The 57671-nt window shown below is 72.5% G+C and carries 47 protein-coding genes and 1 riboswitch (2 of these 48 cut by a window edge); of the genes, 23 read left to right on the forward strand and 24 right to left on the reverse strand.

Annotated elements, in window-relative coordinates; all coding sequences use genetic code 11:
* Together ACIQ9P_RS22045 and ACIQ9P_RS22050 are read right to left on the reverse strand one after the other, a co-directional pair.
* A protein-coding gene (locus ACIQ9P_RS22045; RefSeq protein ID WP_402358548.1) for a carboxylesterase/lipase family protein crosses the window boundary here: on the reverse strand, window positions 1–532 show its 5' end (the start). The gene continues 950 nt to the left of window position 1, outside the view; only the first 532 of its 1482 coding nucleotides appear in the window; its start codon is at window positions 530–532; its stop codon lies beyond the left edge, outside the window.
* A 22-nt stretch (window positions 533–554) separates the two neighbouring features.
* On the reverse strand, window positions 555–1472 hold the full coding sequence (locus ACIQ9P_RS22050; protein WP_402358551.1) for an MBL fold metallo-hydrolase: 918 nt from the start codon (window positions 1470–1472) through the stop codon (window positions 555–557).
* Between the two features lie 139 nt (window positions 1473–1611).
* Between ACIQ9P_RS22050 and ACIQ9P_RS22055 the strand changes: the two genes are divergently transcribed.
* On the forward strand, window positions 1612–2565 hold the full coding sequence (locus tag ACIQ9P_RS22055) for a helix-turn-helix domain-containing protein (RefSeq protein WP_402358554.1): 954 nt from the start codon (window positions 1612–1614) through the stop codon (window positions 2563–2565).
* Window positions 2566–2600: 35 nt separating this feature from the next.
* On the opposite strand, the gene ACIQ9P_RS22060 is transcribed toward ACIQ9P_RS22055, so the two are convergent.
* Window positions 2601–3416 carry a hypothetical protein gene (locus ACIQ9P_RS22060; RefSeq protein WP_402358557.1) on the reverse strand — a complete coding sequence of 272 codons (816 nt, stop codon included), beginning with the start codon at window positions 3414–3416 and terminating at the stop codon, window positions 2601–2603.
* Between the two features lie 153 nt (window positions 3417–3569).
* Between ACIQ9P_RS22060 and ACIQ9P_RS22065 the strand changes: the two genes are divergently transcribed.
* Window positions 3570–4226 (forward strand): maleylpyruvate isomerase N-terminal domain-containing protein, encoded by a 657-nt coding sequence (locus tag ACIQ9P_RS22065; RefSeq protein ID WP_402358560.1) that lies wholly within the window; start codon window positions 3570–3572, stop codon window positions 4224–4226.
* Window positions 4227–4296: 70 nt separating this feature from the next.
* Here the strand turns inward: ACIQ9P_RS22065 and ACIQ9P_RS22070 are convergent, their stop codons facing one another.
* From ACIQ9P_RS22070 to ACIQ9P_RS22080, 3 genes are all read right to left on the reverse strand, one after another.
* Window positions 4297–6381, reverse strand: a complete 2085-nt coding sequence (locus ACIQ9P_RS22070; RefSeq protein WP_402358563.1) for a neutral/alkaline ceramidase — start codon at window positions 6379–6381, stop codon at window positions 4297–4299.
* Window positions 6382–6556: 175 nt separating this feature from the next.
* On the reverse strand, window positions 6557–7156 hold the full coding sequence (locus tag ACIQ9P_RS22075; protein WP_402358566.1) for a TetR/AcrR family transcriptional regulator: 600 nt from the start codon (window positions 7154–7156) through the stop codon (window positions 6557–6559).
* A 106-nt stretch (window positions 7157–7262) separates the two neighbouring features.
* A complete protein-coding gene (locus tag ACIQ9P_RS22080; RefSeq protein ID WP_402358569.1) occupies window positions 7263–8498 on the reverse strand; it encodes an alanine racemase in 1236 nt (411 codons plus the stop codon).
* A gap of 146 nt (window positions 8499–8644) precedes the next feature.
* Between ACIQ9P_RS22080 and ACIQ9P_RS22085 the strand changes: the two genes are divergently transcribed.
* Window positions 8645–9967, forward strand: coding sequence for a D-arabinono-1,4-lactone oxidase (locus tag ACIQ9P_RS22085; protein ID WP_402358572.1), 1323 nt, complete (start codon window positions 8645–8647; stop codon window positions 9965–9967).
* Between the two features lie 118 nt (window positions 9968–10085).
* On the opposite strand, the gene ACIQ9P_RS22090 is transcribed toward ACIQ9P_RS22085, so the two are convergent.
* The gene (locus ACIQ9P_RS22090) at window positions 10086–11123 is read right to left on the reverse strand and encodes an ABC transporter substrate-binding protein (protein WP_402358575.1); all 1038 of its coding nucleotides are present in this window, start codon (window positions 11121–11123) and stop codon (window positions 10086–10088) included.
* 55 nt (window positions 11124–11178) lie between these two features.
* A complete protein-coding gene (gene ribB, locus ACIQ9P_RS22095; protein ID WP_402358578.1) occupies window positions 11179–11829 on the reverse strand; it encodes a 3,4-dihydroxy-2-butanone-4-phosphate synthase in 651 nt (216 codons plus the stop codon).
* Between the two features lie 248 nt (window positions 11830–12077).
* Window positions 12078–12208: riboswitch (FMN riboswitch) on the reverse strand.
* Window positions 12209–12423: 215 nt separating this feature from the next.
* Here ribB and ACIQ9P_RS22100 point away from each other — a divergent pair.
* Window positions 12424–13152: an ABC transporter permease gene (locus ACIQ9P_RS22100; protein WP_402358581.1), complete on the forward strand. Its 729-nt coding sequence runs from the start codon at window positions 12424–12426 to the stop codon at window positions 13150–13152.
* A gap of 20 nt (window positions 13153–13172) precedes the next feature.
* Here ACIQ9P_RS22100 and ACIQ9P_RS22105 read toward each other — a convergent pair whose 3' ends face one another.
* Window positions 13173–14465, reverse strand: coding sequence for an MFS transporter (locus ACIQ9P_RS22105; RefSeq protein WP_402358584.1), 1293 nt, complete (start codon window positions 14463–14465; stop codon window positions 13173–13175).
* Complete coding sequence (locus ACIQ9P_RS22110; protein ID WP_402358587.1) at window positions 14458–17484, reverse strand: type I polyketide synthase; 3027 nt, start codon at window positions 17482–17484, stop codon at window positions 14458–14460. The genes ACIQ9P_RS22105 and ACIQ9P_RS22110 overlap by 8 nt, the downstream gene beginning before the upstream one ends.
* Window positions 17485–18051: 567 nt before the next feature.
* Between ACIQ9P_RS22110 and ACIQ9P_RS22115 the strand changes: the two genes are divergently transcribed.
* The 11 genes from ACIQ9P_RS22115 (at window position 18052) to ACIQ9P_RS22165 (ending at window position 30279) form a co-directional block, all read left to right on the forward strand.
* Window positions 18052–18906, forward strand: a complete 855-nt coding sequence (locus tag ACIQ9P_RS22115; protein WP_402358590.1) for an isocitrate lyase/phosphoenolpyruvate mutase family protein — start codon at window positions 18052–18054, stop codon at window positions 18904–18906.
* A 52-nt stretch (window positions 18907–18958) separates the two neighbouring features.
* Window positions 18959–19612 carry a hypothetical protein gene (locus ACIQ9P_RS22120; RefSeq protein WP_402358593.1) on the forward strand — a complete coding sequence of 218 codons (654 nt, stop codon included), beginning with the start codon at window positions 18959–18961 and terminating at the stop codon, window positions 19610–19612.
* Window positions 19612–20421, forward strand: coding sequence for a hypothetical protein (locus tag ACIQ9P_RS22125; protein WP_402358596.1), 810 nt, complete (start codon window positions 19612–19614; stop codon window positions 20419–20421). The genes ACIQ9P_RS22120 and ACIQ9P_RS22125 overlap by 1 nt, the downstream gene beginning before the upstream one ends.
* A complete protein-coding gene (locus ACIQ9P_RS22130) occupies window positions 20418–20768 on the forward strand; it encodes a hypothetical protein (RefSeq protein WP_402358599.1) in 351 nt (116 codons plus the stop codon). Before ACIQ9P_RS22125 ends, ACIQ9P_RS22130 begins: the two co-directional genes overlap by 4 nt.
* Window positions 20758–21534: a hypothetical protein gene (locus ACIQ9P_RS22135; protein ID WP_400755405.1), complete on the forward strand. Its 777-nt coding sequence runs from the start codon at window positions 20758–20760 to the stop codon at window positions 21532–21534. Before ACIQ9P_RS22130 ends, ACIQ9P_RS22135 begins: the two co-directional genes overlap by 11 nt.
* The gene (locus ACIQ9P_RS22140) at window positions 21531–22112 is read left to right on the forward strand and encodes a hypothetical protein (protein WP_402358602.1); all 582 of its coding nucleotides are present in this window, start codon (window positions 21531–21533) and stop codon (window positions 22110–22112) included. The genes ACIQ9P_RS22135 and ACIQ9P_RS22140 overlap by 4 nt, the downstream gene beginning before the upstream one ends.
* Window positions 22109–23044 carry an NAD(P)-dependent oxidoreductase gene (locus ACIQ9P_RS22145; RefSeq protein WP_402358605.1) on the forward strand — a complete coding sequence of 312 codons (936 nt, stop codon included), beginning with the start codon at window positions 22109–22111 and terminating at the stop codon, window positions 23042–23044. Before ACIQ9P_RS22140 ends, ACIQ9P_RS22145 begins: the two co-directional genes overlap by 4 nt.
* Before the next feature lie 3 nt (window positions 23045–23047).
* A complete protein-coding gene (locus ACIQ9P_RS22150) occupies window positions 23048–23857 on the forward strand; it encodes a thioesterase domain-containing protein (RefSeq protein WP_402358608.1) in 810 nt (269 codons plus the stop codon).
* Window positions 23854–27342, forward strand: a complete 3489-nt coding sequence (locus ACIQ9P_RS22155) for an amino acid adenylation domain-containing protein (protein WP_402358611.1) — start codon at window positions 23854–23856, stop codon at window positions 27340–27342. The genes ACIQ9P_RS22150 and ACIQ9P_RS22155 overlap by 4 nt, the downstream gene beginning before the upstream one ends.
* Entirely contained in the window at window positions 27339–29492 is a 2154-nt protein-coding gene (locus ACIQ9P_RS22160) for an amino acid adenylation domain-containing protein (protein ID WP_402358614.1), read from the forward strand. The genes ACIQ9P_RS22155 and ACIQ9P_RS22160 overlap by 4 nt, the downstream gene beginning before the upstream one ends.
* Window positions 29493–30069: 577 nt before the next feature.
* Window positions 30070–30279, forward strand: a complete 210-nt coding sequence (locus ACIQ9P_RS22165; RefSeq protein ID WP_402358617.1) for a hypothetical protein — start codon at window positions 30070–30072, stop codon at window positions 30277–30279.
* A 179-nt stretch (window positions 30280–30458) separates the two neighbouring features.
* On the opposite strand, the gene lanL is transcribed toward ACIQ9P_RS22165, so the two are convergent.
* From lanL to ACIQ9P_RS22185, 4 genes are all read right to left on the reverse strand, one after another.
* Window positions 30459–33143 carry a class IV lanthionine synthetase LanL gene (lanL, locus tag ACIQ9P_RS22170; RefSeq protein ID WP_402358620.1) on the reverse strand — a complete coding sequence of 895 codons (2685 nt, stop codon included), beginning with the start codon at window positions 33141–33143 and terminating at the stop codon, window positions 30459–30461.
* 3 nt (window positions 33144–33146) lie between these two features.
* Complete coding sequence (locus ACIQ9P_RS22175; RefSeq protein ID WP_402358623.1) at window positions 33147–33323, reverse strand: SflA family class IV lanthipeptide; 177 nt, start codon at window positions 33321–33323, stop codon at window positions 33147–33149.
* Window positions 33324–33811: 488 nt separating this feature from the next.
* The gene (locus ACIQ9P_RS22180) at window positions 33812–34252 is read right to left on the reverse strand and encodes a hypothetical protein (protein WP_402358626.1); all 441 of its coding nucleotides are present in this window, start codon (window positions 34250–34252) and stop codon (window positions 33812–33814) included.
* A gap of 232 nt (window positions 34253–34484) precedes the next feature.
* Window positions 34485–34910 (reverse strand): DUF2690 domain-containing protein, encoded by a 426-nt coding sequence (locus tag ACIQ9P_RS22185; RefSeq protein WP_402358629.1) that lies wholly within the window; start codon window positions 34908–34910, stop codon window positions 34485–34487.
* 497 nt (window positions 34911–35407) lie between these two features.
* Between ACIQ9P_RS22185 and ACIQ9P_RS22190 the strand changes: the two genes are divergently transcribed.
* On the forward strand, window positions 35408–36856 hold the full coding sequence (locus tag ACIQ9P_RS22190; RefSeq protein ID WP_402358632.1) for an RICIN domain-containing protein: 1449 nt from the start codon (window positions 35408–35410) through the stop codon (window positions 36854–36856).
* Between the two features lie 127 nt (window positions 36857–36983).
* Window positions 36984–39449, forward strand: a complete 2466-nt coding sequence (locus tag ACIQ9P_RS22195) for a ricin-type beta-trefoil lectin domain protein (protein ID WP_402358635.1) — start codon at window positions 36984–36986, stop codon at window positions 39447–39449.
* Window positions 39450–39654: 205 nt separating this feature from the next.
* On the opposite strand, the gene ACIQ9P_RS22200 is transcribed toward ACIQ9P_RS22195, so the two are convergent.
* Entirely contained in the window at window positions 39655–40704 is a 1050-nt protein-coding gene (locus tag ACIQ9P_RS22200; RefSeq protein WP_402358638.1) for a hypothetical protein, read from the reverse strand.
* Window positions 40704–41117, reverse strand: coding sequence for a hypothetical protein (locus ACIQ9P_RS22205; protein WP_402358641.1), 414 nt, complete (start codon window positions 41115–41117; stop codon window positions 40704–40706). Before ACIQ9P_RS22205 ends, ACIQ9P_RS22200 begins: the two co-directional genes overlap by 1 nt.
* Before the next feature lie 322 nt (window positions 41118–41439).
* Between ACIQ9P_RS22205 and ACIQ9P_RS22210 the strand changes: the two genes are divergently transcribed.
* Window positions 41440–41574 (forward strand): hypothetical protein, encoded by a 135-nt coding sequence (locus ACIQ9P_RS22210; RefSeq protein WP_402358644.1) that lies wholly within the window; start codon window positions 41440–41442, stop codon window positions 41572–41574.
* 439 nt (window positions 41575–42013) lie between these two features.
* A complete protein-coding gene (locus ACIQ9P_RS22215) occupies window positions 42014–42622 on the forward strand; it encodes a hypothetical protein (RefSeq protein ID WP_402358647.1) in 609 nt (202 codons plus the stop codon).
* Between the two features lie 403 nt (window positions 42623–43025).
* On the opposite strand, the gene ACIQ9P_RS22220 is transcribed toward ACIQ9P_RS22215, so the two are convergent.
* The 3 genes from ACIQ9P_RS22220 to ACIQ9P_RS22230 form a co-directional block, all read right to left on the reverse strand.
* Window positions 43026–44066: an ABC transporter permease gene (locus tag ACIQ9P_RS22220; protein WP_402358650.1), complete on the reverse strand. Its 1041-nt coding sequence runs from the start codon at window positions 44064–44066 to the stop codon at window positions 43026–43028.
* Entirely contained in the window at window positions 44066–45649 is a 1584-nt protein-coding gene (locus tag ACIQ9P_RS22225; protein ID WP_402358653.1) for a sugar ABC transporter ATP-binding protein, read from the reverse strand. Before ACIQ9P_RS22225 ends, ACIQ9P_RS22220 begins: the two co-directional genes overlap by 1 nt.
* Before the next feature lie 223 nt (window positions 45650–45872).
* A complete protein-coding gene (locus ACIQ9P_RS22230) occupies window positions 45873–46928 on the reverse strand; it encodes a substrate-binding domain-containing protein (RefSeq protein ID WP_402358656.1) in 1056 nt (351 codons plus the stop codon).
* Between the two features lie 438 nt (window positions 46929–47366).
* Here ACIQ9P_RS22230 and ACIQ9P_RS22235 point away from each other — a divergent pair, with 438 nt between their 5' ends.
* Complete coding sequence (locus ACIQ9P_RS22235; protein WP_402358658.1) at window positions 47367–49121, forward strand: beta-galactosidase family protein; 1755 nt, start codon at window positions 47367–47369, stop codon at window positions 49119–49121.
* Window positions 49122–49179: 58 nt separating this feature from the next.
* Here ACIQ9P_RS22235 and ACIQ9P_RS22240 read toward each other — a convergent pair whose 3' ends face one another.
* Window positions 49180–50199: a LacI family DNA-binding transcriptional regulator gene (locus tag ACIQ9P_RS22240; protein WP_402358882.1), complete on the reverse strand. Its 1020-nt coding sequence runs from the start codon at window positions 50197–50199 to the stop codon at window positions 49180–49182.
* A 339-nt stretch (window positions 50200–50538) separates the two neighbouring features.
* Between ACIQ9P_RS22240 and ACIQ9P_RS22245 the strand changes: the two genes are divergently transcribed.
* The 3 genes from ACIQ9P_RS22245 to ACIQ9P_RS22255 all read left to right on the forward strand — a co-directional run bounded on the left by ACIQ9P_RS22245 (window position 50539) and on the right by ACIQ9P_RS22255 (window position 53972).
* Complete coding sequence (locus tag ACIQ9P_RS22245; RefSeq protein WP_402358661.1) at window positions 50539–51468, forward strand: carbohydrate ABC transporter permease; 930 nt, start codon at window positions 50539–50541, stop codon at window positions 51466–51468.
* A 4-nt stretch (window positions 51469–51472) separates the two neighbouring features.
* Window positions 51473–52540 (forward strand): carbohydrate ABC transporter permease, encoded by a 1068-nt coding sequence (locus ACIQ9P_RS22250; RefSeq protein ID WP_402358664.1) that lies wholly within the window; start codon window positions 51473–51475, stop codon window positions 52538–52540.
* Window positions 52541–52631: 91 nt separating this feature from the next.
* Window positions 52632–53972: an ABC transporter substrate-binding protein gene (locus ACIQ9P_RS22255; protein ID WP_402358667.1), complete on the forward strand. Its 1341-nt coding sequence runs from the start codon at window positions 52632–52634 to the stop codon at window positions 53970–53972.
* A 92-nt stretch (window positions 53973–54064) separates the two neighbouring features.
* Here the strand turns inward: ACIQ9P_RS22255 and ACIQ9P_RS22260 are convergent, their stop codons facing one another.
* The 4 genes from ACIQ9P_RS22260 to hemB all read right to left on the reverse strand — a co-directional run.
* Window positions 54065–55561 (reverse strand): oxygenase MpaB family protein, encoded by a 1497-nt coding sequence (locus ACIQ9P_RS22260; RefSeq protein ID WP_402358670.1) that lies wholly within the window; start codon window positions 55559–55561, stop codon window positions 54065–54067.
* On the reverse strand, window positions 55558–56325 hold the full coding sequence (gene uppS / locus ACIQ9P_RS22265) for a polyprenyl diphosphate synthase (RefSeq protein WP_402358673.1): 768 nt from the start codon (window positions 56323–56325) through the stop codon (window positions 55558–55560). Before uppS ends, ACIQ9P_RS22260 begins: the two co-directional genes overlap by 4 nt.
* 245 nt (window positions 56326–56570) lie before the next feature.
* Window positions 56571–57269 carry a hypothetical protein gene (locus tag ACIQ9P_RS22270; RefSeq protein ID WP_402358676.1) on the reverse strand — a complete coding sequence of 233 codons (699 nt, stop codon included), beginning with the start codon at window positions 57267–57269 and terminating at the stop codon, window positions 56571–56573.
* Window positions 57270–57442: 173 nt separating this feature from the next.
* Window positions 57443–57671: the 3' end of a porphobilinogen synthase gene (gene hemB, locus ACIQ9P_RS22275; protein WP_402358679.1), read on the reverse strand. Its footprint extends 749 nt past the window's final position; only the last 229 of its 978 coding nucleotides appear in the window; its start codon lies beyond the right edge, outside the window; it ends in the stop codon at window positions 57443–57445.

Consider the following 57671-nt stretch of genomic DNA (forward strand, 5'->3'; position numbering starts at 1 on the left):
CCGCGATCGTGTCGCGCACCCAGCCGAGTGCGGCGAGCAGGTCGAGCAGCCCGCGGTTGGCGGGGGCGCCCGGCAGGTCGAGGAAGCCGGGGACGCCGAGGCGGTAGTTGACGGTGACGAGGACGACGCCGTCGCGGGCGAAGGCGCCGCCGTCGTAGAGCCTGGCGCGGTTCGAGCCGGTGACGAAGCCGCCACCGTGCACGAAAACCATGACGGGGCGTCGGGCCCCGTCGGCGGCGGGTGTGTGGACGTCCACGCTCAGATACTCCGCGCCGGGCACCCAGCCCGGTCCGAAGTAGGGGGTCATGTCGAGCCGGCCGAAGCCGCGGGTCGGCTGGGGAGCGGTGGGGGAGGGCCGGGTGGCGTCGCGGACACCGGACCAGCCCGGGTGCGGCGCGGGCGGGGCGAAGCGGCCGGCGCCGGTGGGCGGCGCGGCGTAGGGGATGGCGCGGTAGCGTTCGCCGGATCCGTCACGCAGGCCGCGCACGGCCCCCGCCGGGGTCTCGACGGTCGGATCTGCCTGTCGGGGCATGGGTCGGGTCCTTTCGGCGGGGTCAGGAGAGGCGGGAGAAACCGGCCCACTGCCTGACGGCGAAGGTCGACCCGCGGCGTTCGACCCGCGCGGCGCCCTGGCCGCCGAAGTGCGCGGGGAGGACGAGCGCGTCGGTGTCGGCGGCGCGGGTGAGCAGCCGGTGCCGGGAGGCGCGGGAGGCCGCCGGGTCCTCGCAGAAGCAGGAGTTCGTCCGCGGATGCGTGATCTGCAGGGCGGTGTGCAGCAGGTCCCCGACGAACAGGGCGTGTTCGCCGCCGGACTCCAGGGCGAGGACGGAGGAGCCGGGGGTGTGCCCGGGGGCGAGCTCCAGACGCAGGTTCCGGTCGATCCGGTGGCTGCCCTCCCACAGGTGTGCCAGTCCCGCCCGGTGGACGGGTGCGACGCTGTCCTCGAAGACGTTCTGGTTCCCGCGGCCGAGTACGCTCCGGTTCTCGTTGGCGGGGTCCCAGAAGTCGAAGTCCGGGCGCGGCATCAGGTAGGTGGCGTTCGGGAAGGTCGGCACCCAGGTCCGGTCCTGGAGCCGGGTGTTCCAGCCGACGTGGTCGATGTGCAGGTGAGTGTTGACCACGATGTCGACCTCTTCGGGGCGCACCCCGGCGGCGGCGAGGTTGTCGAGGTAGTCCGTCTCCAGGCGGTTCCACACCGGCGCGTAGGGCCGGTCCTTGTGGTTGCCCACGCCGGTGTCGACGAGGATCGTGCGCCCCTCGCTGCGCAGCAGCCAGGACTGGATCGCGGTCTGGCACTCGTTGGTCCGCGAGTTCCAGAAGTCGGGTGCCAGCCAGTGGCGTTGCTCCTTCCAGGCGCCGTCCGGACTGTCCGGGAAGAACCGCTCCGGGGACAGCTGGGCCGAGCCGTAGAACTCCTTGACACGGGTGATGGTGACATCGCCGAGGGCGATCCGCTCCGGGCGCTGGTCCATGGGTCCCTCCAGGGCCGGTGGGGTGGGGTGACGGAGTAGGACCGAGCCTGGACCCCTGCCGTGGAGTGGGCCACACCCCGGTTGTCCTACCCCTGGCAGGGTGTGGCTGGGACCGGGTCGCGCACCGAATACTGGGGTGATGAACGGACCCGGACCGCTCGGCACCTTCCTCCAGGCCCGACGAACGCGGCTGCGGCCCGAGGACGTCGGCCTGCGCGACCTCGGGCCCCGCAGACGGGTGGCCGGGCTGCGGCGCGAGGAGGTGGCCGGGCTGGCGGGCGTCAGCGTCTCCTACTACGCCCGCCTGGAACAGGGTCTGTCGCGCGGGGCGTCGGCCGAGGTGCTCGACGCGATCGCCCGCGCCCTGCACCTCGACGACCACGAGCGCGAGCACCTGGAGCGGCTCGCGGCCGCCGCCCGTCACGTGCCCCGGGCGCGCCGCCCGCGGCCCGAGAAGCTCGCCGACGGGACCCGTGACCTGCTGCGCGCCCTGGACGGCGTCCCGGCGCTCGTGCTGGGCCGGCGTACCGACGTGCTGGCGTGGAATCCCCTCGGGCACGCCCTGCTGGCCGGTCACCTGGACTTCCTCGCCCCGGACGACCCGGCGCGGCGCCCGAACATGAGCCGGATGCTGTTCCTGGACCCGCACGGTCAGGAGCTCTACGCGGACTGGAAACGCAAGGTGCGCACGGTGGTGGGCAACCTGCGGCTGGCCGTCGGCAGGCACCCGCAGGACCCCCTGCTGGCGCAGCTGATCGGCGAACTGACGATGAGCAGCCCGCAGTTCCTCGCCCTGTGGCGGGACCACCGCGTGGCGCCGTGCGGGGTCGCCTCCTACGAGCTGCGCCACCCCGTCGTCGGCACGCTGACGGTCACGCAGCAGACGCTGTCGATCGCCCCTTCGCCCGACCAGACGCTCATCGTGTGCACGACTCCCGCCGGCTCCGCCTCCGAGCGGGCCCTGGCACTCCTCGCGCAGGCGAGCGGCACCCGGCCGCCGCGTCCGGGCGGCCCCGGGGCTCCCCGTCCGGACGCTGCGGCACGGGAGACCACGGCACGGACGGCCGGCTCGGCACCGGGACGGGGCCGGTAGGAACGACCTCCGTCACCGACCCCCGGGACCGGCCTTCACGCGTCCTCCCATTCGGTGGCGATGAGGACGGCGCCACCGGCCCGGCGGGCGTAGCGGCAGGTGGAGAAGTCGAACACCACCCGCGCCGGGCCGGGTACGGCCCGCAGGTCCGCGAGTCGGGCGTCCGCGGGCAGGTCGGCGGCGGCCTCGCGCAGCAGGGGGTCGGTGCCGGTGGTGGCCTGGGCGGCGGTGACGGTCGCGACGTCCGTGGTGTTCTCGTCCAGGGCGGCCCAGGCGTCGGTGAAGCTCCGGCCGAAGGCGCGGACGGTGGCGGCCCCCTCGGTCCCGGCCGGGACGGCGGCTCCCGCGACCGTCTCCGCCAGCGCCGCGCGCAGGCAGTCGGCGAGCGCGTCGAGCCAGGCCGGCAGGGACGGGGCGAGCCGCACGGTGTCGGTGGCGTCCCAGAACCGGAACACCGGCCCCCAGGCCCCGGTGGACCGGTCGACGTCGACGTAGTCGTGGCCGTCGCCCGAGTCGGTGTGGACGAACCAGTGCGTCCCGGAGCCCCCCGCGTGCTCCAGGTACCAGCCGACGTCGTAGCCCGCGTACCGCCCGGAGTTGTACGGGTGGACGAGGTCGATGTGCTCGGTCGACTCGTGGCCGTTGACGGGGGAGCGGCTGACGGTGATCCGCACGCCGGCGACCGAGCGCAGCAGCACCCGGATCTCCTCCGGTACCGGGACGGGCCAGCCGTCCAGCACCGCGTCCGACAGGCCCGGGTCGAGCACGACCAGCCCCGAGGACGCCCGCGCGACCTCGTGCAGCAGCGCCGCCGTCCGCGCGGTGTCGTTCTCCGCCGCCACGTCTCCCATGAGCCCTCCCCGTGTTCCCGGCCCGTCGGACCCCGGACCGGGACCGGACCCGGGGCCGTCGGTCCACGACCCTACCGTCGGTCACCGACATCGCCGTGTCCGGCCGGGATCGGATGCGGGGGAGTCACCGGTGGGTGGTGGTAGCTTGCCGGGGTGGGACTCTTCGAACGGTCATGGGCCGCGCTGCGGTCGGCGGTGGACGGGCTCGCACCGGAGGACTTCCCGGCGCCGTCGGGGTGCGCGGGCTGGCTGGTGCGGGACTTGGTGTGCCATCTGGTGATCGACGCCCAGGACGTGCTGATCACGCTGGTCACCCCGGCCGAGGCGGAGCCGACCCGCGACGCGGCGTCGTACTGGGACGTCTCCTCCGAACCACCGGACGGGCAGGACCCGTTGGACGCGCTCACCGTCCGGCTCGCCGCCGCCTACGGCGACCCGGCCCTGCTGCGCTTCCATCTGGACGACGTCGGCTCCGCGGCGGGGCGCGCCGCCCGACTGGCCGACCCGCGCCTGCGGGTGGCCACCCAGGGACAGGTGCTGACGGTCGGTCACTTCCTGGACGCGTACGTCCTGGAGTGGACGCTGCACCACCTGGACCTCGTCACCCACCTCCCGCAGGTGCCCGGCCCGCCCGCCGAGGGCCTGGCCGCGTCCCGGCGGTTGCTGGAACGCATCGCCGGGGAGGACTTCCCGGCCGACCTCGGCGACACGGAAACCCTGTTGATCGGCACCGGGCGCCGCCCCGCGACCCCCGCCGAAACGACGGCCCTGGGCCCGCTGGGCGAGCGCCTGCCCCTTTTCCTCAGCTGACCACCGGCCCGGCGGAGTCCCCCAAGGGATGACTCCGCCGGAACCGCGCCGAAGCGGCAGGACGACTGGTTCAGGAGACCGTGAACGCGCGCGAGGCCCCGGTGAAGCCGGTGATCGCGCCGGTGAGGCCGTTCCTGGCGTTGCCGGAGTGGATGACGCGGTAGGTGCCGGCCGGGGTGCCGGGAGCGATGTCCCAGGTGACGGTCGCGGTGGATTCCCCGGTCAGGGCGTTGGTGCGCTGCCAGCGGTACTTGGTCGGCCAGTCGCCGTCGTCGAGGTACCGCACCCAGGTGCCGTTGAGCTGCCGCTGCACCTCCAGGAAGGTGCCGCCGCGGTGGAGGTCGTTCTTGGGGTGGCCGGTGACGAAGACGGTGGTCACGCGCTGGCCGGTCCGGTAGCCGGGCGCCGCGTCGGTGAGGACCTGGCCGAAGCGGCGCGCCCAGCCCGGACTGTCCAGGACGACGCCGGGCTGCAGGTTCAGGGTTCCGGTCGCGGCCTCGGGCGGGGGAGAGCCGAGCGGCAGGGTGGTGCCGTCGCGCAGGGCGGCGGCCAGCTTGGCGAACTCCTGCTGGTAGGCGGGGGTGGTGTACCGGCCGAAGAGTGTGGAGGCGCCCTCGTACTGCTGGCCGTCGTACTCCTCGGGCGTGGTGACGTACTGGCTGTACCCGTTGGTGTAGCCCTGCATCAGGACGTTCTCCAGCGGGACCCCGAGCTCGGCGGCGACGGCACGGCGGATCCGTAGGCCGGCGACGATGGTGAACTCGGCCGGGCCGCCCACCAGATGGAGCTGGCCGATCCTGAGCAGCTGCAACGGCAGGACGTTCGGGGTGGCCTGGAGCAGGCCGCTGGGGACGACCGAGGTCTTGGGCGACTGCTCGTCGGCGAGCCACTGCGGGACGACGGCGTTGATCAGGTCGACGAGCGGGGCGAGCGGGGAGGGCGTGCCCTCGATGATGCCGGGGATCCCCGGACCGTCCTCGGTGCTTCCCGCCAGCGTGGACACACCGATGACGCCCGGACTGGTGTGGTGGATCCGGCCGTCCGGGGTGTAGCGGCCGTCGACCCGGACCTGGGACATGTCGACGTAGCGCGTCCGCGCGTCGATGCCACCGGTCACGGGGGTGTCGGCGGAGGCGAAGATCCGCCGGGCGGCGGTGAACTGGCGCAGGCCGATGATCCTGGTGTTCTCGAACTCGTCGTCGGTGGGGCCGGATCCGGGCCTGAGGTCGAGGTTCGGGGACATGTCGCCCGCGTTGGTCTGCGGGAAAGCGGCCACGAAGCCGGGCGCGCCGTCGAGGTAGCGCACCCCGGCGGTGTCGTGCTCCCACGCGTAGGCGGCGTAGCCCTTGTTGTCGCCGCTGATCAGTGTGTTGCCGTTGGTCATCGAGGTGCCGTGGGTGGGGAACCAGCTGATCGCCCCGACGTCGGTGCCGCCCTGGCGGAAGCGCAGGACGGTCATCGCCGGGTCGATGCCGAGCGGGTAGGCGTCCTTGTCGGCACGGGGGTTGAGCTCGAACGCGGCGCGGGAGCGGTTGACGCTGGCGTCGGTGAGCTCGCCGCGCCCGAGGGTGAGGGTCCCGGGGCGGAGGTCGGCGTGGGCGGCCTCGATCGCCTCGACGACGCCGTCGACCACGGCGTCGAAGTTCTGCTGCTGGAAGCCGAGGATCGACAGGTTGTAGACGAGGTCGTGGCTGCAGCCGCCGGGGCCGGCATGGGTGTGGGTGGCGCTGAGCGAGACGTTCTGCTCGGTGTAGAGCACGCCGTGGGCGGCGGCGAGGCGGGTGAGCACGGCCCGGAAGACGGCGTGGGGGAGGATGCCCTGATCGGTGTTGCACCAGGCCACGCGGTTGCCGCCCGCGGGGTCGGCGACGACGAAGGCCCGTGCCCGCAGACGCTGGTGGATGCCGGTGGTCTGCTGGCCGGGCATCGAGTAGCCCATCATGCCGCTCTCGGCGGCGGCGCCGGTGATGTCGGCGATGCCCCGGCCGACGAGGTACGGGGAAGGTGACGCGGGCGCCGCCGGGGAGCGCGGCGAGGACGTCGACGGTAGGGCCGCTTCGGCGGCAGCGGCCGGGGTGGTACCGACGGCGAGGCCGCCGGCGGCCGCCGCGGCGAACTGAAGTCCTCGTCGACGCGTGAACTCTGACGTTTCCACGGTTCGTGCCTCCGCAGGGTGGGGGTGTACCCGGGCTTGTACCCGGGGACGCGGGGTGGCGATCGATCGGGAGGTGCGGGCGGGGGTGGGGCGGTGGGGCTGTTGCGGGACCGTCGCCGCCCGTGGGGCGGTCGGCGACGAGCCGGGTCGGGGGGGTGTTCGGGGAGAGGATCGGTCAGTAGCGGGCGACGGAGACCAGGTACGCCGCGTACTCGTCCAGCGCCGCGCCCGCCGCCTCGTCGTCCCGGTCGATCAGCCAGTTCAGCGTCAGCCCGTCCAGGACGGCGAGCCCGTAACGGGCCAGGGTGGGCAGGGGCACCGTCCATGCGAAGCCCGCGAGCCGGGCCATCGTGGCGAGGGACTCGGCGTTCACCGCGAGGTAGTGGCCGTACTGGCGGCGCGCCACCTCGGAGAGACCGGACTGGCGCAGCGCGTACTGGGTCAGCTCGTAGGTCAGCAGGTGTTCGTCCGGTGTCGCCCGGATGCGGTCCCAGTAGACGCGCAGGGTGTCGCGGACGATGTCCGCGACCGGCACGCCCTCGACCGAGGTCGCGGCCGCGACGGCGGGGGCGAGGGCGCCCTGGGTGATGCGTTCGATCACGCTGTGGAGCAGTTCCTCCTTGGACCGGAAGCAGTAGTGGAAGGCGCCCAGCGGCAGGCCCGCCTCGGCGACGATCGTGCGGGTCGTCGCCTTGGCGACGCCGTCGCGGATCATGACCTTGATCGCCGCCTCCAGCAGCTCCTCGCGGCGCTCGTCGGCTGAGCGGCGGACCATGGTGACTCCAGGGGCGGGGAGGCGGACGCGTCCGGGGCACGCTACCCCGGCGCGCGCCGCGGGGTCTCGTCGGCCGGCGGAGAACGAGGTTCCGGAGCCTCGGCGCTCAGAGGAAGGCATGGCCCTCGCCCCGGTACGTCGGGGCCTCGCCGACGATCCGGTCGCCCTCGACCAGGTGCAGCCGGTCCACGTGCTCGCACAGCTCGCCCGCCTTGGCGTGCCGGAACCAGACCCGGTCGCCGAGGCGGAGGTCGTCCGCCGCCGCGCCGACGAGCGGTGTCTGCACCTCGCCGGCACCCTCCGCGGCGATCAGGCGCAGCCCCTGCGGCCAGACCGGAGTCGGCAGCCGGTCGGCACCGGCCGGGCCGGAGGCGATCCAGCCACCGCCGAGGACGGTGACGTGCCGGGGTGCGGGGCGGCGGACCACGGTCAGCGCGAAGAGGGCGGCGGGCACCGGGGTGAAGGCCCGGTAGTGGTCGAACAGACGCGGCGCGTACAGGCCCGAGCCGGCGCCGAGTTCGGTGACCGCGGCTTCGGCGGAGGTGGATTCGAGGCTGCCGGTGCCGCCGCCGTTGACGAACTCCAGTGGGGTCACGTCCTGGACGGCGCGCACGGCCGCGGCGCGCCGGATCCGCAGTTCCTGCGTGGACAGGCGCTGCATCAGCCGTACGCCCGCGCGCATCAGCGGCGCGCCGGGCCGGTTGTCGGCGAGTCCGGCGATGTGGCCCTCGTAGGACATCACCCCGACCAGTCGCAGCGACGGCCTGGCCAGCACGGCCCGCGCCAGCGCCCCCGCGGCCCCGGGGTCGTGCATCGGCGAACGCCGCATGCCGATGTGCACGCGGCCGCCGAGCAGCCGCAGCGAGGCGTCGAGGTCCAGACAGACGCGCAGCCGGGGACGGCGGGCGCCGGTGTCCCGGACCGCCGCGTCGATCAGGTCGAGGTGTTCGACCGAGTCGGCCATGACCGTGATCCGCGCCGCCGCTTCCTCGTCGGCGGCGAGCTCGCGCAGTGAGGCGCGGTCGGCGCAGGGGTACGCGACGAGGATGTCGCCGAGCGAGGGGTCCGTGGTGCGGGCGAGCCAGCGGGCCTCGGGCAGGGTGAAGGCCATGATCCCGTGGTAGCCGGGCGTGCGCAGCACCTCTTCGATGAGGGTGCGGCTGCGCAGGGACTTGCTGGCCAGCCGGATCGGTTTGCCGTCGGCGCGGGCGGCCATCCGGGCCGCGTTGGCCCGCAGCGCGCCGAGGTCGACGACCGCGAACGGGGGGCGCAACTCGGCTGTGGCCCGCTGCAGTTGGTCGAAGGTCGCGGGCCCGGCCGTGGTCGTGGTCCAGGTCGTCATCGAGGGCCTCCCGGTGGAGCGGCTGGGGCCTGTCGCGGGTCCGGGGGTGCCCCCTTTCCCCTCGGCAGCGTGACTTGGTCAACTGTCCAAGTCAAGGCTCCCGGACCCTTGACTTGGACAGTTGACCAAGTCCATCCTTCCGTCCCATGGCGAACGCATGGCGCAACTGGGCGGGGAATGAACAGGCGCATCCGGTGCGGGTCGCGCGGCCCGCCGACGCGGACGAGACGGCCGCCGAGGTCGCCGCCGCGCTGCGGAACGGACAGCGGATCAAGGCGATCGGCTCCGGGCACTCCTTCAGCCCGGTCGCCGTCGCCCCCGGGGTGCAGCTCCAGCTGGACCGGATGAACCGGCTGATCTCCGTCGACGCCGCAACGGGCCTGGTCACGGTCGGCGCCGGCATGCCGCTCCGGGAGCTGAACCCGCTGCTCGCGCGGCACGGACTGGCCATGGAGATCCTCGGCGACATCGACCGCCAGACGATCTCCGGCGCCATCTCCACCGGCACCCACGGTTCCAGCACCCGCTTCGGCGGCATCGCCACCCAGGTGCGCGCGCTCGAACTCGTGCTGGCCGACGGCACGGTGACGCGGTGCTCGCCGACCGAGCGGCCCGACCTCTTCGCCGCCGCGAGGGTCGGCCTCGGCGCCCTCGGGATCATCACCGAGGTCACACTGCAGTGCGTCCCGCTGTACGCCCTGCACGCGGTGGACGCCCGGCAACCCGTCGCCGAGGTCCTCGGCCGGCTCGACGAACTCGCTGACGCCAACGATCACTTCGAGTTCTTCTGGTTCCCGCACAGCGAGGTGTCGCTGACCCGCCGCTTCACCCGCCGGCCCGCGGACGTCGAACTCACCCCGATCGGCGCCCTCAGTACGCGCCTGGACGAACTCCTCAACGGCCCCGGCTTCGAGGCGCTGTGCCGGGTCGGTACCCGTTTCCCGGCCACCGTGCGCCCGATCGCCCGCTTCGCGGCGCGGGCGATGTCCGCGCGCGAGTGGACGGACCTCTCCTACCGGATCTTCGCCTCCTCCCGTCCGGTCCGGTTCCTGGAGGGCGAGTTCGCGATCCCGCGCGAGCACGCGGTGGACGCGCTGCGGGAGATCAAGGACTGGGTCGACCGGCACGACGAGCGGATCTCCTTCCCGCTGGAGGTCCGGTTCGTCGCCCAGGACGACATCTGGCTGTCGACCGCCCAGGGCCGGGCGAACTGCTACATCGCCTTCCACCAGTACCACCGCATGCCGTACCAGCGGTACTTCCGGGCCTGCCAGGACATCCTGAGCGCCTACGGCGGCCGCCCGCACTGGGGCAAGATGCACGACCTCGACGCCACCGCGCTCCGCCCGCGCTACGAGCACTTCGACGACTTCGTCGCCCTGCGCGACAAGCTGGACCCGAGCGGCGTCTTCGCCAATCCCTACCTGGACCGTGTGCTGGGGACGGCCCCGGAGGCGCTTTCGAGCTAGCGAACGGGGTTGTTCACTCCGGGCCCGCCCGGCCGGACCCGCGCGACGCGGGGTGCCGACCCTCGACAGTCGGGGCCCCGGTCCCGGAGCCGGCACGGACGGACACCGACCACCGTGCTTACGGCAGAAGGGAGTTGTCGAACGCCTCCTTCACCGTGACCGGCTTGGTGAGCAGGCTGTGGGAGCGCATGAACTCCTCCATGCGGTCCCAGACGGCCGGGTCGTTGTAGCCGGGCTTCGCGCCGGAGGACTGGAGCAGGGGGACGGTCTCCTTGAGCACGGCCAGGGCGTCGGCCTGCTTCTTGGAGTCGTCCAGGCCGGGGACGAACTTCTTGCTGAGGTCGACCGCCTGGTCGGGGTGGTCCACGGTGTACTGGACGCCCTTGAAGGTGGCCGCGAGGAACGCCTTGAGATCGGCCGACCGGTTCTTCAGCGTCTCCTGGCCGGTGCCGAGGCCGGCGGCGACGAGCGGCAGGGCGTCCGCCGAACCGGAGGGCTGGATCGTCCGGACGGCGGTGCCCGACTGGGCGAACTGGACGGCGTCGTTGTTGAGGTAGCCGGTGACCGCGTCGACCTTGTTGCCGATGAGCGCCGCCTGCTGGGTGAAGCCGATGTTCTGCACCTGCACGTCGGAGGCGGACAGCCCGGCGCTCTGCAGCAGTGCCAGCAGCGCGAAGTACGTCTCCCCGTACGGGCCGGGGGTGCCGATGGTGCGACCCTTGAGGTCCTCGGCCTGCTTCACCGGCGAGTCGGCGCGCACCATGACGGCCACCGGGTAGCGGGTGTAGAGGGTGGCGATGTCGACCACCGGTACGGACTGGGACCGGGCCTGGAGCATCTCGTCGCCGCCCGCGAACACCACGTCCTCCTGGCCGGCCGCCAGCGCGCCGAACTGGGCGTCGGTGAAGCTGTGGTGGTGGAGGTCGACCTTCAGGCCCGCGTCCTTGTAGTAGCCGAGGGACTCGGCGACGTAGAAGGGCGCGAACTGGATGTTGGGCACATAGGTCAGGCCGACGGTCAGGGCGTGGCCTTCGGCACGGTCGGCGGAGCTCGCCGCGCCGCTGCCGCAGCCCGCGAGGGCCGACCCGGTGAGCAGCACGATTGCGGTGAGGCCGGTGAGCTTCCGGAACCGTCCGGACAGGTGGGAGCTGAGCACGGGGATCGTCGTTTCCTTGTTCGATGGTCGATCTGATCGGAGAGCGTCGGTCCGCTCAGACGGTCGATTGCCGGGCGGCCAGCCGGTAGGCCACCAGGTCGCCCACCGAGATGAGCGCCAATCCGTCGCGCGCGGCGAGTTCCCGCAGGTCGTCGAGGCGGGCCATGCTCCAGTCGGGACGGACGACCTCGCACATGGTGGTGACGCCGGACAGTCCGGCCAGGCGGGACAGGTCCACCCCGGCCTCGGTGTGGCCGTCGCGCTCCAGCACGCCGTCGCGCGCGGCACGCACCGGGAAGATGTGACCGGGTCGGGCGAAGTCGCCCGGCCGGGCGGTCGGGTCGGCCAGCGCCTGTACGGTGCGGGCCCGCTCGTCGACCGGGATGCCGGTGGTACCGCCGGCCAGCAGGTCCACCGACACGGTGAAGGCCGTGCCGTGCAGGCCGGAGTTGTCCGCCGTCATCTGCGGCAGATCGAGCTCCGCGCACCGCTCGTACGGCACCGCCGCGCAGACCACACCGGAGGAGTGGTCGAGCATGTACCGCATCGCGGCCTCGTCGGTGTACTCGGCGGCCACCATCAGGTCGCCCTCGTTCTCGCGGGACTCGTCGTCGAAGACGACCACGAAGGCGCCGCGGCGGAAGGACTCGATCGCCTGCTCCACCTGCCGCAGGCGGTCGGTGCGGTTGAGAAGGGTGTTTGCCATCTGCTCTCTCCTGAGGTCGGGAAACCCCTGGGCCCGTGGGTCCGGGAGTTCACTGATCTGCGAGAGAACGCGGCCATCCAGAAGGACGCGTGCTTGCGCACACGGCCCTCCGCAATGGACGGCGTCAGGTGCGCGGGGAGGGATGGCGAGTGGCAGCTCGCCCCCGTGCACAGACACCGTTCCGGGGAGAGCGAGCACCGAATCCGGACGCCGGGGCGGCAAGCCGCTCCTGGCCGGACAACGTGTCGCCGCGCACTACCTTTCATCCGGACTTTCACCGTCGGTCCTGGAGTTTCACCAGGTCAACCAGCCGATGGCGTCGGCTGGGTCGCGGACTTTAACCGCCGGTTCGGAATTACACCGACCCCGGAGCGCGCGAACACTCGGGAGGATCATGCCACGTATGCCGCGGATTGTGGATGTGTTCCACGGCACACACGCCGACCCGGCGGTCGGCGGCTGTGACAGGATCTGCGTCGGTCGCCGGGCGAATCGGCCACCAGTACTGCTCAGGCACAGGCGAAGAGGAGACCAGCGGTGCGAGGGATGGGCCCCAAGAGGCCGACGGGAGCGGTCCGGGATCGGCTCGGGGCGGTGCTGACCCCGCTCGTGCCCGGTGTGCTCCTCCTCCTGCTGTGGGCGGGCGCGGTCGACGGCGGTGCCGTGTCCTCGTTCTTCCTCCCGCACCCGGTCGACCTGGCACGGGAGTTCGTCGCGGCGCTGGGCCGGGGCACGCTGCTGGACGCGACGGTCACCACGCTGTACGAGAGCCTCGCCGGCGTCGCGCTGGGGACGGCCGTGGCGCTGCCGCTCGGCTACCTGCTCGCCCGCAGCCGCCTCGCGGCCCGCGCGCTGCAGCCGTACCTGGCCGCGACCCAGGCCGTCCCGGCGGTGGCGCTCGCACCGCTGCTCGCCCTGTGGCTCGGGTACGGAACGTGGCCCGTGGTGGTGCTGTGCGCGCTGATGGTGTTCTTCCCCATCCTGGTCAACACCGTACTGGGCATCCGCGGCCTGGACCGGGAGGTCCTGGCCGCGGCGCGGGTCGACGGGGTCGGAGCCTGGGGGATGATGCGGCACATCGAGTTCCCGCTCGCCCTGCCCAGCGTGCTCGCCGGGCTCCGGACCGGCGTGACGCTGTCGGTCACCGGCGCGGTGGTGGGCGAGTTCGTGATGGGCGGTGAGGGCCTGGGTCAACTGCTCGCCGTGCAGCGCAACGGCTCGGACACGCTCGGGATGTTCTCCACCCTCCTCATGCTCTCGCTCCTCGCCGTGGCCCTGTACGGGGCGATGCGGCTGGTGGAGGGCGGCGTCGAGCGCCGCTGACCGGGGCGCCCGACGGCCGGTCAGGTACGGGCGGTGTACACGGGACGGGTGCGTTCGGTCCACCGCATGGTGGCCGGGAACAGCAGGTACCCGAGGAGGAACACCGCGCCCACGAGCAGCCAGCCGAGCCAGGCCAGCCGGTCGGTGAGAGCGGTGACCATGAGCGGCCCGAGAACCCTGGGCAGTGCGGTGCCCAGTTGGAACGCGCCGCCGTACTGGCCCTGCGCACCGGGGTCCGCGAGGTCGTAGCGGAGCGTCCAGCGCGCACTGTTCCCCCACAGCTCGCCGAGCGTCAGCAGGGCGACCGAGCAGGCGAGTACGGCGACCGCGAGCCAGGTGGGGAGGCGGTCGGTGACCGATGCCAGGACGCAGGACGCCGCCAGGCCGAGGAATGCCCACCGGTGGAGCCTGGTCGCACCGGCGAGGGTGTCGGCACCGCGGGCCGCGCGGACCTGGAACACCATCACGAGCAGGGTGTTGACCCCGATCAGCCACGAGGCGGCGGGTCGGGGCGCGTGGGTGTGGGACACCACCCACAGTGGCAGGCCGACCGTCAGCAGGATGTCTCCCAGCATGACGATCCCGCTGACCTGGGCCATCGCCAGGTAGGGCAGGTCGCGCAGCGCGGTGAGCCCCGACGGCGCGTCCTTGCGCTCGCTGGTGCCGGGGATCCTGGGGAGGCGCAGGTACAGCACGCACACCAGGAGCGCGGTGCCGGCGTTGCCGAGCATCAGCGCGGTGTAGGCGGCTCTGGTGTCCGCGGCGACGGCGAGGCCCGCCGCCAGCACGCCCAGGGAGAAACCTCCGTTGAAGACCGCCCGGCTGTAGGCGGACACCGTGACCCGTTGCTCGGGCCCGATCAGCGCGGACAGGATGGCCTGCCGTCCGACGTCCGCGCCGCTCTCCACCACGCCGAGCGTGGTGATGACCACCAGGAACAGCCAGAACGAGGTGACCCGGGTCGCCCAGACCAGCAGGACTACCTGCGTCGCGACCATCGCGATGGTCACCTCGCGGGCGCCGTGGCGGTCGGCCAGGTGGCCGACGGGGATGCCCAGGGCGAGGCCGGCCATGCCCGCCACCGACAGGCCCAGGCCGACCTGGGTGGCCGTCAGGCCGACCGAGCGGACGAAGAAGACGGCGCTGCCGGAGATGTACAGGCCGAGCCCGATGCTGGTGATCAGCGACACCAGGACGATCAGCCGGGCCGGGCCGGGCTCGGGCAGCCGGTCGGTGAGGCGGCGCCGCCGCCCGCCGGGCGGGGTCGGCGCGGGCTGCTGGTCGGCGACCTCCGTGGTCGGGGACTCAGACACTGTCGGTTCTCCTGTCCGGGACGCCGGCGCCTTCGCCGCGGCGGGTGGTGATGAGGGTGGCCTGCGCGCCGAGCGTCCGGGCCCGGTAGGTGTCGTTGAGGGAGAGCTCGACGCCGAAGGTCTCCTGGATGCCCGTCAGGAGCGAGACGGCCAGCAGGGAGTGGCCGCCGAGTTCGAAGAAGTCCGAGTCCGGGCCGATGCCGCGGGTGCCCAGGAGCCTGCTCCAGATTCCGGTGAGGTCGCTCTCGGCGGACGCACTCCTGGTGAGCGCACTTCCGGCGGACGCACTTCCGGCGGGCGCCGAACCGGCGGTGGGGGCCTCGGCCGGTGCGTCCGGCGGTGGGTTCTGCGGCGCGTCCGTCGGTGTGCCGGTCGTCGTCCGGGGTACGGCTCCGGGCGCGTCGATCCAGTGCCGGGTCCGGGCGAACCGGTAGGTGGGCAGCGGGACCCGGCGCCGTTGGGCGTCCGCGTGGTGGGCGGTCCAGTCCACGGCCGCCCCGGCGGACCAGGCGGTGCCGACGGCGTCGAACAGCATCCGGGCGGCCTCGGCCGGCTCCTCGGCCGGTCGGGGCATGGTCGTGGCGAGGACCGCCCGGCCGCCGGGGTCCTGCTGGCGGGCGAGACCGGTCAGCGCACGTCCGGGACCGACCTCCAGCACGATCGGACCGGGCAGGGCCAGGACCTTGGCCAGGCCGTCGGCGTAGCGCACCGGCTCGCGCAGGTGCTCGGTCCAGTAGTCGGCCGAGTGGCCCCTGCGGCGGTTCATGAAGTCGCCGGTGACGTTGGAGACCACCGGGATCCTGAGCCGGGAGAACGTCACCGACCCGGCCAGCGCGCGGAATTCCTCCAGTACGGGGGCCATCAGCGCCGTGTGGAAGGCGTGGCCGACCCGCAGCGCGCGGGTCGTCGTCCCCTCCGCGGCCAGCCGTCGCGCGAGCGCCTCGACCTCCTCGGCGGTGCCGCCGACCACGGTCACCGACGGCGCGTTGACGGCGGCGACCGACAGTGTGCCGTCCAGCCGGCCGCGGACGTCCGGCTCGGCGGCGAGCACCGCGAGCATCGTGCCGCGCGGCGCCCGCGCCATGACCTCGCCGCGCGCGGCGACCAGACGGAGGGAGTCCTCCAGGGACATCGCTCCGGCCAGGCAGGCGGCGGTGTACTCGCCGACACTGTGGCCGATCAGCGCCTTGGGACGCAGCCCCCAGCCGGTCAGTACCTGGGCCAGCGCGTACTGGGTGACGAACAGCGCGGGTTGGGCGAGCCGGGTGTCCCCGAGTTCCGCGTCGTCGTCGTCGGTGGGCCGGTCGCGGGTCAGCAGTCGGTCGAGGTCCGCGGCGAGTCGGGGTTCGAGCAGGGTCAGGCAGTGGTCGAACGCGGCGCGGAACCGCGGGATCTCCCGGTGGAGGCCGGCCGCCATGCCGGCGTACTGGGAGCCCTGGCCGGGGAACTGGAGGACCAGTGACGAGGACCGGGGCACCTGGCGGACGGCGGCGCCGTCCAGGGCGGCGCCGAGTCCGTCGAGCCCGCTCACGGTGACGGCCCGTCGCCACTCCAGGTGGGCCCGTCCGGTCTGCAGCGTGTGGGCGACGTCGCCGAGCGGGGGGCGGTGCGCGTCCAGGTGCCGTACCAGGTCGGCGCCGGCGGCCAGGACGCCCTCGTGGCTACGCGCCGACTGGACGACGATCTCCGCCGGTCGTTGCCGGTCGGCGGTCGGCGGTGCGGCCGGCGGTGCCTCCTCCAGGACGACGTGCGCGTTGGTGCCGCCGATGCCGAAGGAACTCACCCCGCACCGCCGGGGCGCGCCGGAGGACGGCCAGGGCCGGGCCTCGCGGTTGACGCGGAACGGGCTCTCCTCCAGCCGGAGATCGGGGTTGGGCTCCTCGCAGTTGATGCTCGGCGGCAGTACCCGGTGCTTGAGGGCCAGTACGGCCTTGATGAAGGAGGCGATGCCCGCGGCGGCGTCGAGGTGGCCGATGTTGGGTTTGAGGCTGCCGATCGCGCAGTCGCCGCGCCGCTCGGGGCCGTCCCGGAAGGCGGCGGTCAGGGCGGCGATCTCGATGCCGTCGCCGAGTTCGGTACCGGTGCCGTGGGTCTCGACGTAGTCGATCTCCGCGGGGGTGACGCCGGCGGCCCGCAGTGCCGCGCGGACGACCGCCGTCTGCCCGGCGACGCTCGGCGCGGTGTAACCGACCTTGTCGCCGCCGTCGTTGTTGACGGCGGAGCCCCGGATCAGGGCGTGCACCACGTCGCCGTCCCGCTGCGCGTCCAGCGCCCGCTTGAGCAGCACGACGCCGACGCCGCTGCCCGCCACGGTTCCGGCCGCCCGGCGGTCGAAGGCCCGGCAGTGACCGTCGGGGGACAGGATGCCGTGGCGTTGGTAGCGGTAGCCGACGTGCTGCGGCAGGGTGACGGAGGCGCCTCCGGCGAGGGCCAGGTCGCACTCGCCGGAGAGCAGGCTCCGGGCCGCGTAGTGGACCGCGACCAGCGAGGTGGAGCACGCGGTCTGGACGGCGAGGGCGGGTCCGGTGAGGCCGAGGCGGTAGGCGATCCGGGTCGCGGCGTGTTCCTTGTCGTTGCCCACCATGATCGGCAGGACGCCGACGTCCTGTTCCAGTTCCGGCCGTCGGAGCAGGTGGTGCAGCAGGTAGCTGCTCATCGACGTGCCGACGAAGACACCGACGCGGCCGCCGCCCGCGCCGTGGCCCGCCTCCTCCAGGGCCGTCCGGGCGCACTGGAGCAGCAAGCGCTGCTGGGGGTCGATGAGTTCGGCCTCGCGGGGCGGGTAGCCGAACAGCTCCGCGTCGAACAGGTCGACGTCGTCGAGCACGCCGCGGACAGGTACGTAGGAGTCGTGGCCGTACTCCTCGGGCGTCACTCCGGCGGCCGCGAGCTGTTGGGTGGTCAGCCGGGTGAGACTCTCGCGACCGGCCTCGATGTTCTCCCAGAACCGTGTCGGTGAGTCGGCCCCGGGGAACCTGCCGGATAGGCCCACGACGGCTACGGCGTCGTCCAGTTGCATGTCGGCAAAACCCCCGCTTGAGAAGCGTCGAAGAAGGAGCCGCACTCGGGTGCGGCGGCGGATCGGCCCCCCCGGCCCACGTCCGGACGCGGCCGGTGGGCCGGCGTCGGTGGGAGGTTGCCAGGGAGGGCGGAAGAAGTCCGTTGGCGCCGACGGGCATCGGCCGCGGTGCGGCCGACGGCACCCGGCGGCGCGGGACGTTTCACCGTACCCCCGGCCCCTGACCGGCTCGGTCTCTCTGTGACGTATCCCTCAGCGTGAACCGCCTCGGTTGCTCTCAGCTGCGAGTTCATCTAGTGTCCGGTGCTTGTCGGCCGCCACAGGGGATGGAGCGGTCGCGCCGCCCGACGGGCGCCATGGGGGAATCAGCGACTGTCGTCGACCGTGATCGTCGACGAGTTCGCGCAACGGTCCCCCCGGCTCAGGTCCCGGGGCTTCTGACCACTTCGCCGCGATGTCAGTCGCGTACCGGAATTCCGACGACCCGTTGTCGTGCCGTGCCCATTCGGGCCGGTCCGTCGGCATGGCCGTCGGCAGCACATCACTTTCACAAGAACGGGGCGAGCTGTGCGTAAATCGCGAAAGCTCAGGTTGCTTATCGAGTCTCCGGCGGTCACCACCGTCATGGGGGCGTCCTCGGGTCTGGCCGCGATTCTGGCGGAAGAGGCGGGTTTCGACGCCGTCTGGTCGTCGAGTTTTGAGGTGTCGGCATTCCGAGGGCTCCCGGACGCGAGTCTGTTGACCATGACCGATTACCTGCGGTCCGCCGTCGAGGTCGACCGCGCGTGCGGACTTCCGGTCGTCGCCGACTGCGACACCGGATTTGGAAATTCGCTCAACATCGCGCATATGATCCACGAGTACGAGGCCGCCGGAATCGCCGCGGTGTGCATCGAGGACAAGATCTTCCCGAAGGTCAACAGCTTCAGTTCCCGGGGTCAGGTCCTGGAGGACGTCGCGGAGTTCGCGCACCGGATCGCCGTGGCCAAGGCCGCCCAGCGCGATCCCGACCTGGTGGTCATCGCCCGTACCGAGGCGCTGATCGCGGGATGCGACGTGAACGAGGCGCTGCGCCGGGCCACGGCCTATGCCGAGGCCGGCGCGGACGCGATCCTCGTCCACTCGAAGTCCTCGGTCCCCGACGAGGTGCAGGAATTCCTCGGAAAGTGGTCCGGTATTCGGCCGGTCGTCGTCGTTCCGACGACGTACTACGACTGGCCGGTGGGCGAGATGCAGAAGGCCGGCGTGGCCATGAGCATCTATGCGAACCAGGGTCTTCGGGCAACTGTGAGTGCCGTCCGGCGCACGCTGTCGACAATTCGTGAGGACGGGTCCAGCGCGGCCGTCGAGAACGAGGTCGCCAGCGTGCGCGAGATATTCGAGCTGCAGCGGCTCGACGAATGGCTCTCGCTGTCCCGTTGATCCGGCCCGCCCCGGACATCAGATTCAGAATTCGAAATATCAGGAGAGAGTCGTGGCAGTAGAGGTAGAAGAGTTCATCGCCCAGCTCAACCAGGAGAACGAGGACTACTTCTCCGCGCTCCCGGAGTCGGACACCGTCTACTGGACCGGGAAGCTGGACGGACTCGCGGCCGCGGAGGCCCTCAAGCCCCGCTGGTACAACGAGATCCGCGGTGTCGACATCATCGGCCGGTTCATCGGGCGGGTACCGGACCTGACGCTGAAAATCCTGGTGGGCCGTCAGGTCGGCGACGAGGCCAAGCACGCCAAGCACTGCCGTCGCCGCATCGAGGCACTGGGCGGCTCGGTGATGGACTACCGCCCCAGCGCCGAGCAGCTGCGTTTCGGCGACCTGCTCGACGAAATGGCCTACCCGGAGGAGTTCTTCGCCGCGCAGCAGCTGACGGTGGAGACCCAGAGCCTCAAGCGCAACGAGAAGGCCCTCGCCCGGTTCGACCCCGAGACCGCCGAGATGTTCGAGAAGCACATCAACCCGGACGAGCGCTTCCACGCCCGGCTGGGCCACCTGGGCCTGCAGGTCTTCGCCCGTACGACGCCCGCCCAGGACCGTGCCCGGCGCGCGTGCGAGGTCATCCGTGAGGCCCACGTCGCGATGGTCCGCGCGCACAGCGGCAACATGTTCGCGGCCGGTTACCTGAACGCCTGATGACTCTCATCGGAGTGCTCGGCCGGGGTGCGGTCGGGCGCGCCGTCTCCGGTCGGCTCACGGACTGTGGCTTCACCGTCCGTGCGGCCGACCGGGACGACCGGCGCCACGTGCTCGACGCCGAGCCCGACGTGCTGATCACGGCCCTCACCCGGGGTGACGAAAGCCTGCGCCAGCTCGGTGAGTTGGAGTGGGCGCCGGGTTTCGTCCTGGACTTCACCACGCAGAGCCCGGAGTCCGCCTGGCGGTGCGCGCGGCAGGCCGCCGCGCTGGGCGCCGCCTACCACGGCGGCGGTCTGACCGGTGGCGGGCGCGAACTCGCCCTGGGTCAGGGCGTGCTGCTGCTGGGCAGTCCCGTCGACCCGGACGGACCGGCCGGCCGCGTGGTGTCGGCCCTGGGCCGGGCGATCGGATTCCCGAGCGCGCCCGAGGCCGCCAAGGCGAAACTCCTCCACAACTGGGTCCTGCTGGTGCAGCAGTGGTCCGCCGCGCTCGCGCTGGGGGAGGCGGGCCCCGACGGTGCCGACGCGCTGGTGGAGGTCCTGGCGGCCGGTACCGCGGGGCGCGCGGTACCCGAGTGGTCGGTGGTGCGGGACGCCCGCGGACCGGCGCGCTCGACCTACCTCGGGCGGCTCGCCGCCAAGGACCTCGGCGAGATCGCCCGCGGGCTGCCCGCCCTCGCCGAGGCGGGCGGCCCGGTGCTGGACATGCTCACCGAGGCACTCCTCGCCGGAGCCGAACAGCCCTACACACAAACACTGTTGAACATTCTCGACGGGGCCGGCAACGGTCCCAAGGAGGCACTGTGACGATGACCGCAGAGGCGTGGAGCGCCCCTGAACGGCAGATCCGGGAAGGCTACGCGGCCCGGCTCGCCGAGCTGCGCGAGCACCCGCGGGCCAAGGCGGTCCTGGCCCACGCCCAGCTGGAGTTCCTGGCGGCGGGGCCGCTGGAGGACATCCGGGTGTCCGACCTGTCGGTAGCCATTTTCCACCTGGAGAACACGCTCGCGGACCACCGCGTGGCGCTGCCCGACCTCGTGCTGATGGAGCCCGACGACGTCCGGCGCCACCCCGGCTTCGACGGCGTCGAGGACGACTCGGTCGCCGAGGAAGAGCGCCTGCTGAGCCTGCGGGAGGCTCTCCGTGGCGTCTGAGCCGAACGAGCGCCCGGACTGGTTCTGGGAGCTGGCCGTCGCGATGAACGCGGCGTTCAAGGGCCTTCTCGGCAGCATGGGCGAGTCGGGGCACATCTGCGCCTCGGTCGAGTCCGCCCCGGGCGAGGTCGACACCGAAGCCGGCTGGGACGCCACGGTCCGGCGGCTGTCCGAACTGGTGGGCCCGCACGTCATCGACGGCGACGTGGTCGTCGTGGCCGACAAGGTCACCTCCGCCGGGCTCGGCCGGGTGGGTCCCCGCCAGGTGCTCGCCGACCCCGACCCCAAGACCGTCCCGGCACACCGGCTGCCGGAGCTCGCGGCGGCGTGGAGCGAGCGGCTCGGCTACCACGTGACGGACCAGCACCTGCTGCTGGCCGACGAGTTCGGCACCGACCGGGCCACCCTCGGCACCGACGACCCGAATCTGCGGGCCGTGCAGATCGCCGCCGCGATCGAGCGCGACCACGGGGTCGTGGTGGACGTGATCATCTCCGACACCGACACCGGCCTGGACACCCGCACCCCGATCATCGGCACCCTCACCATCGGTGCGACACCGATCGGCGCCACCGCCGGGGTCAACCTCTACGAGGCCATGCGCTGCGCGGTCGCGGCCGAGTTCGCCCGGGGCCACGGCCGCCGCATTCCCGCCGTGGTGTGCCGTCCGGCCCAGCGCCGGGCCGGACGTCCGCAGGTGGGCGCCCAGCGCGCCTACCTGGGATTCCTGGACGCGTCCCGTGAAGGTGCTCTGACCCACGCATGACCGAGCGCTTCTCCCACCTGGTCTGGGAAGGACGGTTCCAGCCGATCCACCGCGGCCATCTCGCCTACATCGGCGAGCTGCTGCGGAGGACCGCGAAACTGACCGTCGTCGTGGTCGCGAACGAGACCTCCGCCGAGGCCGGACACCCGTCCCCGGTACCCGGGTTCTCCCGGATCGTGGACGGCCACCATGCCGGTGAGCGCAACCCGTGGCCGCTGTGGCTGCGCCACCGGATGGTCCGGGCCACGGTGGGAGCGGCGTTCCCCGAGCGGGTGCCCGACATCCAGGTCCTCGTCGGGCACCGGCTCGATCTCGACTGGCCGCTCTACCAGCAACTCCTGCCGCCGGAGCGGGTGTTCGCCGTCCCCTCCCGGGACGACTTCGAGGACGCCAAGGCCGCGGCGTGGACCGCGCTCGGCGAGCGGGTGGTGCGCCTGGACGTCGCCCACCTGCCGGCGGTGTCCGGGACCCTGGTGCGCGAGCTGATGGCCGCGGGCAGGCCGCTCGACGAGGTCCTGCACCCGGTGACGCTGGGGCTGCTCGGCGGCACGGCCGGGACCGGCGAGGTGGGGGCATGACCGTCGAACGTCCGGTGGTCGCCGTCCTGACCACCCTGGGTGAGTCCCACCTCGCCCGGCTGGCCACCGCGGCGGAGGTGGCCCGGGCCGCCTCCGTCGCGGCCCTGCCGGCCGAGGCCCGCCGCCGCTGCCGCGTGGTGGTACTCCGCTCCGAGACCGGCCTCGGCGCGGCCGAACTCGCCGAACTGCCCGGGCTGACCGACGTGGTGCGGCCCGGCAGCGGTACCGACAACATCGCGCTGGACGTCCTCGGTGCCCGCGGCATCCGGCTGCACCGCAACGCGGACGTCAGCGCGGACGCGGTGGCCGAACTGGCGGTCGCGGGACTGACCGTGCTGTGCCGGCGGATGGGCGTCGGCTACCGCTGGCTGCTCGACGGCACCTTCGCCAAGCACCGGCTGATGGGCGAACCCCTGGCCGGGCAGCGGGTGGCCGTCTGGGGCGCGGGGCCGATCGGCCGGGCGGTCCACCGGCGCCTGGGGACGCTCGGGGTGGACACCGGATTCGTCCGGCACCCCTCCCTGCCGGAGGGCCTCCCGGTGCTCGACCGCGCCGAGGCGATGGCCGGGGCCGACGTCCACGTGCTGGCCGTCCCGTTGCGGCCGACCACCCGACGGATGGTCGACGAGGCATGGCTCGCCGGGGTCGCCGCCCGCCGGCCGTACCTGGTCAACGTCGGCCGGTACGAACTGATCGACCAGGACGCCGTCGCCGCGGCCCTGCGCGAGGACCGGCTGCGGGGCTGCTACCTCGACCCCGTGGACGCCGGCCTGGCCGCCGAGACCGACCGCTTCCTCGCCGCGACCCGGGACGCCAACGTCTTCGCGACGCAGCACCAGGGAGCCCAGCGCTCCGACGTGCGCGGCGTCCTCGACGCCTGGGCGGTACGGCGGATCCTCGATGTCCTGTCACCGGAGCCGGGAGGGAACTGAACGATGTGGAGCCCAGCGAGCGAGTGCCTGGTGCCGCTCCAGGTGAGCGGCACCGGCCGGGCGGTGTACTGCGTGCACGCCCTGGGCGGCACGGTCGCCTACTACGCCCCGGTGGCCCGACGGCTGGGCCACCTCAGGGACGTCTACGGGCTGCAGTGCCACGGCATCAGCCCCGCCAACCGGCCCGACCGGACCATCGAGGAGATGGCCGACCGGTACATCCGGGCGATCACCGCGGTACAGCCGGAAGGACCCTACGAGGTCCTCGGATACTCGATGGGCGGATTCATCGCCTTCGAGATGGCCCGGCAGTGGGAGGCGCGGGGCGAGCGGGTCGCGCTCGCCGGGCTGCTCGACACCGAGCCGCCGCACACCCAGCAGGACCCGCTGAGCACCGGGCAGGCCCTCGGCCTGCTCTCCCGCGCCGTCGGCCTGTCGACACCGTTCGCCGCCCCGGCCGGGACGGCGCGCGAGGAACTGCTCCAGGGCTTCCTCCGGCGCGCCGTGGCCGAGCACCGGCTGCCGGCGTCCTTCCGGCCCGAGGACCTCACGCCGCTGGTCGACATCTACGCCGTCAACGGCGAAGCCTGCGCGCGCTACGACCCCGACGCCGTCTTCGGCAGCATCGACTGCCTCTTCACCCACCGCCCCGGCAGCACGCCCGCCGAATCCGCGGAGGGCTGGCGGGAGTACGTGGACGGCGAAGTGCGCGCGCAGGCCATCGACGCCGACCACCACGCACTGATGCACGAACAGCACGCCGCGCAGGTCTCGGGAGTGATCCTGCGCTGGCTCACCAGGGAGACGATGTGACTGCCCACGACCTGCCGGAGCACCCGGTACCACCGCTCCGGGCGGAGCCCTGGACCGCGCCGGCGGCACAGGTCCTGCGGCTCCCGGAGCCCGAACTGCGGCGGCGGGCCGCCACGGCGTCCTTCGTCGCCCTCGGCGGCACCTCGCTGCGCGCCATCGAACTCGCGGCCCTGGCCGAGCGCCGACTCGGCCTCGCTCCCGAGGTCGGCGCGCTGCTCGGGCCGCTGCCGCTGGCCCAGGTCCTCGCCACCGCCGCGCCGGTGCGCAGCTCGCCCGACCCGGCCGACGACCCGGTCGACGACGGGGCCGTGACCGACGTCCCGCGCGCCGCGTCGGTGGGCGAGTACTCCATGCTGCTCAGCGACCAGGCCCACCCCAGCACCGCCCACCACCTGCTCTTCAGCGCCGAGGTGCGCGGCCTGCTCGACGAGCGGCGCCTGGCCGGCGCGATCACCGCGCTCGCCGCCCGGCACGAGGCGCTGCGCACCGTCTTCCTCGATCAGGACGGCCGCACGGCGGCCCGCGTCCTGCCCGACTGGCGGCCCGCGCTGATCCGGCAGGAGCTGCGTCCAGCGGAAGGGTCCGACCCGGTGGCCGCCGTGCACGCCGTGGTCGGCCCCGCCGGGCGTGATCTCCTGCGGCCGTTCGACCGGCCGGCGGCCGCGTTCGTCCTCACCGGACTCGGCCCCGGTCACTACGTCCTCTCCCTGCTGGTGCACCACGCGCTCGTGGACGGATGGAGCGTCGGTCTGCTGTGGCGGGACCTGGTCGCCGCCTACCGCGGCGACCTGCCGACGGGCCGGGCCCCTTCGCCGCGGACCGCCGTCCGGGAGGAGGACTCCGAACGGGCCCGGGCCGCCCTCGCGGCACGGCTGCCCGAACTCGCGGGCGCCCCCACCACGATCGAACTCCCGTCCGATCTGGCCCGGCCCCGAGTGGCGGATCGACGCGGCGCCCGGCTCGGGTTCGCACTCGGCCCGGGAGCGATGGCCGCCGCCCAGGTCCTCGGCCGCGCGACCGGCCTGACCCGCAACACGCTGCTGCTGGCCGCCTGGTCCTTCGTCCTGGGCCGCCGCGCCGGCATACCCGACCTGCTGATCGGCATGGCCTCGGCGAGCCGCACCGGTGCGGCGCACGACGTGGTCGGACTGCTGACCAGGATCCAGCCCGTCCGCTGCCGTCCCGAACCCACCTCGACCGTCCGGGAGTTCCTCGACCGGGTCGGCGCCGACATCCGCCGCGCGCTGGACACCGGCGCGGTGCCCTCCGAACGGATCGTCTCCGCGATGGGCGCGGGCGGGGACCCGCGGCGCAACCCGCTGACCCAGTTCGCCTTCGCCGCCCACGACGAGCTGGTACCCGGCACGCTCACGGCCGGAGAGGTCACCTTCGACCTCCACGAGGGCCACTGCGGCGGCTCCGTCTTCGACGCCGTCCTCTACGTGCAGCAGTGGAGCGCCGAACGGTCGGTACTCGCGCTGGAGTACGCCACCTCGGTGCTCGGCTTCGCCGACGCCACCGCACTCGCCACCGAACTCGACGCCGTCCTCGTCGAGTTCGCCATCGACCTCGACGCGCCGCTGGCCACGGTCGGCGACCCGTCGACCCCCGCCCGCACGGCACGCGAGCGCCTCGCCGCCGGGCCGCCGCCGCCGGACCGCACCGGCCTGTGGCAGCTCTTCGAACAAGCCTGCCGCACCCACCCCGACGCCGTCGCCGTGGCCGACGCCGGGGCCGACGCCGCCGGCGACCTCCGGCTGACCTACCGCCAGCTGCACCGCGCCGCGGAGCAGCAGTCGGCCGTACTCGCGGCCGCGGGAGTGGGCGTGGGCGACCACGTGGTGCTCGCCCACGGCCGCTCGACGCAGGAACTCGTCTCCGTCCTCGCCACCCTGCGCCTCGGCGCCGCCTACGTGGGACTGGACGAGGGCGCCCCGGACGCCGTCGCACGGCGCGTCATGTCCGCCGTCGCCCCGAAGGCGCTGCTCGGTGACACCCGCCGACTGGCCCCCCTCGGAGCCGACAGCGCGCCACTGGTCGACCCCTGGGAGCCCGGCGACGCCGAGGCCGTCCCCGCCGCGGCGGCGGACCCCGACCGGATCGCCTACATCGCCTTCACCTCCGGCTCCACCGGCGTCCCCAAGGGCGTCCGGGTGCCGCACCGGGGCGTGACCCGACTGGTGACCGGCCCGGGCGTACTGGAGCCCGGAGCCGCCGAGCGGTTCCTGCGCTTCGCGCCGCTGGCCTTCGACGCCTCCACCCTGGAGATCTTCGCCCCGCTCACCACCGGCGGGACCGTCGAGATCCACTCCGCGCCGCACCTGGTCCCGTCCGCCTTCCGCGACTTCGTCCGCGGCCGCGGCATCACCGGCCTGTGGCTGACCGCCGGGCTGTTCCGACTCGTCGCCGACCACGAGCCCGCCGCCTTCCGCGGGGTGCGGCAGGTCCTCACCGGTGGCGACGTGGTACCGCCGGCCCAGGTCCGGCGCGCCCTGGAGGCCGCTCCCGGCCTGGTCGTCACCAACGGTTACGGCCCCACCGAGAACACCACCTTCACCACCGTGCACCACGTCCGCGACCGCGTGGAGGTCGAGGACCCGCTGCCGATCGGCCGCCCCGTGCCCGGCACCTCGGTGGCCGTGGTCGACGAACACGGGCGCCCGGTCCCGCCGGGAGCCGTCGGCGAGCTCCACACCGCCGGCGACGGCCTGGCCGCCGACTACCTCGACGCCCCGGACGCCACCGCGCGTGCCTTCGTCACCGGCCCCGACGGCCGCCGCCACTACCGCACCGGTGACCTGGTCCGATGGGACGGCGCCGGCCGGCTGCGCTACCTCGGCCGGCGTGACAACCAGGTCAAGGTCCGGGGCTTCCGGGTCGAGCTCGACGGTATCGCCCATGTGCTGCGGGAGCACCCCGACGTACGGGACGCCGTCGTCGTCCCCACCCCCGGGGCCGGGGAACGGCTCCTCGTCGCCGCCGTGGTCGCCGACGACTCACCGCGGCTGCTCGCTGCCCTCGCGGCCCACGCCGGACGGCTGTTGCCCGGCTACGCCGTGCCGACCCTGTGGACGGTGGTCGGGGAACTGCCGCTGACCCCCAACGGCAAGGTGGACACCGCCGTGCTGGCCGCGGCCGGTGTGCCGCTCGCGGCCGACGTCCATGACCCGGGTCCCGCCCCGGTCTCCGACTCCGGCTCCGCCCCCACCCCCGTCCTCGCCCTCGTTCCCGACCCGGTCCTCGATCCCGACGAGATCGCCGACGAGATCGGCGCCGTGTGGGAGGAGGTCCTCGGAACGGACGACTTCGGCTACGACGAGCGGTTCTTCGACGTCGGCGGCGACTCCCTGCAACTGACCAGGGTCCGCAACGGCCTGCTCCGCGCACTGCCGTGGTGCGACGTCACCGTGCTCGACCTGCTGACCCACACCACCGTCGACGCGCTTGCCGCGTACCTCGCCGACCGACACGGAGAACGAGCATGACGTCCGCCACCGTCCGACGGACCCGCCACCTCGAACACGGCTGGAAGCTCCTGACCGAGGCCGCCACGGCGACCGGCGCCACTCCGGCCGCCGTCCTGCACGCGACGACGCGGATCCTGCTGGCCCGCACCAGCGGCGACGACGAGATCACCCTCGCGGTCCGACCGGGTGACCCGAACGCCTCCCCGTACACCGAGCGCTGGTCCTACGACGGCGCGACCACCGTCCGTGCCCTGGTCCGCGCCGAGCCGCCCGGCGCCCGGCCGGACAGCGGCGACGAGACCGACCGGCCGACCCCCACCTGGTGTCTGGGGCCGACCGCCGACCACGCCGGCGATCACGCCGGTCACGTTGCCGATCAGGCTTCCGCGGCCGGAGACTTCGCCGTACGGATCGAGGCCGGCCCCGACGGCTGCCGGATCCACCTGGACGGCGCCCACCACGACGACGCGGAGGCCGACCGCCTCGCGGACCGGCTCGACACACTGCTGCACGCGGTCGCCGCCGAACCGGACACCCCCGTGGCCCGGCTCCCGCTGCTCGGTGCCGCCGAGCACTCCGAACTGCTCGACCTGGCCGGGGACGGCCGTGCCGACCACGGCGGCGTGCGACTGCCGGAACTGATCCTGGACCAGTGCCGGCGGACCCCCGACGCGGTCGCCGTTCGCGACCACGACGGCAGCCTCACCTACCGTGATCTGGAGGAACGCGCCCAGGCCCTGGCGGCCACCCTCCGCCGTCACGGGGTCGGCCCGGACAGCGCCGTCGCGGTGGCCGCCGACCGCTCGGCCGCCCTGGTCGTCGCCCTGGTCGCCGTGCTCCTCGCGGACGGCGCCTACCTCCCCCTGGACGCCTCCTGGCCGACCGCCCGGATCCGCCACGTCGCCACGGAGGCCGCACCGGTCCTGGTCCTCTGCGACGAGCGGCACACCGCCGTGATGACCGAGTGCTTCGACGCACCGGTCCTGCCGCTGACCGGTGCCGCGCCCGCCGCGGGCACCACCGTCCGCCGGTCCGCCGCCTCGGACCTGGACACCGCCTACATCATCTACACCTCGGGCTCGACCGGCTGGCCCAAGGGCGTTGCCGTTCCGCACCGCGGCATCGTCAACCGCCTGCTGTGGATGCAGAGCCAGTACGGGCTCAGCTCCGACGACGTCGTCCTCCAGAAGACCCCTTACACCTTCGACGTCTCGGTCTGGGAGTTCTTCTGGCCGCTGATCACCGGTGCGACCGTGATGATGGCCAAGCCGGAGGGGCACCGCGATCCCGGATACCTGGTGGACGTCATCCGCCGGGAGGGCATCACCACCCTGCACTTCGTCCCGTCGATGCTCGGCCTGCTGCTCGACGAGCCGGGCCTGCGCGAATGCACCGGCCTGCGCCGGGTCTTCGCCAGCGGCGAGGCACTCGGCCCCGCCCTGGCCAATCGCTTCCGCGAGCTGCACCCGGCCGAGCTCCACAACCTGTACGGGCCCACCGAGGCATCCGTCGACGTCACCCATTGGACGTGCGCCCCCCTCGAACCGGGACCGACGGTGCCGATCGGCCGACCGATCGACGGCGTCCGGGCCCTGGTCCTCGACCCCGAGGGCGGCCTCGCACCCCTCGGGAGCCCCGGCGAACTCCACCTCGGCGGCATCTGCCTGGCCCGTGGCTATGTCGGACGCCCGGATCTGACGGAGCGCCAGTTCGTCCCGGACCGGTTCGCCGGGCGGTCCGGCGACGTGCTCTACCGCACCGGCGACCTGGTGCGCTGGCACCCCGCCGGGTACCTGGAGTTCCACGGCCGGATCGACCACCAGGTGAAGCTGCGCGGCCTGCGGGTGGAACTGGCCGAGATCGAGGCGGCGGCCACCGACCAGCCCGAGGTCGCGTCCGCCGTGGTCCTGCTGCGCGACGACCTGCCCGGCGGCGCGAAGCTCGTCCTGTACGTCGTCCCCGCCCGCGGTGACGGCGACGACCTGGACGTCGCCCGGATCCGCGCCGCCCTCAGCGCCCGGCTCCCGGAGTACATGGTTCCCTCCGCCACCGTCGTCCTGCCCGAACTACCGCTCACCGCCAACGGCAAGTGCGACCGCAAGGCGCTGCCCGCACCTCCCCGCCGGACCGCCACGGACCGCGGCGGCCGGCGCCGCGGGGCCCGCTGACAGCGGGTCCCGTCCAGGACCGCCCGCAAGGCCGTCGAGTCCGGTCGGACGCTCGCCGGGCGCCGGTGGGTGATCGGGCACACCATGGCCCGACTCACCGGCTGCCGCTCGTCGGCCGTAGCTACGAACGTGGCCACGTGGTCGACCCGGCCTGCTGGGAAGCGGGCGGCGCGGCCGTGGAGGCGCCAGTCGCCGCAGGCGGGGATCCGGCTGCGGTTGCGTTCGTGCCGTAGTCGGCAGACGGCGTCCTCCGGGGCGGCCGGGACATGGCGCGGGCGCTCCGGGGCCGTCTGCGGAACTGCCGTTCGCTCATTTGAACGACAGGACCTCCGGCCCGGTGCCGTGACCGGCTTCATGACCGAGGCTGAGTCGTGTGGGAGCTGTGGCGCACCCACCGTGGTACCGGACGTCACGGTGGGCCGGGCACCGCAGCTCCCGTGGACGTTGCCGCCGACCTGCCCCGTCGACGACACGCAGGGCGGCGTGGCGCGACGGGTGTCCGAGCAGTGGCCGGCATCCCCGTAGCACCGCTGACAGCCTTGACGCGCACTCGTCCGCCCCATGGAAGGAGACGGTTGTGTCGATCGGACCGGGCCTGGCAGGCATGCCCATGGAGGACTGGAAGATCCGTACTCCGAAAGGCAAGGAGTACGCCTTCGACACCGAGGCGGAGGCGCGCGCCGCGCTCCCCGAGTACGACGAGGGCAGCACCCTGTGGAAGCGCCGCGTGTACCGCGGCATTCTCAACACGACGATGTCACCGCGTGGCTGGCAAGAGGTCACCTGACACCAAGGACAGCCGCAGCCCGCCCGCACGGAGCGGAGGTCGTGCGTGTCCTGCCCGCCGACGGTACGACGCCGGTCCGATGACGCCTGACGGCGGCTGTCGACCTCCGGCCGGCCATGGACCTGGTCGCGCGTCCCGCCGCCGGAACGCACGGACCAGCACCTCGCGGTCCCAGGACGTCAGCCGATCAGACCGAGCCGCGGTCCGCCCTGTTGGTGCAGGCGCCGGAGGAACGCGAGCACACCGGCGGATCCGCCGGCCCAGCCCGCGCTCGCTCCGGCCAGGTTCGCGTCCGGGAAGACCGGACGGGACCGGGTGCCGCCACTGCGGGTCAGGATGATCGCCGCGATGGTCCCTGCCGCTTCCCAGAACTCCTCGGAGCCGGTCGCCAGCGCCACGTCCACCATCAGGTCGCCGACGCCCGAAAGCCCGCAGCACTGCGTGACCAGCGGCATCCGCGGCGCCAGCACGACGCAGGTGCGCGCGGCGCGCTCGGCCAGGACGAGGTGCTCCGGCTCGTCCAGGCGGTCGGCGCTCCGGACCAGTACCGCCCCGATTCCCGCCAGTCCCCGGCACCAGGAGCCGTAGCGTCGCGTCGCGGCGGGCGCGGTCGCCATCGCGACGATGTCCGGTGTGACGGCCGCCGGACGCGCGCACGCCAGCCGGGCCCTGCCGGTCGCCTCGGGATCCCCGCTCGCAGCGGCGTACTCCGCCAGGAAGTACGCGACACCCGCCGTGCCGTGGGCCATGCCGTCGCGCAGCGCGGCGTCACCGGCCCGCTCGATGTCCGCGGGCGTCAGCCGGGCCCGGCCGTCGGCGAGCATCCGGTCGCACTCGGCGGCGACGGCGAGGTGGCTGTCGGCCAGGCCGGGGTTGCCCGCTTCGCGCGCCCGACGTGCGAGCAGCAGGCGGCCGACGCCGAGGCCGGCGACGCCCTCGATCATGTCCGCTTCCGGGGGGCCGCCGTCCGGGCCCCGGGTGGGCAGCGTGGCATCGTCCCCCGGCTCATCGGCGCGCGGCGCTTGCGCCCTGCCGACCGAGTCTGCTTCCGCCGTCTGCGCCTCCGCCTCCGCCTCCGCGAGGAACAGCTCGACGCCGGTTCGGCCCGTGTAGAAGCCGGCGGACGGGCTCCGGGGCTGCTGCGCCGTCCACTGCGCCAACGCGTCCACGGCTTCGCGCACGGCGGGCCGGTCCGTGTGGCGCAGCAGTTCCAGCCCGAGCCCCGAGCTGCCGGCGTAGACGTCGACCGGTGTCGGGACGGCCGCACGGGCGGCGAGCGCGGGATCGACGATCCTGTGTGCCTCGTCGACGCAGAACGCCGTCGTGTGCTCGACGATCTCCGCGAGCAGTCCGGCGTCGAGCCGCAGGCGTCGCGGACCCCCGGACGTCCTGCGCGTCTCCCCGGAGGCTGGGGAGGCTGGGGAGGCTGGGGCGGTGCGGGCTTCGGGCGCTTCGGGGGTCTCGGTCCTCAGGGCGCGGAGGCGTTCGGCGCCGACCCTGCGCAGAGCGGGGTCGAGACTCGTCAACTCCTCCATCGCCGCCCGGAACCACCGGTGTTGATCATCGGGGAGCAGCCATGCCAGGCCCTCCAGGGTGCGCTCCCGGTTGACCCCGGCGTCCGCATCGACGATCACCGGGTCCAGGCCGGTGGCGGCGAAGTACAGGGTCGCCCCCAGGGCGTAGTAGTCGTCGGCGGCCTCGGCGGGTTCGCCCACCCGCCGAACCGGCGCGCTGTAACCAGGAGTTGAGCCGTCCGGACCGGCGCCGTGCAGCTCGCCGATCCCGAAGTCGATCAACCGGCACCGGCCGGCGGTGTCGAGCACGACGTTGTCGGGCTTCAGATCGCGGACGACCACACCCCGTTGGTGGACGTCGTCGAGGACGGACAGCAGCCCGAGGGCCAACTCGCGCAGCGGAGGCCGGGCGCCCCCGTCGCCCGGGTGCGGTCCCGGGTCCCCGTAGGGTCCCTCGTCCCGGACGTCCCGTCGCAGGTTCCGATCGCCGCAGTCGGTCAGCACCAGGTACTCGTCGGCCTCGTGCCCGAAGTAGTCCAGTGCGCGCGGCACTCCGGTGACGCCGTCGAGCGCGGCGAGGACGGTGCGTTCGTGGCGCAGCCGGTCACGGGTGTCGGCACCCGATTCGTCCTCGGCCACGAAGGCCCGGGCCTGCTTGACCACGACCGACGCCCCGGTGACCCGGTCGAGGGCCCGGTAGACATTGCCCTCGGGCTTGCGCACGATGCCGCCGGTGACCCGGTAGCGTCCACCGCCCATCCCGGGCGTGGGTGCCGACGGCTCGCCACCGGCCCCGGCCGCGCTCGCGTTCCGCTGCCGGTCGGCGAAGGGGTCCTCGGCCCACGGGGGGCACCGGTAGGAACCGCCGGCGAGTCCGTCGAAGGCCCTGCCGTCCGGTCCGACCATGACCGACTCCAGCCGTCCGCCGCGGCCGGTGCGGTAGGTGCCCGTGAAGGGCCCGTAACGGTAGTAGACCGGGGCCCGCGGGTCGACCCGCCGGTCGCTGACGACCTGCGGGCCCTCCCGGCCGTCCAGGACGGAGACGAGTTCCTCGGCGAGTTCGACCACGATGCCCGTCACCGGGTAGACGGTGATCGCCTTGCCGACCACACCCGCGCTCGCGGTGCCGGAGTTGATCTCACGCAGGATCTGCGGGCTCCGGGCGAACTTCGCGTGGCAGACGAACCGCTCCAGCACCGGAAGGACGAGATCGGTCACGGCCTCGAGTCCGTCGGGGCGGGCGGAGATGTGAAGCTTCCAGCCGTGGTCCATCGCAGGCATTCGCGGATCGTTCAGATACGACCACTTGTCGTCCGACCACCCGCTTCGGCCGGCGATGGACCAGAGCACCCCTTAGTCCCCGCAGGCGAAGCGGGTGGTGGCGGTCACCCAGGGGTCGGCAAGGCAGGCGGTGGCGCCGTGGTCGCTGCGGTCGTCGTCCTCGAACACGATGGCCTCGTCGTCGACCAGCAGCGGGCCGGCGTTGCGGAATTCGTCGACCTTGGGGAGTTCCATCATGGCAACGGGCATGTGATGCCTCCAAGTCCTGTCATGCGTGGGTGGGGGCGCGGGTCGCGACCGCTGTGGACCGACGGCCTGTTGGGCTGTGGTCCTGATCCACGAAGGTAGGGAGGAAGGGTGTTTCTGACAAGAGGTCAGAGGCTGCCAACTGCACAGCTTTTTCACAGATATGGAGGCTTCGCCATCTTTGAACAGTTTGGTCGGCGGGGCTGCCGTGACGGGTGTGGAGAGTGATCGCGCCGGTCGTGGACGGGACTCCGCGGTCCTGACCGTCCGATGGGCCGGGCCGGGGCGGTATCGCCGACTCCTCCGCCCCGGCGGCCCGGTGCCGCCTACGAATCGGTTCATGGTGGAGTCCGGGCCGGGGCGTGGGCGAGCCACGGGTGCTCGCCTCGGCCCGTCGGCACCGGTAGCGCGGTCTCCGGGCATTCCGGCGAGGTGGGGGTACTTCTCGCCGAGCCCCGGCGCTGGCCCGGTCCCCGGTCCTCGGTCTCCGGTCAGCGTCGGCCGGTGGCCAGGATGACGAGGAACTGGCCGCCGCCCGCTTCGATGTCGGCGGTCACCGGCAGCTCCGGCAGCAGCCGGGAGAACCGGTCCACCAGCCAGTCCGCCGCCTCCTGGGCGTCCTGCCTGGTCGGACAGCGGCCCACCATCTCGCGGCCGCCCTTGCGTTCCAGCCTCGCGGCAACGGCGACCAGCGGCGCGGGCTCGGCCACGTACAGGCGCTCCGGCCAGGCGATGACCACCTTGACCGCGCCCTTGCGGCTGTTGCACCCGCGGTGCGCGAGCCGCTCGGCCACCTTCGCCTTCCGGTCGGCGGTCCGGCTGTCGACGCTCGGCCCCCGCGGGTCGTTCACCGACTTGTCGGGGTCGACCGGCTCGTCGCACACCCAGCAGCGCCAGTCGTCACGCTCGGCCACATCATCAAGAAGACTCATTCGAGCAAACCTAGCCTGCCCAGCGGTCACCCCGCGCACCAAGGCCCCGGCAGGGGAGTCGCCGCTGACCTTCACGACCCGGCGGGGAGCCGCAGGAGAACGGCCTCCTCGGGATCTCGCGGGCCGCACCGGGCCCCGGAGCCGCCGCACCCGCAGCGCCGGGACCGGCTCGACCCGGAGCCCCCCCAGTCGTACCGGAGAAAGACCCGCATCCGACCCTCCGGAGCGAGCTCTAGTACCAGTTCGAGTATCCGTACTGCGAGTTGTTGTTGAAGTGGAACGAGGCCCGGGCCTGGATGTCCTTGTCGTTGACCATCCGGGTGTAGACCGTGCCGGTGCCGTAGTTCATGACGGTGTACGAGGCGCCCTGGTTGTTCTCGACCTGGATGATGGCCGGGACGCGGCCGCCGCCGATCGCCCGTGCCCAAGCGGCCCGGCAGGTCGGGCTGTAGCGCAGCTCCGCGTCGCCGTCGGGTGCCGTGTAGGCCACGGTCCTCGCGTCGTTCTGGCAGATGGTGCTGGCCGGGTCCAGGCCCGTGCAACTGCTGGCGTAGCAGGAGGTGGCCGCCGAGGCGGAACCCGAAGCGAACAGTAGACCGGACGCGGCGAGGGCCAGGGTGGAGACGGCGGACAGGCTGGTCCGCAGGGAAGGCTTCACGGTGGTCTCCCGAGGGGTGAGGGGTGGTGGCAGTACGCCCTGGTGGCGTCTCCCGGCCACACCTTGGCACTCTCCCCTCCGTCCCTGGTCGTCCCGGGTGATCCCGGGTGATCCCGGGACGGGGATGCCCGGACGCCGCGGCCGGAGGGGGCGCGGAGCTCCGGGGTCCACCCCCCGGGGGGGCGGGTCGGAGGGTGGTGGCGATCCTGCGGTGCGGGGATCGTCCGGCGAATCGGTCCGAAGCCTTGACACGGCCCGGCGGCACTTCGAGACTCTCCATCACCCCGATTGTTTACGTAAACATCGGCGACGGACGCGCTGACGTCGACGGTCGGGGTCCCCCCACCCACGATGTGCTCGCGACCGAGCCCCCACCGCGCCCGAAGCCGGGCGCGACCGTCGGCGCGGCCACCGGCGCGCGGTCACCCGCCCCGGTCGGACGCGTCGCCGGGCCGCGGTCGGCCGCGGGCGCGTCGGCGAACGAAGGACGACTCGAAATGCTGCGTTTGAGAACGGCCGTCGGCGGCGCGGTCCTGGCCCTGTGCGTCTCCGCGTTCCAGGGCGTCGGACCGGCCCAGGCCGCCACCGTGACGGTCACCAACGGGACCCGATTCGTGGACACCGCGGGCGATCCGCTGCACGCCCACGGCGGCGGTGTGATCAAGGTCGGCCGGTACTACTACTGGTTCGGCGAGAACCGCAACGCCGACAACTCGTTCCGCTACGTCTCCGCCTACCGCTCGACGGACCTGAAGTCCTGGGAGTTCCGCCGGCACGTGCTCACCCAGCAGACCGACCCGGAGCTCGCCGGAGCCAACATCGAGCGCCCCAAGGTGATGTACAACGCCGCCACCGGACAGTTCGTCATGTGGATGCACAAGGAGGGCAGCGCCACCGACTACAGCGAGGCGCGGGCGGCCGTCGCGGTGTCCGACACGGTCGACGGCGACTACTCCTGGCGGGGCAGCTTCCGTCCGCTCGGATCGATGTCCCGGGACATCACCACCTTCGTCGACGACGACGGCACCGGGTACATGGTCTCCGCCGCAAACGAGAACCGCGACCTGCACGTCTACCGGCTGACGGCCGACTACACCGGTGTCGAGGCCCAGGTGCAGAGCCTGTGGAACGGCGAGTCCCGCGAAGCACCGGCGCTGTTCAAGCGCAACGGCGTGTACTTCCTGCTGACGTCCGGCGCGACCGGCTGGGCCCCCAACCAGCAGAAGTACGCGACCGCCACCAGCATCACCGGCTCCTGGAGCGGACTGCGGGACGCGGGGGACGGCGTCACCTACGCCAGCCAGACGGCGTTCGTCCTGCCGGTCGCCGGCAGCAACGAGACCGGCTACCTCTACCTGGGCGACCGCTGGGGCAACGCGACGGGCGGCACGGTCAACGACTCGCAGTACGTCTGGCTCCCGCTCGCCTTCCCCACCGACACCACGCTGACCCTGGGGTACTCGCCGCAGATCACGGTGAACGCGGCCACCGGGCGGCTCGCGCCGCTGCGGGCGACCTGGGAGCAACTGGTGGGCCGGCAGAGCGGCCGGTGCGTCGACGTGGGCGGCTACTCCTTCGCCGAGGCCGCCGGGCTGCTCCAGTGGTCCTGCGGCAACGGCGCCAACCAGAACTTCGCCCTCAAGGGCCTGGGCGCCGGCTACGTGCAGGTGATGGCCCGGCACAGCGGCAAGTGTCTGGACGTCGAGGGCGCGTCGGCCGCCGACGGGGCCCTCGCCGTGCAGAACAGCTGCAACGGGGCCCCGTCCCAGCAGTGGCGGGTCCAGCAGGTCGGTGACGGCTCCGGGAACGTGCGGCTGATCGCCCGGCACAGCGGCAAGTGCCTGGACGTGGTCAACCAGGCCACCACCGACGGTGCCGCGCTCGAACAGTGGACCTGCAACAGCGGCGCCAACCAGCAGTTCGGGCGCCGGACCGTCTCGGTCTGACCCGGTGCGGCCCGGCCCGGCCCGGTGCGGCCCGGCCGCACCCCCCACGCACCCCTCGACGGCACGCCCTTCCCCCACCCGAGGGGCGTGCCGTCCGTCTGCCTGCCCCCGCCCAAAGGAGGACCCGATGGCCCCCCGCACCACGAACACCCGGCTCCGCGCGGCCCGCACCTGTCTCGCCGTCACGGTCGCGGCGGCCGGAACCGGACTGCTCGCGTCCCCGCAGCCGGCCGCCGCCGCCGAACCGGCGTCCCACCTCACCGTCCGGCTCGATCCGGCCTACCAGCAGCAGCCCTTCCAGGGCTGGGGCACCTCGTTGGGCTGGTTCGCCAACGTCACCGGGGGCTGGCCCGACGTCGTGCGCGACCGGCTGGCCGACGACCTCTTCGGTGCCGACGGCCTGGGTCTCACCGTCGCCCGGTACAACATCGGCGGGGGAGACAGCCCCGGGACGGTGCCGTACATGCGGCCCGGGGCGGCCGTCCCCGGGTACTGGAACCGTCCCGCCGCGAACGGACCGCAGGCCGCCGGTCCGACCGGTCCGACCGGTCCGACCGGCGGGGCCGCAGCCGCGGACTGGTGGGACCCGGCCGACCCGGACCACTGGAACGCGGACGCCGACGCCTCCCAACGCTGGTGGCTCACCGCCGCGAAGAACCGCGGCGCGGACACCTTCGAGGCGTACTCCAACTCCGCCCCGTACTTCATGACCGACAGCGGCCTGGTCTCCGGCGCGGTCGACAGTCTGAAGGACAACCTCCGCTCCGACCAGTTCGACCGCTTCGCCGCCTACCTGGCCGGCTCGCTCGCACGGGTCCAGCAGTCCACCGGCGTCACCTTCGCCTCCGTCTCACCGGTCAACGAGCCGAGCACGGGGTACTGGCGCGCCGGCGGGCCCCAGGAGGGCTCGCACTGGGACCATGCCTCCCAGGCGCGCATGATCGGCAGTCTGCGCGGCGCGCTGGACGCGGCGGGCCTGGCCACCCCGGTGGCGGCGATGGACGAGACCGACCCGGCGATGTTCCGCGACGACTGGAACTCCTACCCGGACGGGACGCGCGCGGCGATCGGCAAGCTCAACGTCCACACCTACGACACCCGGGGGCGCGCCGCGGCCCGGGACATCGCCAAGGGCTCGGGCAAGCCGCTGTGGATGTCGGAGGTCGACCTCGGCGGCAGCGGACCGCAGAGCTTCACCGACATGGCGCCCGCCCTCGACCTCTCCGGCCGGATCACGGACGACCTCACCGGGCTCGAACCCCGGGCCTGGGTGCTGTGGCAGGCCGTCGAGGACTACGAGAACATGACGCCGGCCCACGAGAACTCCAACTGGGGCCTGATCCAGGTCGACCTCACGCCCGAGGACCCGGCGGCGGAGCCGGTCCGCAAGAACCGGAAGTACTGGGCGATGGCGAACTACACCAGGTTCGTCCGGCCGGGCGCCCGGGTCATCGCCACCGACTCCGCCGACACCCTGGCGGCCCTGCGACCGGGCGGCGCGGGCACGGTGGTCGTCCACACCAACACCACCGGCTCCGCGCGGACCCTCACCCTCGACCTGGCCGGCTACCGGACGCCGGGCGCGGGCACCGCCGTCCAGCGCTACACCACCGACACCACCAGGAACGTGCAGCGCGAGGCCGACCTGACCGTCACGGCCGCGGGCACCGTGACCGCGGTGGTCGGCCCCGGGTCGGTCACCACCTTCGTCCTGCCCGGCGCGGTCGGCGTGAACGCCGCGACGGCCGCGACCCCGACCGGCGACGACCGGCAACTGGTGAACGGGAACAGCGGCCTGGCCCTGGCGGCCGGCCCCTCCGCGCAGGGCGGCCCCGTCCAGCGCGTCCCGGACCCGGCCGACCCCGGGCAACGGTGGAACATCACCCGGGTCGGCGGCGGCTGGGACAGCACGGCGACCTACCGGATCAGCAACGCGGCCACCGGCAGGGCCCTCGCGGTGACCTCCGGGAGCCTGGGCTTCGCGGAACCCGGCAACGCCGCCGCCCAGTTGTGGATGCGCTCCACCACCGGTGACGGGCGCGGCACCTTCGTGAACAAGGCCGGCGGGCTCCTGCTCGACGTCGGCGGAGCGGCCGACTGGGACGGCGCGCCGGTCGGTGTCTGGCCGGCCACCGCCGGGAGCAACCAGTCCTGGGCCGTCCGCGACGCGGCCGCGGACGTGTGGCGGCCGGTGACGGTCCGGCGCAGCGGCCTGTGCGTCGAGGTGGCCGGTGGCACGGACGCCGCCGGCGCCGCGGTTCTCCAGTCGGACTGCTCCGGTTCCCCGGCCCAGCAGTGGTCGCTGCGGGAGAGCGGCCCCGGTCAGGTGTCCGTGGTGGTGCGCCACAGCGGGCAGTGCCTGGACGTGGCGGGCGGGTCCACGGCGGACGGAGCCCCGGTGGTCCAGTACGGCTGCGGCGGGGCGCGGAACCAGGAGTGGTCGGTCCGTCCCACCGGCGGCGGCTGGTCGGCCCTGGTGGCGCGGCACAGCGGCAAGTGCCTGGCCGTCGTGGCGAACGCGGCGCGGCCCGGTGCGGCGCTGGTGCAGGAGCCCTGCGGCTCGTCCGCCGGTCAGCGCTTCAGGATCGGCTGACCCCCGGTGGCCGGGCGCCCCCGCCGCCCGGAGGGAAGTGCTGCACGTCGTCGTGAGTGATCGGCGCCGGATTCTCCTTCCGGAGGATGGCACGGCGAAGAGCGCCCACTGACGACGAGCGGGCGGGCCATCCCGAGGGTGGCCCGCCCGCAGCATGAGGTGGTCGAGGACAGCACGTTGCCGCTCGCCCGATCGTCGCGAGCCGTCAGAGGAGCGTGTAGACGTCGGGGTCCACAGGCGGCTCGCCATCGACACCCTGTCCGGTGGGCGGGTTCTCGGTGGCGTTCTTGGTGGGTGCCGGAGGGAACGGTGGTGGCACGTCCGCCTTGGGCTGACCGGTAGACGACGCCTTGAAGTTCCGGAGGGCGCGGTCCAGGCCGGCAACTTCCCTCGAAACGACGAGGCTTGGTGTTTTCAGTACCTCGGAGACCAGCTTGATGTTCTCGTCGACGCATCCATCGGTGGGCTTGTCGGGGATCTTCCACTTGTCATCGGCCGGGTAGAACTCAGAGTTGGCGCCGGAGTCCACGAGCGCGATGGGGCCGATCTTGAGTTGTTGGCCGCCGTCGTGCTCAAGGACGACATCGACCACGCCCAGCCACGGCGACTTGCCGAAGGGGATGGTCGGCACTCCCACCGTGAGCATGAGGCGGTCGTGCTTGTTGGCAGTCACCTCGTAGCTGATCGCCTTCGTGAGCGTGAAGGGCTTCGCCGGAGGTACTGGCTGCTGATCATCGGGGATCTTGAACTGGTAGTTCACCGAGACGGCCAGCGGCCCGCCGACAGCAGCGCACGATCTCAGGTACTGGAGGCGGTGGAACGTGATGCTGGCCTTCGTGATCAACGAGGTGCCGTTCGCGATGTTCCCCAGCGTGATGTCGATGTGGGGGCCGCGGAGATCCACCTTCGTTCGCGCCGCATTCTGAACGGAAGCGTCGTACTCCTCGCCGTTGATGCCACCTTCGATGTAGGCCGAGACCTGCGACGCCACGAGATTGGACTTCAGCTCCGGGCCGCTCCGAGCCAGGTCGTTCGAGGTCTTCGATTCCCGCTCGATCCGGAGGACGACGAAGCCCACTGTCACCGCGGCAGCCAGGCCCAGGGCGATCCCGGTCCTGACGAACCGGTCGTGCTTCGCACGGCGTTCGACTTCCTCAGGTGACTCCAGAACGATGTCACCGCTCTGTGTGATGTTCTGTGTGGCGTTGCCGTAGGCGTTGTTGGCCTGGGAGCCCGGCTTGTCGGGGCTGCCCACTACTGGGTCCGGGGCTTGTGGCCGAACACGATGTCGCCGGCCTGGGTGATGTTCTGTGTGGCGTTGCCGTAGGCGTTGTTGGTCTGGACGAAGGACTGCTGCACTGCGGGGAGGGCGGTGCGGACCTCCTCGACCAGGGAGCGGAGTTCGGCCTCCAGATCCGGGTTCTCCTCCAGGAGCTCGGCCAGCTTCTCCGTCCAGCGGTTCTGGAGGGACGCCCGGACGCGCTCCTGCTGCGGTTCGGCCGCCTGGTCGAGTTCCAGCGGGATGCGATCGAGCTGCACTGAAACGCGCTGCTCGTCCCGGTCATCGCCTCGGCTGAACAGTCGGGCGACCCTGCCCTTGGTGCCCTGCCAGATGTCCGTCGCTGCCGCGCTGACGACTGCGGTTCCGCCCGCCGCTGCCAGCTCCATCAGTGCGTCCGTCAACACCGTTGATCTCCGAGTCCGTTGAGGGATCCGCGGGCGCCTCCGGCCCGCCAAGGCAAACAACGTAGTGCATAGTCAGATCACGGAGGACCGGAAGCTCGAAGCCGACCCGGCGGTATGCGCGGGGGCGGCTGATCCGAGTGGAAGGGCGAGGCTCTGGGATCGGCCTTCGCGCGCGCCGTCGTGTCGCCGGTGGACCGCTCGCGGTGCGACGGGGAGTGCCTCGCTCTGGACCTGGCCATGCTGGTCGGGAGCGCCGCTGGTGAAAGGCCGGGTCCACACTCCACGTAAACCCTGGAGACGGACCATGGACCCGTTCGAGCTCCCCGAGGACCTCTCTGCGCTGGCCGATGACGCGCTCGGCGCGCTCCTCGATCCGGCGCTGCCGCTGGCCGGCCACGGGGGCAAGGATTGGGGAACGCCGACATCCGCGTGGCCGTGACCGAGCAACTGCAGCGGGCCCTCGGCGCCTACGCCGTGCCGCACGTCCCGGTGCCCGGCGACGGGCACGCCGCACGCCGTCGAGGTGGCGGCCGAGGCAATCACTGCCGCCTGGATGGTTGCCGCGTGAACACGATCACGATCGTGGGCAAGAAGGTTCCCCGCCCGGGCCTGGGTACGATGCGCCTGACCGGCCCCGGCCCCTGGGGGCGCCGGGTGGACCCTCCCGGAGTCGGTGCCCGTCGAAGCAGACCTGATGTTCCGTCATCGTCATTCATTGATTTGAAGATTGGCCGAAAAACAGGGGGTGGCTGTGTGTCCGATCTGCCCTGCCTACCGCCGCACCCGGTTCGCGAACGAGCATGGACGGTCAGTGGTGGGCCTGTTGCTGTTCGGGTGCCCGCCCAGGACGCGCTGTCGTTGCGTCGGAAGAGGAAATCATGATCACGGGACCGGAAGCGACCATCGTTGCGAAGGCAGGCGGGGCGCTGGTGCAGGGCCTCAGGGAGGAAGTCAGAAGTGCGCCCCAGTGGCCCTCGCTCCACGAAGGGCTCCTGGAGCTGTTCGCCATCATCAACGCCTGGTGTGATGCGGCCGACGGGACGGAACGGCTGATCCAGAAGAAGCTGAGTGGTGAGAGCGAGCGGCACCGCTTGGGGTTCTTCGTCGGGGACCGTGTCGGGCTGGGCGGTAGCAACATCGGTAGCCTCGATTTCACGGCACAGATCGACCAGCGGCTGAGTCCGAAGGCACCGCTCCACAAGCGGCTGGTGCCTGAGCAGCGGCGGCAGGCAGCCCGACGAACACTCCGCAACCTGATGTCCGTCTACTGCCCCGACTTGCTCGGCAGCTTCGGGGAAGCCACGGACCAACGGCGTGACTGGATCGACTCCAATCGTGCGGCGTTGAGGAAGGCACTCTCCGCGCCGGACATCGACCACGACGCTCTACGGCAGTGGGCGGCGGAAGCCGGGGTGACGCGGCAGCAGCTGGTCAGTGTCCGCGAGGACCTCGCGGACCTGATCCGGGAGAAGTTTCCGATGGGATGAGTCGCGGTCATGCAGCGGGGAGGCGGGAGGTGCTCTCCCGCCTTCGGATCGGGCTTTCGCCGGGCCGGAGCGAATCCACGTGGCCTGGGCGTCCAGGGTGTCCACTTCCGTGCCGTTCCCGAGCGTGTTCCCATCGGAACCCGGAGCGGGCAGAGCTGCTCGCCGTCGCTCCGGCGCCGGTCGGCGGTTCAGTGCCCGGCCTACCGGGGCCGGGCACCTTCGCGTGCTGGGTGAGGCCGGGACCAGAGGGATTCGGTCAAGCTCCTCAGATGGCGGGGCCGTCGACCGCCTGGTCGGTGAGCCAACGGTTCTCGCCGGTTCCGCCGTGTGCCACCGGCCGGGCCGCCCGTCGTCGCAGCGGCTCGCGGCGGCCGGGGTGCGGGCGGGAAGTGGGGGCGATCGGTCAGGCGGGGAGGCCGATGGGGCGTTCGCCGTTGCGGCGTTGTTGGACGACGACGGCGAGGACGAGGAGGGTGCCCTGGGCGACGTTCTGCCAGAAGGAGTTGACGCCCTGCACGGTGAGGCCGTTCTCCAGGCAGCCGAGCAGGGCGACGGCGAGCAGGGTGCCGCCGATGCCGCCCTTGCCGCCCTTGAGCGCGGCGCCGCCGAGGGCGGCGGCGGTGATGGCCTTGAGTTCGAGGCCCTCGCTGCCCGAGACGGGCTGGCCGGAGCCGGTGCGGGCGGTGAGCAGGATGCCGGCGAGGGCGGCGACGGTCCCGATGAGGGCGTAGACGGCGATCAGGTACTTGTTGATGTTGATGCCGGCCAGGCGGGCGGCGGTGTCGTTGCCGCCGATGGCGTAGATGTTGCGGCCGATGTCGGTGTACTTGAGCAGGACGTGGACGGCGAGGGCGGTGAGGATCAGGATCCAGACCATGACGGGCAGTCCGGCGATCCTGCCGCGGCCGAGGAGGACGAACACGTCGTCGTTGAGGACGTAGCCCTGGGCGCGGCCGTCGGACAGGAGCTGGGCGAGTCCCTTGTAGGCGGCGAGGCCGGCCAGGGTGGCGATGGTGGGGTTGACGCGGCCATGGACGATGACCAGGCCGTTGACGACGCCGACCAGGACACCGACGCCGACGGCGGCGGCGATGCCGAGGTAGGGGTTGGACCCGGCGCTCGTGAAGGCCATGGCGGAGACGACGGAGGCGACGCCGGCCTGGGAGCCGACGGAGATGTCGAGGCCGCCGATGATGATGACGACGGTCTGGACGACGGCGAGCAGTCCGGTGATGGTGGCGGCTTCGGCGATGACCTGCATGTTGGTCAGGCTGAGGAAGTTGTCGTTCAGCGTGCCGAACAGGGCGAGGACGAGGACGAGGGCGCCGATCAGGCTGAGGTTCTGTCCGCCGACGGAGGCGAGGACCCTCGCCGCGGCCGAGGGCGGTTGCGGCCGGCCCCCGCGGGCCTCGGCGGTGGGCGGGGTGCCGGTGGTGGTGCTCATCAGGATGCTCCAGGGACGGGTGCGGTCGCGGCGGTGATGTCGTCGGCCATGGCGAGATGGAGGACGGCTTCCTCGGTGGCGTCGGCGCGGTCGAGTTCGCCGGTGATGCGGCCGTTCTGCATGACGAGGATGCGGTCGGCGAGGCCGAGGATCTCGGGGAGTTCGGAGGAGACGACGAGGACGGCGACGCCTTCGGCGGCGAGGTCGGCGATGATCCGGTAGATCTCGGCCTTGGCGCCGATGTCGATGCCGCGCGTCGGTTCGTCGAGGATGAGGACTTTGGGCCTGCGGGCGAGCCAGCGGGCGAGGACGACCTTCTGCTGGTTGCCGCCGGACAGTTTGCGGACTTCGTGCTCGATGGACGGCGTGCGCACGCGCAGCTGGTCGGTGTACTCCTGGGCGAGTTCGCGTTCGGCCGCGCGCCTGACGAAGCGGAAGCGGCGCAGGCGTTCCAGAACGACGGTGGAGGTGTTGTCGCGGATCGAGCGGTGCAGGAACAGGGCCTGGGCCTTGCGTTCCTCGGGGGCCAGGCCGAGGCCCGCGCGGATGGCGGCGCCGGGGCTGCCGGAGCGCAGGGGTCTGCCGTCGAGGGTGACGGTGCCGGAGCGGATCGGCCGGTCCCCGGCGAGGGCGAGGGCGAGTTCGGAGCGTCCGGCGCCGATGAGTCCGGCCAGGCCGACGACCTCGCCGGCGTGGATCCGCAGGCTGATGTCGTGGACGTCGTCGGTGGTCACCGCGCGCACGTCGAGGACCGGGCGGTCGGTGGCGACGCGGCTGCGGGAGAACATCGCGGACAGGTCGCGGCCGACCATCAGGCGCACGAGGTCGCCCTCGGTGGTGGTGGCGGCGTCCCGCACGCCGGCGAGGGCGCCGTCGCGCAGGACCGCGATCCGGTCGGCGATTCGGAAGATCTCCCGCATGCGGTGGGAGACGTAGACGACGGCGACGCCCTGGTCGCGGAGGCGGCGGATGAGCGCGAAGAGCGCGTCCACCTCGTGCTCGGAGAGCGAGGAGGTCGGTTCGTCGAAGGCGATCACCTCGGCGTCGCCGGTCAGAGCGCGCATGATCTCGACCAATTGGCGCTGGGCGGGGGTGAGTTGCGATCCGAGAAGGTCCGGGTCGAGGACACCGGCGAAGCCCAGGCGCCGGAGGTCGGCGGTGATGCGGCGGCGCAGTTCGGCGCGGTCCAGGTGCCGGGCGGCGGTGCGGGGCAGGGCGCCGATGTAGACGTTCTCGGCGACCGACACGTGCGGGACGATCTCGGGTTCCTGCGGGATGATCCGGATCCCGGCGCGGCGGGCGTCGGTCGGCGATCCGAGCTGAACCGGCCTGCCGTCGAGGACGACATGGCCCGCGGTGGGCCGGTGGTCGCCGGCGAGGATCTTCAGCAGGGTCGACTTGCCGGCGCCGTTCTCGCCCATCAGGGCGGTGACCTGACCGGCCGGGAAGTCGAGGGTGACGCCGCCGAGCGCCTGGACCGCACCGAACCGCTTGGTCACCTGGTGCACCCCGGCGAATCCCGTGGGGCCCGGGTCAGCGGTGGGCGGGCGCGGGTCGGGAGACGGTTCGTGGGCTCTGCTCATGGGGGTCCTCGGGGGTCTGGCGGAGGGTGGGTGGCGCGGAGAGTGCGCGGGGCGGAGAGTGAGTGGCGCGGAGGGGCGGCGCGGCCGTGCGACGGGGCCGGTCCCGTATGCCCCGGCTCCGTCGGGCCGGGCCGGGCCGGCCGAAGGGCCGGAGGCGGGACGGGTCGGCACGCCCCGTGCGGCGGTGACCGTTCGGGGAGGTCTGCCGCCGGTGGCGCCGAGGTCAGCCGCAGGTGACGCTGGCAGACTTCCAACTGGCCGCGTCGACCATGGTGGTGGGCGCGAAGGCTTCCTTCGGGAAGTCCTTGCCGTTCTTGAGCCTGTCGTACATGGTCTGGACGGCCAGCGCGCCGACGTCCTTGCCGTTGATGAACAGCGCCGCCTTCATGCCGGACGGCTTGCCGGAACCCCAGTTCTTGCAGGCGAGGTAGGCGCCCAGCCCGACGCCGATCACCCGGTCGGCCCCGATGCCGGCGTTCTCCAGCGCGGTGACGCCGCCCTGGACGTTCTCGTCGTTGCAGCCCCAGACCACCCAGTTCTTCACGCCGGGGTTGGCGGTGACCGTGGCGGCGATCCTGTCCTGGGCGCCGGTCGGGGTGTTGTCGGTGGCCACGTCGATGTTCTGGACGCCGGGTGCGGCGGCGCCGAACGCCTCCTTCGCCGCCTTCACCCGGTCGCCGCAGACGGTGACGTCCTGCTTCCAGGCGGAGACGGTGCGGGTCTCGGCCGGGTCCCAGCCCGCCTTCCGGTACTCCTCGGCGGCCCGCTTGCCGACCTCGCCGCCCATCTGGGCGCCGGAGAAGCCGATCCGCGGCACCAGATTGTCCTTGGCGCACACCGACGGGTCGGGCCCGTTGGCGCAGATCTGGTCGTCCGAGGTCAGCAGGGCCACCTCGGCGTCCTTCGCGGCCTGGACCACCTGGGGGCCGACCGCCGGGTCCGGCACCACGACGATGAGGCCGTTCGACTTCTGCGCGACGGCCGCCCGGACCTCGCTGATCGTCTTGTTCGCGTCGTTCCCCAGGTTCACCACCTTGAGGTCCACGCCCAGTTCGGCGGCCTTCGCCTTCGCCCCGGCGGCCTCGCCGACGAAGTACTCCTGGTCGCCCTGCTTCTGGAGGTAGGTGATCGAGATCTTCCCGTCGACCTTGGCGATCGGGGCGTCGCCGCCGGACGCGGCCTCCTGGCCGGTCGAGCATGCGGTGGTCAGACCGAGGCCGAGCAGCAGCCCCGCTGCTGCGGCGGCACGAACGGTGCTGGGGCTGGTGGTACGGAACATGGGGAACTCCTTCGGGACCGCACGCGCCGTGGGAAGCGGACGCGGTGCGGTGGTGTGCTGCGCGGTGGGGTCGGTGCGAGGACCCGGGGAGGCGGGTCATGGCGGTGCGGACGCGTGACTGGTCGGTTTCGGCTTCGCGCATTGGTGCGAGGTGAAGCAAACACAATGGACCAAAAACCAACAGAGTCGAACGCGGTGCGGCTATGACACCCCCGTTGCGGGAGTCGAGTCAAGGGAGAGTCGGCGTCGAGACCACCTTGTGACGCTTCGGCAGATCCGCGCCGCGGACGAGGCGGCGGCTTTCGCTCCCGCGCCCCCCCGTCGGGATCGCCCCGGTTGTCCGACACGCTTGCCACAGGAGCGATGGTTACGTAAACATAGTCGAGACGGCAGGCCCCACTGCCACACCGCATTCCTTCACACAGGAGCAAGACGCACATGCCCGTTCTCCAGACAGACCAGGCCGGCTTCCTGCTCGACGGCCAACCCTTCCGGCTGCTGTCCGGCGGGCTCCACTACTTCCGGGTCCACCCCGAGCAGTGGGCGGACCGGCTGCGCAAGGCCCGACTGATGGGCCTCAACGCCGTCGAGACCTATGTGCCCTGGAACCTCCACCAGCCGCGGCCCGAGCAGTTCCGGCTGGACGGCGGGCTCGACCTGCCGCGCTTCGTCGAGCTGGCCGCCGCCGAGGGCCTGCACGTGGTGCTGCGCCCCGGCCCCTACATCTGTGCCGAATGGGAGGGCGGGGGCCTCCCGTCCTGGCTGCTCGCCGAACCCGACATCCGGTTGCGCTCCCGCGACCCCCGGTTCCTGGCCGCCGTGGACGACTACTTCGACCGGCTGCTCACCCCACTGCTGCCGTACCTGGCCTCGCGGGGCGGTCCGGTACTGGCCGTCCAGGTGGAGAACGAGTACGGGGCGTTCGGCGAGGACGCCGCGTACCTGGAACGCCTCGCCGACTCCCTCCGGCGCTGCGGGGTCGACGTACCGCTGTTCACCTGCGACCAGCCGGCGGACCTCGAACGCGGTGCGCTGCCCGGCGTGCTCGCCACGGCCAACTTCGGCAGCCGCTCCGCCGAGCACCTGGCCGAGCTGCGGCGCAGGCGACCGGAATCGCCTTTGCTGGCCACGGAGTTCTGGATCGGCTGGTTCGACCGCTGGGGTGCCGGGCACGTCGTCCGTGACCCGGACGAGGCCGCGCGCGAGCTCGACGCCCTCCTTGCCACCGGTGCGTCGGTCAACTTCTACATGTTCCACGGTGGCACCAACTTCGGCTTCACCAACGGCGCCAACGACAAGCACACCTACCGCCCGACGGTGACGTCCTACGACTACGACGCTCCGCTCGACGAGGCCGGGGACCCGACCGCGAAGTACACCGCGTTCCGCGAGGTCATCGCCAAGCACGCGCCCGTGCCCGAGGAGCCGGTGCCCGCGCGCGGCCCCAAGCTCGCCGTCCCTCCGGTCGCGCTGACCGAGAGCGCCGAACTGCTGCCGAACGCCGCCGTCCTCGCACCGGGCGCCGTCCGGTCGCCCCGGCCGCTCACCATGGAGGAGCTTGCACAGGACTTCGGCTTCGTGCTGTACGAGACCGTGCTGCCGGCGGCGGGCCCGGTCCTGCTGGAGGTGGAACAGGTCCGCGACCGCGCCCAGGTCTTCGTCGACGGCCGGCCCGTGGGCGTCCTGGAGCGGGAGAACCACGAGCACGCGCTCGCCTTCACCGCCCCCGCGGCCGGGAGCACCCTCGCGGTCCTGGTCGAGAACCAGGGGCGGGTCAACTACGGTCCCGGTATCCACGACCGCAAGGGACTGCTGGGCAAGGTCCTCCTCGACGGGGCCGAACCCGCCGAGTGGAGCTGCCGCCCGCTCCCGCTGACCGGCCCGGCCGACGTCCCCTTCGCCGCCGGTGCCCCGACGCCCGTGGGGCCGGTCTTTCACCGCGGTACCTTCGAGGTCGCCGAACCCGCCGACACCTTCCTGCACCTGGAGGGCTGGACCAAGGGCAACGCCTGGGTCAACGGCTTCGCGCTCGGCCGTTTCTGGTCCCGGGGGCCGCAGCGCTCGCTCTACGTCCCCGCGCCGGTCCTGCGGGTCGGGATCAACGAGGTCGTCGTGCTCGAACTCCACGCCGCGCACCGCGCCCGCACGGTCGAGTTCCGCGGGACGCCGGATCTCGGGCCGATCGGGGAGTGACGGGGGAGCGGCCGGCCACCCGGGAACAGGGCGGCCGGCCGGCGGGCGGACCGCCCCGTCAGCGCCGCCCGCCCGCCCTCCGCCGGGACCCCGCGACGGTCCGCGGGGCCGCCGTGCTCGACCGTTCGACCAGGGTGGTCGGCACCAGCCGGACACCCGTGACGGTCTCGCCGCGCAGCTCCCGCAGGGCCGCGTCCACGCACAACTCGCCGACCCGGGCGAAGTCCTGACGCATCGTCGTCAGCGGCGGGATGAAGGAGGACGCCTCGGCGATGTCGTCGAAGCCGACGACGCTCACGTCCTGCGGGACCCGCAGGCCCCGCTCGTGGAAGGCCCGCAGCACGCCCAGGGCCATCTGGTCGTTGGCGACGAAGACGGCGGTGCAGTCGGCCTCCTCGGCGAGCCGAAGCCCCGCCTCGTAGCCGGACTCGGGCGTCCAGTCACCGTGCTGCGCCGGCGGCACCCGTCTTCCCTCCTCGCGCAGCACCGCCTGCCAGGCGTCCGACCGGCGGTCCGCCGCGAAGGACTCCGCGGGGCCGGACACGTGCCAGACGGTGTCGTGCCCGAGGTCGAGCAGGTGTTGCACGGCGGTGCGGGCTCCCTGCCGCTGGTCGGTGTCCACGACCGGGAAGCGCCCGGTGGCGTCGGAGTCGACCACGACCACCTTGACGTGCGGCGGGAGGGTCAGCGCCGTCGTGTCGAGCAGGTGCACCTCCATGATCAGGACCACGGCGTCGACGGCCAGCTCGTCGAGCCGGGTGAAGGCGCCGCGGACGTTGTCCTGCGTGGGGGCGTCGAGCGGGATCAGGGTGACGGCGTAGCCGGCGCGGGCGGCCGAGCCCGCGATGGCCTCCAGGGTACGGACGTTGCCGGTGCTGGACAGGCCCATGGTGATCACGCCGATCGCCCGGAACTCTCCGCGCTTGAGTGCGCGGGCGGCGCTGTTGGGCCGGTAGCCGAGCTCCTTCATGGCGTCGAGGACCTTCTGGCGGGTGCTGTCGACGACGGCCGGGTCGCCGTTGGAGACGCGCGACACCGTCTGCGAGGAGACCCCGGCGAGGGCGGCGACGTCCGCCATCGAGACGCGTCGGGGCCGCCCCCGGCCGCGGCGGCCGGCGGTCGCCCGGTCGCCCTCCTGGCCCGCCTCCGGGTCGGGCGTGCCCGGCCCGGAGGGCGCGCCCGCCGCACCCTGGTCGGCCGACTGGTCGCTCGTTCGCATGCCCGTCACCGGATTCCTCTCGTTCGTCGCTGCACCGTGCTTGACGCTCCTCACCGGGAGTGCCACGATCGCCACACCGATGATTACGTAAACATTCTTCGTTGGCCAGTCGCCACGGAGCCGTTCACCGGTCCCCGCGCGTACGCCACCCGTCCTCCGCCACCGCACTTTCCGGTCTCCGACGCAAGGACCCCCGCCATGACGCTCCTCCCGACGCGCGCGACGGAAGCACCACCCCCGCGCCGCCCACGTCCCCGCCGCCGGCTCCGCAAGGAGGCCCTGGTGGGCTGGGGGTTCGCCGGCCCGTTCGTCGCGGTGTTCGGTCTGGTCTTCCTCGCCCCGATCGGGTACGCACTGTACCTGAGCCTCTTCAAGGACCGGCTCATCGGCGGCACCTCCTTCGTCGGGCTCGACAACTACGGTGAGGCGCTCACCGACTCCCGCTTCTGGGAGGGCCTCGCCAGGGTAGGACTCTTCCTGCTGGTCCAGGTGCCCGTGATGCTGGGTGTCGCACTGCTGGTCGCGCTCGCGATCGACAGCGGCCGACTCTACGGCAGGACCTTCTTCCGGGTCGCCGTGTTCCTCCCCTACGCCGTCCCCGCGGTCGTCGCCAGCCTGATCTGGGGCTTCATGTACGGCACGCGCTTCGGTCTGGTCGGCAACATCAACGACGCCCTCGGGGTCACCCTGCCCGACCCGCTCTCGCCGTCCCTGGTCCTCGCCTCCATCGGCAACATCGTGACCTGGGAGTTCGTCGGCTACAACATGCTGATCTTCTACGCGGCCCTCAAGGTCGTCCCCCGCTCGCTCTACGAGGCGGCGGCGATCGACGGGGCCGGGGAGTGGCGGTTGGTCGTCTCCGTCAAGCTGCCGGCCATCCGCGGTGCCGTGGTCATCGCGACGATCTTCTCGATCATCGGCAGCTTCCAGCTCTTCAACGAGCCCAGCATCCTCCAGAAGCTCGCCCCCAACGCGATCACCAGTGACTTCACCCCCAACCTCTACACCTACTCGCTGTCCTTCGCGGGCCAGCAGCACAACTACGCGGCCACCGTGGCCGTCGTGATGGGCGTGATCACCGCGGTCATCGCCTACACGGTCCAGCTGCGCGGCATGCGGAAGGGCTGACCCGATGACCACCTCTCCCGTCCCCGTCCCCGTCCCCGCGCCCGCGTCGGCGGCCACCCCCGCCACCCCCGCCACCCCCGTGTCCACCCCCGCCCCCGCCGTCCGCACTTCGGCCGTCGGCAGTCCGGACGCCCGTGCCGAGGCGGCCGGGGGAGCCGGAACCCGGCCGGCCGCCGACTCCGCCCCGAAGCGTCGTCGGCGCGGCCCCCGGAGCCCCCGGAGCCCGCTGGCCCCCCGCCCGAGCGTCCCGCTGACCCTGGTCACCGGACTGGTCCTGGTCTACACCCTGCTCCCGCTCGTCTGGCTGTTCATCAACGCGACCAAGGACCAGAAGGGGCTGCTGAACTCCTTCGGGCTCTGGTTCGCCGACGACGTCAACCTCTGGGACAACATCTCCCGGACCCTCAGCTACGACGACGGTGCCTTCGTCCGCTGGCTGCTCAACACCCTGCTCTACGTGGTCGCCGGAGCGGGCGGCGCCACGGTCCTCGCCGTCCTCGGCGGCTACGCGCTCGCCAAGTTCGCCTTCCCGGGCCGCCGGGCGGTGTTCGCGGTCGTCCTCGGGGCCGTGGCCGTGCCCGGGACCGCGCTGGCCGTGCCCACCTTCCTGATGTTCAGCAGGATGGGCCTGACCAACACCCCCTGGGCCGTCATCATCCCCTCCCTGATCTCGCCGTTCGGCCTCTACCTCATGTGGGTGTTCGCCGCCGAGGCCGTCCCCACGGAACTCCTGGAGGCCGCCCGGATCGACGGCTCCGGCGAGCTGCGCACCTTCTTCCGTATCGCCCTGCCGCTGCTGATGCCGGGCACGGTGACCGTGTTGCTGTTCTCGACGGTCGCGACCTGGAACAACTACTTCCTGCCGCTGATCATGATCAAGGACCCCGAGTGGTACCCGCTCACCCTCGGGCTCAACGCCTGGAACGCCCAGGCGCAGACCGCCGGCGGCGAGCCCGTCTTCGACCTCGTCATCACCGGTTCGCTGCTCACGATCGTCCCGATCGTGGCGGTGTTCCTGCTGCTCCAGCGGTACTGGCAGTCCGGCCTGGCCGCCGGCAGCGTCAAGGAGTGACGGCGGCCGCCGGCTCCACCACGCACCGAACGACCCACCCGGATTGTCCGCACCACCGCGTCTCCCACCCTCGATGTCAGGAGCTCCCCCCATGCGCACCCCTCTCACCCGCAGACTGCTCGGCGCCGTCGCCGTGGTGTCCGCGCTCGCCCTCGGCGCAACGGCCTGCGGTTCCGGCGGCACGGACGACGGCTCCGCCTCCGCGGGACCGAAGGACATCGCCGCCGCACTGGAGAAGGGCGGCAAGGTGACGGTGTGGGCGTGGGAGCCCACACTGAAGAAGGTCGCGGAGGACTTCGAGAAGAAGTACCCGAACGTGGACGTCGAACTGGTCAACGCCGGTACCGGCGACAAGCAGTACACCGCGCTGCAGAACGCGATCGCGGCCGGCTCCGGGGCCCCCGACGTGGCGCAGATCGAGTACTACGCCCTCGGCCAGTTCGCGATCGGCAAGTCCGTCGAGAGCCTCGCCCCCTACGGCGCCGACAAGCTCGCCAAGAGCTTCACTCCCGGCCCGTGGAACGCCGTCCACCAGGGCGGGGCGGTCCACGCCCTGCCCATGGACTCCGGTCCGATGGCGCTCTTCTACAACAAGAAGGTCTTCGACCGGTACGGCATCACGGTGCCGGCCACCTGGGACGAGTACGTGGACGCGGCCCGCGCCCTGCACAAGGCCGACCCCAAGGTCTTCATCACCAATGACACCGGCGACGCGGGCTTCGCCACCAGCCTGATCTGGCAGGCCGGGGGCCGCCCCTACAAGACCGAGGGCACCGACGTCACCGTCGACTTCGGCGACAAGGGCACCAAGGAGTACGCCGGCACCTGGCAGAAGCTCCTCGACGAGAAGCTGGTCGCGCCGATCAGCTCCTGGAGCGACGCCTGGTACAAGGGTCTGGCGGACGGCACCGTCGCGACCCTGGCCATCGGTGCCTGGATGCCGGCCAACTTCGCCTCCGGTGTCGCGGCCGCCTCCGGGGACTGGCGGGTCGCCCCGCTGCCGCAGTGGACGAAGGGCGGGACGGCGAGCGCGGAGAACGGCGGCAGCTCGCTGGCCGTTCCGAAGGCCGCCAAGAACAAGGAACTCGCCTACGCCTTCGCCGAGTTCGCGACGACCGGCGCGGGCGCGAGCACCCGGGTCGCCGCCGGGGCCTTCCCCGCGACCCGGGCCGACCTGGAGTCCCAGGCGTTCCTGGACGCGGAGTTCCCGTACTTCGGCGGGCAGCAGGCGAACCGGATCTTCGCGGAGTCGGCCCGCAACGTCGCCACCGACTGGTCCTACCTGCCCTTCCAGGTCTACGCGAACTCGGTGTTCAACGACACCGTCGGCAAGGCGTACGTCTCCTCCACCACGCTCACGGCGGGCCTCGACGCCTGGCGGGAGATCAGCGCCAAGTACGGCAAGGACCAGGGGTTCACCGTCAACAAGTAGCCGGTCGGGCGTCCGCCGGGCCCGGCGGACGTGCCCGGGCCCGGCGGACGCCCGAACCTCCTCCCCGACGCACCGCACCCGTCGGCCGAGCGCTACGCCTCGGCGAGCAGCGGGTCGAACGGAGTGGTGCGCTGACGCCCCGCCATGAAGGTCATGAACTCCTTCACGAAGGCACCGCGGGTGTACACCACACCGTTGCCGTCCGCGGTGTCGGTGTCACGGTGGAAGGCGGTGCGGAAGAGTGTCCGGTACTCGTCGGGGTCGATGTGTCCGTTGCCGTCCTTGTCGGTGACGTCGAAGAGGACTTCGGCGACCCTGATCAGGGCGGGGCCGGCCATGGCGGGTGCGCCGGCGGCGTACTCCTCGGCGCTGACGCTGCCGTCGCCGTCGGTGTCGAGAGCGGCCTGGAGTTCCTGCCACCAGTCCGCGAACGCCTGGTAGAGCCTGGTCTCCTCGGGCTCGTCCAGGTCGAGGCGGCTGGAGAGTTCGCGGGCCATGGCCGCGAGGTCGGGCCAGTCCAGGGTGCCATTGCCGGTCTGGTCCAGCACCTGCCGGAAGAAGTCCTCGGTCTCCCGCCGGTACGCCGCGGCGGCGGGGGAGACCGTCGTCGCGCGGGCTGCGGGCTCGCGCGGCTCGGGCAGCGGGAGGAGGAGCCGGATCAGTGCCGCCGCGCGCTCGATCCGGGACTGCAGGGCGGCGACGGTCCTGGCCTGCGGATTGTCGCTGCCGGGCGTCAGCGACAGGAGGTTGATGATGTTCTCGGGATCGATCCAGCTCTCCGGGAGGAAGCGGACCAGGCCGATCGACAGATAGGCGCCCTGCATCAGGGTCTGCGCGCCGGGGATCTCGGGCAGTCCGGCGCGACGGCGGAAGGGCTCGGGCAGTGAGGCGACGGCGATCGCCCCGACGACCGGCGCGGCGGTGGCCCGGGCGGCCGCCCACAGCGTCGGCAGCCCGCTCAGCAACGGAGGAGCGGGAAGGTGCTCGAAGAGGCGGTACAGGATGACACGCATCGCCTCCGTGTTCTCCAGCTCCGTGGCCACCATCCGGTCGAAGTACTGCCAGAACTCGGGGAGCGTCTCGGGGAGATGGCCGGGATCGTCACCCATCGCCGCCAGCATGGCCTTGAACTCGGCGTACAGTTCCTCGACGAAGTCCTGCTCCAGGGGCTGACCGCTGAGCCGGAACATCGTGACGGAGCTTTCGAAGAGCGTCGCCACCACCCAGGCCCGTGCGGCGGGGTCCGTCGCGTCGTAGGGGCGGTTCTTCGTGTCGGTGCCCCGCAGGCGCGCGTGCATGCGGTTGAGCCGGGCCGCCTCCCGCTCGCGGGCCTGCGCGTCGCTTCCGACCATGCGCTGGGTGCTCTGGAAGGTGTTGCGCAGGCGCCGCCACGGGTGCGCGACGAAGGTGGAGTTCTCGATGAGGGCCGCGCCGATCTGCGGGTGGGCGGCCTCCAGGACCGTCGCCCGGACCATGGCCAGCGCCCAGCGGGGATCGCGGAAGAACGTGTGGAGCCGGGACGGTGGCCCCTCGCCGGCCGAGGGGCCAGCGCTGTCGTTGTCCGAGGTGTCTGTGTCCGAAGCGGTCACGGCCTGGAGCCTCCGATGTCTGTGGGCAGCACTCCGCCGAAGCGGCGGTCCCGGTGCTGATAGGTGTGCAGGCACTGCAGGAAGTGAGAGGCACGGAAGTCGGGCCACAGCACCGCCGGGAAGACCCACTCCGCGTACGCGACCTGCCAGAGCATGAAGTTGGAGATGCGCTGCTCCCCGGAGGTGCGGATCACCAGGTCCACGTCCGGGGTGTCCGGGTAGGGAAGGTGGCCCGCGAAGCTCTGCTCGGTGACGGAGTCCGGGGACGCCCCGCTGCGCAGCAGCGAGCGGGCGGCCTCGACGATGTCCCGGCGGCCCCCGTGGTCGAACGCCACCGTCAGGGTCATGCGCCGATTGTCGGCGGTGAGCGTCATCAGATCGTCGAAGTCCTGCGCCAGGGCGGGCGGGATCCGTGGATCGCGTGAGCCGAGGACACGGCAGCGCACACCGCGCGCGTGCAGCAGCAGGGCGTGCTTGCGCACCGTGCCCCGGACCAGCCGCATCAGGAAGTCGACCTCGCTGCCCGGCCGGTCCCAGTTCTCGGTGGAGAAGGCGTACAGGCTCAGCCATTCCACCCCGGAGTTCCGCGCCGCCTCGATGACGTCGATCACCGCCGCCTCCGCCGCGCTGTGACCGGAGGTCCTGGGCAGTGACCGCGACTGCGCCCACCGGCCGTTGCCGTCCATCACGCAGGCGACATGGCGTGGCACCCCGCCCGCTCCGCCCGCGCGTTGACGCGGAGGGCGCTCGGTGGCCGGGGACATCTCATCGGTTGTCTGTTGAACGGTCATCACTTCTCCCCGGGCGTTCGCGCCTCAGAAGCACTGTGCCAGCGGGTCGCCGCGGGGAGAACGGGAATCAGTTGCGTTCACCCTCCGGACGCCAGTCCGATTGTGGATGGTTCACGAATCGGCCGCATGACGCACGCCACCTGCGGAGAAGCAATGACACGCGGCGGTGGGCCCGGAGAACTGGGAGTTCATGAGGACGGGGGACTGCGACCGGCCCCTCACTGCAGGATGTTGATCGCGCGGGCGATCACCAGCGTCGCCACGATCAGGGAGGTCGCGGCCTCGACCATCATCAGCAGTTTCGCCCACGGCCTGATCGCGGAGACGTCGGTCGGGCTGAACGCGGTCGCCGTCCAGAACGACAGCGACAGGTAGTCGGCGAAGCGGGGCACCCAGTCGGCCGACACATGGGCCGGGTACTGCATCTCGGGGAAGACGAACGCCGGCGCCCGGGCGGGCCGGTGGGCGCGGGCTGCGGCGCCGCCGCGGTCCAGGTCCCAGTACCAGAGCGCGAAGGCGATCACGTTCGTCACCCAGGTCACGCCACCGGTGGCCAGCAGACCGGTGGCGTTGTCGGCGAACAGCTTGTTGTTGGTCAGGATGTCCGACACCAGGTGGATCCCGGCGTAGAGGTTCGAGGCGGTGATGAAGGCGATGACGGTCTCGGTGACCACCCGCAGCCATACCTTCCGACGGTCGATCCGCCCCGGATCGCCGACGACCAGCGCCACCAGCAGCGTGAACATCACGGCCGGAACCACCCAGACCGGGTTCGCCCGGTACGTCGCGGGCAGCGCCACGTGCAGCAGCCCGGCACTCGCCACCGCCGACGCCACCGGCCACCAGTGCTCCCCGCGCACAGCGTCCCGACCGGGCGCCACCGGGGACGGTCCGGCCGGGCCGGGGCTTGCTCGCATGCCTCATTCTGACCTCACCGGCCGCGATCGGCGCCGTGTTCCGCCGCGCGACACGCGGGGCCGGAACCGGTGGCGGGCGGGACGCCGACGCTCGTCGGCAGACGGCGCCACGAACTTCCGCCGTCAGACCTTCACGACGGCGGCCCGCCGCCATGGCCGGTGCCGTGCCCTCCTCAGCGCCGGTTCAGCCACTCGGCGGCCTCGGTCGCCCAGTAGGTGAGCACGATGTCGGCGCCCGCGCGGCGGATCCCGGTGAGCGACTCCAGGATCGCGCGGTCGCGGTCGATCCAGCCGTTCGCCGCCGCGGCCTCGACCATCGCGTACTCGCCGGAGACCTGGTAGGCGGCGACGGGCACGTCCGCGATGTCCCTGACGGTCCGGAGGACGTCGAGGTACGCGCCG

The organism is Kitasatospora sp. NPDC094019, assembly GCF_044764505.1.
Taxonomy (GTDB): Bacteria; Actinomycetota; Actinomycetes; order Streptomycetales; family Streptomycetaceae; genus Kitasatospora.

Coding starts and splice junctions, on each gene's coding strand:
- ACIQ9P_RS22150 (WP_402358608.1), top strand. CDS start 23,048: ATGTGGAGCCCAGCGAGCGAGTGCCTGGTGCCGCTCCAGGTGAGCGGC.
- ribB (WP_402358578.1), bottom strand. CDS start 11,829: ATGGCAAACACCCTTCTCAACCGCACCGACCGCCTGCGGCAGGTGGAG.
- ACIQ9P_RS22085 (WP_402358572.1), top strand. CDS start 8,645: ATGGCGAACGCATGGCGCAACTGGGCGGGGAATGAACAGGCGCATCCG.
- ACIQ9P_RS22075 (WP_402358566.1), bottom strand. CDS start 7,156: ATGGTCCGCCGCTCAGCCGACGAGCGCCGCGAGGAGCTGCTGGAGGCG.
- uppS (WP_402358673.1), bottom strand. CDS start 56,325: ATGTCCCCGGCCACCGAGCGCCCTCCGCGTCAACGCGCGGGCGGAGCG.
- ACIQ9P_RS22240 (WP_402358882.1), bottom strand. CDS start 50,199: ATGGCGGACGTCGCCGCCCTCGCCGGGGTCTCCTCGCAGACGGTGTCG.
- ACIQ9P_RS22255 (WP_402358667.1), top strand. CDS start 52,632: ATGCGCACCCCTCTCACCCGCAGACTGCTCGGCGCCGTCGCCGTGGTG.
- ACIQ9P_RS22110 (WP_402358587.1), bottom strand. CDS start 17,484: ATGCAACTGGACGACGCCGTAGCCGTCGTGGGCCTATCCGGCAGGTTC.
- ACIQ9P_RS22190 (WP_402358632.1), top strand. CDS start 35,408: ATGCTGCGTTTGAGAACGGCCGTCGGCGGCGCGGTCCTGGCCCTGTGC.
- ACIQ9P_RS22180 (WP_402358626.1), bottom strand. CDS start 34,252: ATGAGTCTTCTTGATGATGTGGCCGAGCGTGACGACTGGCGCTGCTGG.
- ACIQ9P_RS22050 (WP_402358551.1), bottom strand. CDS start 1,472: ATGGACCAGCGCCCGGAGCGGATCGCCCTCGGCGATGTCACCATCACC.
- ACIQ9P_RS22215 (WP_402358647.1), top strand. CDS start 42,014: ATGATCACGGGACCGGAAGCGACCATCGTTGCGAAGGCAGGCGGGGCG.
- ACIQ9P_RS22220 (WP_402358650.1), bottom strand. CDS start 44,066: ATGAGCACCACCACCGGCACCCCGCCCACCGCCGAGGCCCGCGGGGGC.
- ACIQ9P_RS22195 (WP_402358635.1), top strand. CDS start 36,984: ATGGCCCCCCGCACCACGAACACCCGGCTCCGCGCGGCCCGCACCTGT.
- ACIQ9P_RS22060 (WP_402358557.1), bottom strand. CDS start 3,416: ATGGGAGACGTGGCGGCGGAGAACGACACCGCGCGGACGGCGGCGCTG.
- ACIQ9P_RS22145 (WP_402358605.1), top strand. CDS start 22,109: ATGACCGTCGAACGTCCGGTGGTCGCCGTCCTGACCACCCTGGGTGAG.
- ACIQ9P_RS22210 (WP_402358644.1), top strand. CDS start 41,440: ATGGACCCGTTCGAGCTCCCCGAGGACCTCTCTGCGCTGGCCGATGAC.
- ACIQ9P_RS22055 (WP_402358554.1), top strand. CDS start 1,612: ATGAACGGACCCGGACCGCTCGGCACCTTCCTCCAGGCCCGACGAACG.
- ACIQ9P_RS22080 (WP_402358569.1), bottom strand. CDS start 8,498: ATGACGACCTGGACCACGACCACGGCCGGGCCCGCGACCTTCGACCAA.
- ACIQ9P_RS22160 (WP_402358614.1), top strand. CDS start 27,339: ATGACGTCCGCCACCGTCCGACGGACCCGCCACCTCGAACACGGCTGG.
- ACIQ9P_RS22140 (WP_402358602.1), top strand. CDS start 21,531: ATGACCGAGCGCTTCTCCCACCTGGTCTGGGAAGGACGGTTCCAGCCG.
- ACIQ9P_RS22225 (WP_402358653.1), bottom strand. CDS start 45,649: ATGAGCAGAGCCCACGAACCGTCTCCCGACCCGCGCCCGCCCACCGCT.
- ACIQ9P_RS22235 (WP_402358658.1), top strand. CDS start 47,367: ATGCCCGTTCTCCAGACAGACCAGGCCGGCTTCCTGCTCGACGGCCAA.
- ACIQ9P_RS22175 (WP_402358623.1), bottom strand. CDS start 33,323: ATGCCCGTTGCCATGATGGAACTCCCCAAGGTCGACGAATTCCGCAAC.
- ACIQ9P_RS22250 (WP_402358664.1), top strand. CDS start 51,473: ATGACCACCTCTCCCGTCCCCGTCCCCGTCCCCGCGCCCGCGTCGGCG.
- ACIQ9P_RS22125 (WP_402358596.1), top strand. CDS start 19,612: ATGACTCTCATCGGAGTGCTCGGCCGGGGTGCGGTCGGGCGCGCCGTC.
- ACIQ9P_RS22270 (WP_402358676.1), bottom strand. CDS start 57,269: ATGCGAGCAAGCCCCGGCCCGGCCGGACCGTCCCCGGTGGCGCCCGGT.
- ACIQ9P_RS22205 (WP_402358641.1), bottom strand. CDS start 41,117: ATGGAGCTGGCAGCGGCGGGCGGAACCGCAGTCGTCAGCGCGGCAGCG.
- ACIQ9P_RS22245 (WP_402358661.1), top strand. CDS start 50,539: ATGACGCTCCTCCCGACGCGCGCGACGGAAGCACCACCCCCGCGCCGC.
- ACIQ9P_RS22230 (WP_402358656.1), bottom strand. CDS start 46,928: ATGTTCCGTACCACCAGCCCCAGCACCGTTCGTGCCGCCGCAGCAGCG.